Here is a 56,476-nt window from a genome sequence, read left to right on the forward strand (position 1 = left end):
CAGTACAACGGCTTCGACACCGCCCTCCCGTTCGGTGGCTACAAACAATCCGGGTGGGGCCGTGAACTCGGCAGCGCCGCACTCGATCTGTACACCCAGACGAAGGCAGTCAACATCGCGTTGTAAGCCCCGTCGGACGGGCGGACTTCTACTTCCGCTCGTCCGCTTGGGCAGGCGCGCGATAGCGGTGCGTCTGATGCCATGCATCCAGCTGACATTTTTGGAGATTTCGGAATGCGCCCAGGCCATGTTCCAGCTGATCGCCATGGGCTGCGCGGGATCGCGTCGAGCGCCGTCGCCGCCGTGCGCCATTCCCCGGGCAGGCAGCCGTGAGTGGCACGCGGCCGCCGAGGCGAATCCGGCGCATCACGATCCAATCGGGCGCCCTGAAACTGGCATTTCGCGCCTCGGATGAGCATGCCAGGAGCGTCTCGGAGGCGCTGGCGCGTACCTATCCGCACCTCGACCTGGTCGTCACCGTCGATGACGAGGTGGACGAGCAGCTGCCGCAGCTGCCGTGCGCCGCGCTCTGGGAGTAGGGCCGTAGCCCTCGTGATGACAACCATGGTTCTGACAATTTCATCATTTTATGCTTGACAGATGCTTTCCTCGTATCTGATGATTTCATCAGTAATGGACGTGGAGGTAGCTGTGACGAGCATCGACAAGGGTGTCGGCACCGGGCGGACGGTCCGGGTCGGCGGGCGCGAGATTTTCTTCAGCGAGGCCGGGTCCGGTCCCGCGGTGGTGTTGCTGCACGGTGGCGGGCCGGGGGCGACCGGGCTGTCCAACTACTCCCGCAATATCGACGCGCTGGCGCGGCGTTTCCGGGTGATCGTGCCGGACATGCCCGGCTACGGGCGGTCGACGAAGTGGGTCGATCAGTCCGATCCGTTCGGCTACCTCGCGCGGGCGGTCGCGGGCCTACTGGACGAACTCGGCATCGCCTCGGCGCATATGGTCGGCAACTCCTACGGCGGTGCGGCGGCGCTGCGGCTGGCGATGGAGCGGCCCGAGAAGGCGGGCCGGATGATTCTGATGGGACCGGGTGGTGTCGGCACCACACGCGCGCTGCCCACCAAGGGCCTGCAGGAGTTGCTGAACTATTACCCGGGCAGCGGACCGAGCCGGGAGAAGATCATCCGGTTCATCCGCGAATACCTGGTGTTCGACGGCTCGGCGGTGCCCGACGAGCTGATCGAGGAACGCTACCGGGCCAGCATCGATCCCGAGGTGATCGCGAATCCGCCGCTGCGCCGCCCGCGTGCGCTGCGCACCCTGTGGCGGATGGATTTCACCCGCGACGCGCGCCTGCGCGAGGTCGCGCATCCCACGCTGGTGATCTGGGGTGCCGCGGACAAGGTCAACCGTCCCGAGGGCGGTCCCATGCTCGCCGACGCGATGCCCAACTGCGACCTGTACCTGTCGGCCAACACCGGCCACTGGGTGCAGTGGGAGCGCGCGGACCTGTTCAACACGCTGGCCACCGAGTTCCTCCAGGCGGACTCGTGAACGGCTTCCTGCGGCCCGACACCGACGATTCGGTATTCGGCGCGGTTCACCTCGGTTACATCGCGGTGGAGTCGCAGCGGCTGACCGACTGGCGGCGGTTCGGTGCCGACGCCATCGGCCTGCACGTGGACGAGCTCCGCGCGGATGTCCTGCGCTTCCGTCTCGACGACCGCGCCTGCCGCTTCCTCATCCAACGCGGCCCGGCGGAGGATGTCACGGCGTTGGGCTGGCAGGTCGACGATCACGAGACCTTCGACCGCATCATCGCCCGTGTGGCCGATCGCAGGGTGCCGATCATCGAGGCAACACCGGACGAGGCGGCGCTGCGCGGTGTGGAGCGATTGTGGCGGTTCCCGGGGCCCAAGGGCATCGCGCAGGAGATCTTCACCGTGCCGGTGACCACGCCGGAGCCGTTGCGGATGCTCAGCTCCGGCTGGGTCACCGGCGAGGCCGGCATGGGACACGTGGCGATCGTGTCGCGGGAGCCGGAAGCGATGCGCGGGTACTACCACACGGTCTTCGACTCGCGTCTGACGGACTACATCGACGAGAACGTCTCCGGACTGAAGATGAAGATCCGATTCTTGCGCGTCGATCAACGCCATCACTCGATCGCCATCGCCGATATCCGGGGCATCAAGATCGATCCGATTCGCACTCGGGTGCAGCACATCAACATTCAGTCCGCGACCCTGGACGACATGCTGGCCGCCTACGGCCGGGTGACCGATCTGGGTTTCCGCATGGCGTGGTCGGTCGGCCAGCACACCAATGATCGGGAGCTGTCCTTCTACTGCGTGACACCGTCCGGTTTCGAGCTGGAGGTGGGCTGGAATCCGGTGGTGATCGGTCCCGAACTCGAATCCACCTGGGAGCCGGCCACATATCAGGGCATCAGCATCTGGGGGCACAGCACGGTCGGGGAGACGGTGCTGGACAAGTTCGCCCAGTTCCGCCAAGCGCTGCGGGCCATGCGGACGCCGGAGACCACCGTTCCCGAACTAGCGGGAGGACTGTCACGATGACAACCACGGATTTCGACGTCGTGATCGTCGGCCTCGGCCCGACCGGCCTGACCGTGGCCAATCTGCTCGGCCGGCGTGGGGTGAGCGCGCTCGTGCTGGAACGCGAGCCGGAGTACTACGGGCTGGCGCGTGCGGTCTACACCGACGACGAAGGCATGCGCGTCTTCCAAACCGCCGGTGCGGCAGACGAACTCGCCGCCGACATGAACCTCGACTGCACCGTGCAGTGGGTGCGCGGTGATGGCCGGGTGCTGGCGCAGTTCAACCAGACCGACCGTCCGCTGGGGTGGCCGGTGGCCAACTTCCTGTACCAGCCGTATCTGGAGAACACCCTCGAACACGCGCTGCTCCGTTACCCCCACGTCAGTGTCCGCCGCGGACGCGAGGTGGTGGCCTTCGATCAGGACGACGCCGGTGTGAGCGTCGAGCACGCCGAATGCCTGGGCACCGGGTACGGCAAGCGTCCACCGGATACCGACCTGCGCACGGCCGAGCGGGTACGGGCGAAGTTCCTGGTCGGCTGCGACGGCGGTCGCAGCGTGGTACGCACCCAGCTCGGCATCGATATGACCGGCACCAGCTTTCCGGAACGGTGGCTGGTGGTGGACCTGAAAGCCAAGGACGGTGTCGATGCGTTCCGGCACCTGCCGTATTTCGATTTCGTCTGCGATCCGGAGCTGCCGATCGTGTCCTGCCCGCAGCCGGACCGGCATCACCGCTTCGAGTTCATGCTGACCGACGAGCAGACCAAGGAGGAGATGGAGGACGCGGACAACGTCCGCCGCCACATCGCCCGGTTCGTCGACCCGGACGAGGTCGAGGTGCTGCGCAAACTCGTCTACACCTTCAATGCCGTCGTCGCCGACCGCTGGCGCGACGGCCGCGTCCTGATCGCCGGTGACGCCGCGCACATGACGCCGCAGTTCATCGGGCAAGGCATGAACTCCGGCGTGCGGGACGCGGACAACCTGTCCTGGAAACTGACCACGATCATCAAAAACGGTGCTTCGCTGCACATTCTGGACACCTACGAGTCCGAGCGGCGACCGCACGCCAAGGCGATGATCGACCTGTCGGTGTTGAACAAGTCCCTCGTCTCCATCGACAACAAGCTGGTCGCGGCCGCCAGGAACATCGCGCTCGTCACCGCGTTGCGGGTGCCCGGACTGGGCGGCTGGATTCGCGGCGCCAAGATGAAACCGTCGCCGCGCTTCCGTCGCGGCGCATATCTGGGCCTGCCCCGGCGCGGACTGCGTGGCGTCGAGGGCACACTCGCCCCGCAGCCGGACGTGCGCACCTACGACGGTCGTCATCGCCGATTCGATGACGCCCTCGGCGTGGGATTCGCGCTGCTCGGCTACGGAGTCGACCCGAGGTCTGCGCTCAATGCGGACGACTTGGCGGCGTTGCGGGCGCTGGGCACGCGGTTCGTCAGCGTCTACCCGCTCGGCGGGCGACCGCAGGGCAAGCCGGGAGATGGCCGGACCGCCGGAGATGATTTCGCCGATATCGAAGACCACACCGGCGCACTGTCCCGATGGTTCGCCAAGGCGGGTGTCGGTGCCGGAGGGCTACTGCTGCTGCGCCCGGATCGGTTCGTCTTCGGAACCGCCGGCCCCGGTCACGGCGGCGCGCTGATCGCCGAACTGTTGCGTCGGCTCAGCGGTTCCGCCGTTTGCCCCACCATCTCGGGCGCAACGTACTCCGATTCGGTACCGGAATCCGGCCACGACCTCGAGGAGGCTCGATGACCCTGCCGCCGAACTCGGCGGCGGGCCTACAGCTGCGGCTGTGGCGGAAGCGGCGTCGAGGCCAGCTTCTGCGCCGCCCGTTTGGTCATCCCGAACATGCGCAGCACATGAAAAGTCATCTCGTCCGACAGCGCCCCGGCGTCGGCGTCCGGCCGGGCGTCCAGCATCTGCAACAGGCCCAGCAGCGACCCGCCCGCGGCCATGACCGCCATGTCCGGATCCATCGGCTCGAACCGGCCCGCCTCCTGCGCGGCGATGATGTCGCGACGTGCGCGCGGCGCCAGCCCCTCGTCGCGCAGCAGCACCGACATGCCGGAATTCAGCAGCACCCGAACCATTTCCGGCACCTGCCGCTGCAACCGGCCGGTCATGCGGTAACTCACCGCGAACACCTCGGCCGGATCGTCGTACAACGCCACGATGGCGTCGCGCATCTCGCTGTAGACCTGCAGCGCCGAACGGATCGCCTCGTCGAACAACTGCTCTTTCGACTGGAAGTGGTTGTAGAAGGTGCCGAAACCGACGTCGGCGGCATCGGTGATCTCCTGAATGCTCACCGCGGAACGACCCTCCGACAGGAACTTCCGCGCGGCGCCGAGCAGCGCGTTGCGGGTGCGTTCCCGGCGCCGGTCGATGCGGTTGCGCACGGCGGGTTCTGCCATCGGTCCTCCGATCCTGCGATATCGTCACCAGAATCGTATCTGAGGAAACCATCAGATAAGATCGCGATTTCTATACGCCCGGTGTGTCGTGCGCTACACCCCGCTGAATTCCACCCTGGTGGTCAGTTGTGCCCGGCCGCCGATCATGGGGTGACTCCACCGCTCTGCGTTTTCCTTCTCGATTCCGAAAGTGAGGACTTCTGTGCCCGAATCACGCTCGCACTCTCGCGTGCGGATGAACCGCCGCCGCGTGCTCGGCGGCGCCGTCGCGGGAACGCTCGGTGTCGCCGCGACGGCCGCGACGATGCCGATCGCCCAGGCCGCTCCAGCTCGCACCCAGCAACCCGCGCCGTCGGGCGCCTACCGGATCGACCTGCACGCGCATTTCCTGCCGCCGGACTACCGTGCGGCCCTGCTCGACCACGGCCATGTCACGATCGGCGGATACCCGACACCGGACTGGTCACCGGAGCAAGCGCTGGCGTTCATGGACTATTACGGGATTCAGGCCCAGGCGTTGTCGGTGTCCGACCCGGGCGTGTCCTTCCTGCGCGGGAAGGAAGCCAACGACATGGCTCGCTACTGCAACACCTACGCCGGGAACCTGTTCAAAACCCATGCCAAGCGTTTCGGCGCCTTCGCGGTGCTGCCGATGCCCGATATCCCCGCTTCCATCGCGGAAGCGATCTACGCGCTGGACGAGCTGCACCTCGACGGCGTGGTCCTGCTGTCGGCCTACGACGGCGTGTATCTCGGCGACCCGCGCTTCGAGCCGCTGATGATCGCGTTGAATCAGCGCAACGCCTACGTCTTCGTCCACCCGGCCGCCATCCCGTCCGATGCCAAGCCGAAGCTCCCGCTGCCGGACTTCCTGGAGGAATTCACCTTCGACACGACCCGCGCCGCGACATTGATGATGGCCACCGGCATGACCCAGCGTTATCCGAACATCCGATTCCAGCTGTCACACGCGGGTGGCACTCTGCCGTTCCTGTCCCACCGCATCAGCGTCGCCTCGCAAACCGTGCTCGGCGAACTGTGGCCCGACGACCTGCCCAGGCCGTCGATCCTCGACACGCGCCGCCAGATCGCGAACTTCTACTACGACACCGCACTCAGCGGGTCGGCCGCCGCGATGGCCAGCGTGCTCGCGGTGAGCACCCGCGACCACGTCGTCTTCGGTTCGGACTGGCCTTTCAGCGCCCTCACCCTCCCGCAGACCGGCACACATGATCCGGCTCCCGGGCTCAGCGACATCTTCGACGCCGACGAGCGCATGGAGGTCGAACGGCACAACCCGCTGCGGCAACTGCCCCGGCTGGCCGATGCGGTGAACGCGTGAGCAGCCGCTGCACGCCGCCGGCCGCGGGGACCACGGCCCCGCCGGAGCGGCCGTGCCGACGAAACCCCCGAATCCACATCCTGTCGGCAATAGGTCGACCGGCGAGCGGCAACGCCGCGTTTCGGCGCGATGCTCGAGCACAGTCAGTTCTGCGCGACCGCGGCCTCCGCCGCGGCACGGGCGCGAGACAGCCCCTCGCGCACCGGGATTCGTCCCAGATACATCTCGGCGAAGATCGGGTCGATGGCGCGCAAGGCGGCAGGAAAACCAGGGCCGCCGCCCGAGGGGATACGCGGACCGCGCAGCACGTCGAAAAACGGGGAGACGTCGACGCCCTTCCCGGCCCAATAATCGCGGTAGGCACCTTGCTCGGAGACAACGGCGGGAATAGTGGCGCCGTCGCGGGCCAGATACCGGTTGCCCGCACCGCTGCCGAGCCAGGCGAGCACCCGCCGGACGGCATCCGGGTGCCGAGTCGCGGCGTTGCCGGCGACACCGATCGCGTTGTTGGTGCTCACTCGCCCGGACGGCCCTTGCGGCAGCGGCGCCACGCCCCACCCGAAAGGGGCCTGCTGGGCGATCTGCGCGAGGTTGAACGTCCCGGACTGCAGCAACGCCAGTTTGCCTTGCAAGAAGGCGTTCTTCGCGAAATCCGGGTTGGTGTTGGTGTCGGCGGGTGCGGGCGTTAGCCGGTCGGCGATCAACCGCAGCAGATAGTCGAAGGCCGCGACACCCTGCGGGCTGTCGAAGACGAAGTGATCGCGCTGATCCTGGAACCGTGCTCCGGCCGAGCCCAGGTACGGCAGCTCGATGGACTGGAAGTCGTGGCCCGCGTTGTAGGCCCACGGTGCGACCGTGGCCAGTCGGCGCAGCAGCGAGCGGAACGTGTCGTCGTCGCCCGGGCTCCACCGCAGGGCGGAAAGTTCGGCGGGATCGATGTGTGCCGCCGCGAGCAGGTCGCGGTTGTAGTACACCGCCGTTCCGCCGTCCACGAATTGCGGTACCGCCCAGAGCGTTCCGTGTCGTGTGTACTGCGCGATCGCCGACGGGTCCCAGGAATTCGCGGCTTCGGCACCGAGTGCCGCGCCGATGTCGATCAACCGTCCGGCGTCGGCGTAGTCCTCGTACAGGTTGGTCCAGAACAGGTCGTCGGCGGTGCCGCCGGCCACGTCCAGCCGCAGCTTCTGCTGATACGACGACCACGGCACGACGGTGATCCGGACTTCGACATCCGGATTGCTTCGCTTGAACTCCGTCAGCGAGGTGCGGTAGCGGGAGACGAACGACTCGTCCCAGATCCGCAGACTCACCACGGTGCGGCCGGACCCATCGGCACGACCGAGCCACAGTACGGCCGCGACGAGCACAACCGCCGCGATCCCGATCGCGAGCACGGCGCGGGTCGAGGTCTTCATTTCATCCCCGTCCACGCGATCGAGCGCAGCACTTGCTTCTGGAAGATCACGAACAGCAGTGTCAGCGGGGCGATGGCCAGGGTCGTCGCCGCCATCACCAGGGTCCACTGCGCGTTGTACCGGGTCTGCAGATTCGCGGTCGCGACGGTCAGCACCTGCCACCGCTCGCCGCTGCTCGCGACCAGCGGCCACATGAAGTTGTTCCACTGCGAGACGATCGTGATGAGCGTCAGCGTCGCCAGGACCGGACGGCTCATCGGCACCATCACGTGCACGATGACATCCAGGGTGTTCGCGCCGTCGAGCCGCGCCGCGCCGATCAACTCCTCCGGAATCGCCCGGAAGTACTGGCGCAGCAGGAAGATCGCGTACGGCGAGCCGAAGGCGAACGGCAGCACCAGCGCCCAGAAGGTGTTGAGCCAGCCGAGTTTCGCGAACATCAGATACAGCGGAATGAGCGTCACCATGGGCGGCACCATCATCGTGCCCAGATAGACCCAGAACAGCGCTTCCCGGCCGGGAAACTCGGTGCGCGCGAACGCGTAAGCCGCCAGCACCGAGGTGATCAGCTGGCCGCCGGTGACGAACACCGTCAGCAGCGCGGTCACCAGCACCGCCCGGCCGAGCCCATGGTCCAGCGCGGTCCGGAAGTTGTCCGCGGTCACCGGATTCGGCAGGGCCAGTGGCGATCCGGTGGCGAATTGGCCGGGCGTGGTCACCGCGGTGAGCGCGCTGAGCACCAGTGGCGCCACGGTGAGCACCGCTCCGGCCAGCAGTACCGCGTACGCCGCGGCCGAACGCAGGCGATCAGAACTCATAGGTGGTCCGGTTCCGGAAGTACCGGTGCTGTGCGATGGTGATCGCGACCAGCACCGCGAACACGACGAGCGCCATGACCGCGGCCCGGCCCGGCCGCGCGGCGTCGAATGCCTCGGAAAACATCCGCATCGCGACCACATCCGTGCGATCGCCGGGTCCACCCTTGGTCAACGCGTAGACGGTGTCGAAGGTCTGGAAGGCGGTCAGCACGCCGGTGACGAGGACGAAGAACATGGTCGGCCGCAGCAGCGGCAGGACCAGCCAGCGGATCCGGTGCCAACCGGTGGCCCCGTCCAGGGCGCCCGCGTCCAGGATCTCGCGGGGAATCGCCCGGATCCCGGCCAGGAAGAACAGCGCCACGTACCCGAAGTTCGCCCATACGCTCACGGCGGCCACCGACGGCAGCGCCAGCGCCGGATCGGACAGCCATTCGATGCGGCGGCCGAGCACAGCGTTCAACGCGCCGCCGGTCGGCGCGAACATCCACTGCCACACCACACCCACCGCCACCGGCGCACACATCCACGGCAGCGCGTACATCACCCGTAGACCGTGCACACCGCGCCGGGCCAGCAGTGCCGCTACCGCGAATCCCAGCACGGTCTGCATCGGCACGACGATCGCCGTCAACGCCGAGGTCACCAGCAGGGCGTGGCCGAAGGCCGGATCCCGCAGCACCGAGCGCCAGTTCCGCAGACCCACGAACTCCATGGGTCCCAGCAGATTCCAGCTGTGCACACTGAGCCAGGCCACCACCAGGATCGGCAACAACAGGAAGGCCCCGATTCCGATCAGGCTCGGCAGCAGCAGTACATAACTCGTCACGGCACGACGAGCCCCACGCCGTCTCATGTCCTGCGACGCTACCGTCCCTTCCGGCACCGCACGGGGACGGGCGTCGAGGGGGACCGCGCGGTCAGTCGGTGGGACCGCCCGCTACGTAGATCACCTGTCCGGAAACGAAACCCGCGCCCTCGCTCACCAGGAACGACGCGGTGTGCGCGATGTCATCGGGACGGCCGACGCGCTGCACCGGGATCTGCGCGGCGGCGGCCTTCTGGAAGTCCTCGAAGGAGACGCCGACGCGGGCGGCGGTGGCCGCGGTCATGTCCGTGACGATGAATCCGGGCGCGATGGCATTCGCGGTGACGCCGAACTTGCCCAGCTCGAACGCCAAGGTCTTGGTGAAGCCCTGGAGACCGGCCTTGGCCGCCGAGTAGTTGACTTGGCCGCGGTTGCCGAGCGCCGAAGTGCTCGACATGTTGACGATGCGCCCCCACTTCTGCTCGACCATGTACTTCTGCACCGCGCGGGTGAGCAGGAAGGCGCCGCGCAAGTGCACGTTCAGCACCGCGTCCCAGTCGTCGACGCTCATCTTGAACAGCAAGTTGTCGCGCAGGATACCGGCGTTGTTGACCACGACGGTCGGCGCGCCGAGCTCGTTCTCCAGCTGCTGGACCGCCGCGGCGACCGACTCCTCGTTCGACACGTCGGCCCCCACGGCGACGGCCTGCCCGCCTGCCTCGGTGATCGCTCGGACGGTGTCGGCGCAGGCGGCCGAATCCAAATCCAGCACGCCGACGCGAAGCCCGTCCGCCGCCAATCGCTTGGCGATCGCCGCGCCGATTCCGCGCGCGGCGCCGGACACTACTGCAACTCGCTCGCCCATGAGCGCATCCCTTCGTCGATCGGATGTCGGATTCAGTCATACCGCACCGGGTGGGCGATGACGGTGATCACCGGGGTGGCGTTCTCCGCCGGGCGAATTCCGGCACCCTCGAGCGGAAGGCTTGCTCAGTCGTCGGCTTCGATGTTTCGATCGGCACGTGACCGACCAGACCGAAGTTCCTCGCATTGTCAGCGCCAGCCGTGAAATCGCCGCGGGTGCGGCAGAAATCTTCGAGCTCATCGCCGATCCTTCCGAGCAGCCACGCTGGGACGGCAACGACAACCTCTCGGAGGCCGCGCCGGGGCAGCGGGTGCGGGCGGCAGGAGAGGTGTTCAGCACGACCCTGACCAATGGGGCCGTGCGCGACAACCACGTGGTGGAGTTCGCAGAGGGCCGCCGCATCGCTTGGCGTCCGTCCGAACCGGGCAAGCAGCCGCCCGGCCATCTGTGGCGCTGGGAACTGAAACCGGTGGACGACGCTCGGACCCTGGTCACCCACACCTATGACTGGACTTCGCTGACCGACGAGAAGCGTCAGGTCCGCGCCCGCGCGACCACCTCCGACAAACTGCTGGCATCCGTCGTCCGGCTCGCCGATCTCGCCGAGAACCGGGCGATTTCGTCGCGGCAGTAAGCCATGCCGTCGCGGGGTCGTGGGGAGGCCCCGCGCACAGCGGTATGCGCCGCTCAGCACACCGCTGAGCGGGCTCGATGTCGCCGTCTATCGCGCGACAACCGGAATGTCCGACGCTGCGCTACCTTCCGCCGGATACGCAACGTCAGATGCAGAAGCTGAGACCGACCGACCCCAACGGGACGGTGAGGCATACCACTACCGGCCCCAACGCGTCGGTGGTCGGTGCGGGTGAGGCCGGAGCGGCCGATGCTGCCGGAGCGAACAGGGCGCCGACGGACAGTGTGATGGCGGTTGCGGCAATCGCCTGAGCGGCTTTCGTAAACATGATGACGTTCCTCGGCTGAGCGATTTTCCCGACCCGAGCCAGTGGTGACTCTTCTCCGATCATCCGCCGATGCGCTGGCGTAAACAAGGCCGCGTATTGGTGCGAACCCGCTCTTGGCAACTCTCCAGCGATGGGCTTTGTGGCTGACCGGGGGCGGTATTCACAAAATTCGCTGACGTGGCGAATCCATAGCAGTCATCCGTGCGGGTAAATTAATTAGCCATTTGTAAAATTACCGGCTACCGTGTGCTGGTGCCCGCTCACCGCACTCCGGATCCCGGCAATCGCGTCCGCGATGCCGAACGCACCAAACGCTGCCTGCTGGAAGCCGCCTTGGAGGAGTTCGCCGCACGCGGCTACGCGGGCGCTCGGGTGGGCGACATCGCCGAGCGCGCTGGCGTCAACAAACAGCTGATCACCTACTACTTCGGCGGCAAAGAAGGTCTTTACCAGGCGATGCGGCAGCGGTGGCTGGAGCGGGAGTCCACCATCAGCGACCCCGCGCTGCCGCTGACGGAGGTGGTCACCAACTATCTGCGCGACGCGCTGCACGACCCGCGCGGCGTTCGTTTGCTCATGTGGCGGGCACTGTCGGATGCCGACCCATCCATCGACCAGCCGCTGACCGCGGACGACATCGCCGACACCAGGCGCCGCCAAGAGCGCGGCGAGATCGCCGCCGATCTCGACCCGGCCGCCCTTCTCCTCGCTTTGCTCGGGATGGTCGTCGTGCCGGTGCTGCTCTCCGCCCAGGTCCACGAGTTGTTCGGCATGGATGCGCGATCGGCGGAGTTCGAGCGGCATTACGGCGAACAGTTGCGCCGCATTCTCGCCCACCTCGGCAATTCCCGTTCCGAAGGAGAAACGTCATGACCTACCTGGTCACCGGTGTCCGCGGCATTGTCGGTCGCGCGGTCGTCGATCAGCTGCTCGCGGCCGGAAAGCCGGTCAGGGCGGCCAGTTCGCAACCTGACCGCGCGAGCGCCCCCGACGGTGTCGAACTGGTCGGACTCGACCCGACCGATCCGCGATCGGTCGCCGCCGCGCTCGACGGGGTGGACAAGGTCTTCTGCTACGCCGCGCACGAAGGCCTGGACACCTTCGTCGACGCCGCGAAGTCGGCCGGTGTCGCACACATCGTGCTGCTGTCCTCGATCGCGGCGGTCAGTGACCAGAACCCGATCGGCGCAAGGCATCTCGCGGTGGAGAATCCGCTGCGCGAGTCGGGGCTGCCGCTGACCATCCTGCGGCCCGGTGCCTTCGCGGCCAACGCCCGCACCTGGTTTCCCAGCATCAAATCCGAGCGCGTGGTCCGGGTGCCTTTCCCGGGTCTGCAGCTGACGCCGATCCACGAAGCCGACATCGCCGCCGCGGCCATCACCGCACTAGACGTCCCCGGCCACGCGGGCCAGACCTACCCGCTCACCGGACCCGAGTCCGTCTCGCACCGTGATCAGGTCGACGCCATCGCCGCCGCCCTCGGCGAGCGCGTCGACCTGGTCGAGCTGACCTACGAGGAGGCCGCCGACTTCTACTACCGCCCGGTGCTGGATCTGTGGGCCGCATCCGGAACCGAACCGAGCCCGGTCGGCCCCACCTCCGAATCGGTGACCGGCGCCCCCGCCCGCACGTTCGCGCAGTGGGCCGTCGACCACGTGGACGACTACCGCTGACGGCGCCGCGGCAGGCGAAGGCCGCCGGACTTCGACAGGCTTGTGCAGGTCCGCCCGCGATGGCCGCGGTCAGGCCGCGCGGGGCGGCTCCGGGTGTACGAGCGCCGCCGCAGCTGCGACGGTCGACGACGGCCGCGGTCGCGCGTGCGGTGCGCATGGGCGGGTATCGCTCATGCTGGACACTCCATTTCGCCGCTGCATCCGGGACGACCGAAGGAGGGCACCATGTCGGCGCAGCACCGCAGATATCTCATCGTTCTGGAGCCGGGAGCCATCGGAGGCGGCGCCGCTCCGAAGGCCGTTCGGCGGGATTTCTTCGAGTGGCTGGAAACAACCGATGCCAAGGTCGACCAGGACGGCGGCGCCAATCGGCTGGTCGTCAACGCTTCGCTGGAAGTAGCCGAACGAATCAGAGACCTCGACTACGTCCTCCGGGTCGAGCCGTACGCGTAGCGAACCCGACGGCCGGCTGCCGCGGGTTCTCATACCTCCCCATCGAAGAATCAGTCCTCGTGCACGGTGACGACCACCGCTATGTCGCCGTAGGGCGCCGCACCCAGGGCCAACCTGTGCGCCAGGCGTGCCAGGCCGACTCGCTTCGCGTATTTCGTGCGGATGCCTGCCTGCACCTTGTCGAACAGTGGGCCGGTACGCACCGATTCGGCGGTGCCGTAATGCTGCCGTGATCCCAGGGCGGGGCTGCCTCGCCAGTCGCCGGCCTGCACGATGACTCGCCAGTCGTGAGCCAGGTGTTGCGCTTCGGCCGACTGTGATGAGACCGGGAATGCCAGCCGCCCGTAGCCGGCCGATACCACCAAATGCTTGACGGTTCCCGAGCGCTGAGGGGCGGTCGGGTAAGTCACCAGCACGGTATGCGCATCCCACCACAGTATTCCGGGGTCCCACTCGCGCGGTCGCTCCGGCACCGCGTGTGCGCGGCGCGCGGCTCGAGCCGCGATATCACCGCTGACGACATGGCCCGGAACTCCGCTGCCGACTAAGGAACTGCTGTTCGCCTGGTATGTCAATGCAGGAACCTCCGGGACAGGGGTGCTCCGTGGACGCATTCCGTTCGCCGCCATCACTGGGAGCATCGCGGCGCCGTTCTCCGGCTCCGGCGCGGATGTTGGAACGCGCCGCTTCTCTACACCTTGATCCAGAAAATCTAGAAATCCATAGATTTCGTATACCACTCGGGGAGATGGAAGCAAGGACCAGCGCTCGCCGGGGAGTGTCGCGGCAGTGACTCGGATATTACGAAACTCATATTGACCTGACACTGAGCAGATGTACTATCTATCTCATACAATATGAGATTGATAGGAGTTGGCCATGTACTTGATCACCGGCGCGACCGGCAATATCGGCCGCCCGCTCGTCAGCACTTTGCTTTCCGCCGGAACGAGAGTCCGCGCGGTCTCCCGGCAGCCCGTCGCCGACTTTTCCGAAGGAGTTGAGGTCGTGCCCTTCGACGAGGTGAGCGGCGCCTTTCGGGGAGTCGAAAGCCTCTTCGTCCACCCGCGGGCAAGCAAAGATCAGGTCGGCGAACTGCTGGAGCTCGCAGCCGCATTCGGTGTCGGGCGGGTGGTCGTCATGTCGGCCTGCAACGCCGACGACGAACCCGCTCATCAGCCGTCGCGGTACAACGGTGACCGCAACACGGAGGTGGAGCAAGCCGTCGTCGCCAGCGGACTGCCGTGGGTGAGCGTGCGACCGAGTTCCTTCGCCTTGAACACCGTGGCGATGTGGCGCAAGCAGGTGGCCGGTGGGGACACCGTGTTCGGCCCGTACGCGTCCTTCGCCGAGGCGGTCATCCACGAACAGGATGTCGCGGACGTCATCGCACGCGCCATGTCCGACGACGGCCTGCTCGGCCGCCGCATAACGATCACCGGTCCCGAGGCGCTGAGCTCGGCGCGGATGGTCGCCGTCATCGGTGAGGTGATCGGCAGACCGCTTCGCTACCAGCAGGTTCCGGCGGAAACAGCCGCGCGCGCAATGATCGAGCACGGTCTCGGCGAGCGGTTCGTGCTCGCGCTCATGGACCGCTACGCCCGCGAACTCGACCGAACGCCGACGGTCACCGACGAGGTCGACGCGATTCTCGGACGCCCGGCGCGCTCATACGCGACCTGGGTCGCTGATCACCAGGAGGAGTGGTCGTGACCATACCTCCGCACTCACACGTTCGAGCGTCGCTTCCCGGCGCACCGCACAAATCAGAAGGAATATCCATGCGTCTCATCGTTTTCGGAGCAAACGGTCCCACCGGGCGGCTGTTGACCGCCCAGGCCCTCGCGGCCGGGCATGACGTCGTCGCCGTCACTCGCAATCCTCGGAATTTCCCACTCGAGCACGACCGGCTCACGACGTTCGAGGGCGACGTCCACGTCCAGGAGACGGTCGAGACCGCGATCGCGGGCAGCGACGTGGTGTTGTCGGCACTCGGTGTGCCCTATAGCAAGCAACCGATCACGACGTATTCGGCCGGTGTCGCCAATATCGTCGCCGCCATGCGCAGGCACGGGGTACGCCGCATCGCGGTGGTCTCGTCCAGCGCCGTGGATCCGAAACCGTACGCGGACGCGGGCTTCCTGTTCAATCGTGTCCTGCAGCCGTACCTCACGCGGGTCGTGGGCAAGACCCTCTACGACGATATGCGTGCGATGGAATCCCTGCTCACCGCGACCGAACTCGACTGGACGGTCGTGCGCCCCAGCGGCCTGTACACCTCCTCGCTCGTCACCGACTACACAGTCGTGGAAGGCCACGCCGAGGGCCGGTTCACCTCCCGGGCGGACCTTGCCGCCTGCCTGCTCCGGCTCGCCGGCGACGACCGATACATACAGAAGATCGTCAGCGTCGTCACCATGTCGGGCAATCCCGGCCTGCTGCGACTGATCCGTACCGAGGCGCTCGGTAAGCACTGAGCGCTCGAGCGATATCCGGTTCCACTTAGTGGTTGCGTATAATACGGAAACCATACGAAGAGTCGTAAAGGTGACTTGAATGAGTTCCGTAGTGGATCCGGCCGCGGCTCGGCGACACCGGCGGCTGGTGACGTCGGTCAAAGAGGCGCTACGCGATCTGAATACGCAGCTGGCACTGCTGAACCGTCGGTTCGGCAACAAGGTGGAACTGAAAGACGTCGACTGGACCTGCCTGGATCTGGTCAACCGGCACGGGCCGCTGACCCCGACGGCGTTGGCGGCGCGGGCCGGTCTGCACCCGGCGACGTTGACCGGCATTCTCGACCGACTGCAGCGTGGCGGGTGGGTGGTGCGGGAGCGCGATCTCGAGGGCGCCGATCGGCGCGCGGTCACCGTGCGAGCGCTCCACGACCGAAACTCGGAGCTCTACCGCGTATTCGCTGGAATGAACGGCCGGATGGACGCCATCTGCGACGGCTACACCGATGCCGAACTCGAACTCATCGCGGAATTCCTCCGGCGTACCGCGACCGCCGGCCACGAGTCCGCCGACGAGCTTGCCTGACCGCAAACCCTCGAATTCGAGCGTTTCAGGTAATCCAGCCGCACTGGTGGGGCGGCAGCCCGCTCGGCCTATGCCTGAACCGGGCAATACTCACCCGCCGCAGGGTCGATCAGCGCGCCGATGAGAGGCGCCAGTCGCTGCAGGTCTTCCAGGTGTGTGGCGCTGAGCCGGGCGAGGATTTCCTTGCCCGCCTCGGTCAGGGTGAGACGGACGACCCGACGGTCCTTGCCCTGGCCCCGGTTGCGGGCGACGAGGCCGAGTTGCTCGGTGCGATCGATCAGTTGCACCACGCTGTGGTGCCGGGTGTCCAGATATCCAGCGACTTCTCCCACGCTGGGCCCGTCCGGACCGGGATGCCCGCCGATCGCCAGCAGCAGTTGGTGCTGAGTGTCGGTGAGTCCCACTACGGCTGCCCGCCGCTCACTCCCGCGCAAGAACTGGCGAAGGCCGGCTCGGAACGTCAGCAGCCTCGAATACTCCTGGTTGGTGAGATCTTCCGGCGATGACGTGGACCCCTGTGTCATACAGTGATAATATCACAGAGTGATATATATTCGAGGTGGCGATAGAGATCGGAGTCGCGTTCCACCGTGACCGATCGCAGGCCGCCCCGGCTCGAAAGTCTCGATTCGCACACTTAGTCCGAAGGGTGGAAAACCATGACTAGTGAGACTGTGAGCATGGCCCGGCATCCCGACATCGTGGAGTTGCGGGAGAAGTACGAGCTCGCCTCGGAGGCGCCGGCTGCTCAGGTGGTTGCCGGCTTGATGTTCCTGACCGGGCTCTACATCGCGATTTCTCCGTGGGTAGTCGGATTCAACGGATTCCCGACTTTGACCGGGAACAATCTCATCGTCGGTATCGCCCTCGCGATGCTGGCTCTCGGGTTCGCCTCGGTGTACGGACGGACCCACGGCATCGTCTGGGCTGCTCCGCTGATCGGCGTGTGGACGATCGTCGCTCCCTGGATCGTCAGCGGCAATGTCGACACCGCATCGACGATCTGGAGCAACTGCGTGGCCGGCGCGGTCGCCGTACTGCTCGGTCTGGGCTCGATGCTCCTCGGGATGAGGCGGACCGAAGGATTTCAGGGCCGGGCACCTGGCGCGGGTGCACGTCGAACCTGACCGTCTTGCAGGCTTCCGCAGCGGGATGGTGCGGGCAGTCGGGTAACCAAGTCCACCACGCGAAACCCGAGAGCTGGAAGCCTCTGCTCGACACCGGTCGTTTGCGAGACGCCCTGCGCGGCGAGGTGTTCTGCAGAGCCTCAACGGGACGCGCTCGCAGCGACCGGCTGCGAGCGGGCAACGGGAGCCTCCTTCGCCGTCGGCGCCGGTCTCGGGGACCGTCTCGAGTTTCGAGATCGGTCTGCTGTGGCCGGTCTGATCCGCGCCGCGGTGACGTGCTGGGGTTGCCGTTCGCCTTCGAAGGGCTGGCTATCGGGCGCCGGCTGCCAGCCAGTCGTCGAAGGTTGTCGGGGCGATGCGGGCGTTCTGGCCGGGCAGCAACACATTGCCGGCCATCGACTCGTCAAGGGGACCCGACCACGTGGGCACCAGCTTCACCTCCCGGCCGAGAACGTCGTTGGTGCGGCGGGCCATGTCGACCAGGTCTTGCGGCTCAGGGCCGGCGACGTCGACGTAGCGGCCCTGCGGCTGCCCTGTGGCGACCTCGGCCAAGACCTGCGCTATGTCGTCGGGTGCGATCGGCTGAATGAGCAGCGGGGCGATGGTGGCGACGCCATCACGCTCGGTCCAGCTGGTAGCCAACGCCGCAAAGTCGTGAAATTGCGTGGCAGGCACAATCGTCCACGGCACCCGGCCCTCCTCGACGAGGCGCTCTTGCTCGCGCTTGCCCCAGTAGTGGGCAGTACCGCCTTCGATCCGGTGGATTCCGACGATCGACAGCAGCACATGGTGACGCACGCCAGCGCGCTCCTCGGCGGCGAGAAGATTTCTCGTGGTGGCGCCGAAAAAGGCGCGAGTCTCGGCCGGGCTGATCGGCGGCGAGCTGATGGCGTCGACAACCGCGTCAACCCCTTCCAGCGCCGCGTCCAAACCCTGACCGGTAACCAAATCAACGCCGAGAGAGCGGCTGATGCGTACCACCGCGTGCCCCTCCCGCTCCAGGAACGAGGCAGTGCGGGCACCGATATTGCCGGTCGCACCGGCTACAGCGATTCGCATGGTGAGCCTCCTTCGGAGGGAGTGGTGACAGTGCGTAACGAGTCGCTCACGCCCGACTGTATCGGCCGCGGTCGCCAGTGTGGCTGGGTAGGCAGTGTGTCGCTGCGGACCCGCCGTGGGACGATCAGCGGAAGGCGTCGGCGTGGGCCGTGGCCCATTCTCCGAACGTGCGCGGCGCGCGGCCGATGACCTCTTGGACCGTTGGGCGGACGATGGATTCGTCGATGGCTCCGTTTACGTAGAAGTCGAAGAACGCGTCCACGTACTCCACGGGAGTGGTTCGGAGCATGTCGGCGCGTGCCTCGTCATCGGTGAGGCCCTGGCAGGTGAGGTCGCGGCCGGTGGCCTCGGCCAGGATCGCGACCTGCTCGGCGGGTGTGAGCGGCTCCGGGCCGGTGGGCCAGAGGATTTCGCCTTGATGACTGTTTGCGCGCAGTACCGTGGCGGCAACCGCGCCGAGGTCCTGCGGATCCAGAGCGGCCGTGCGAACCTCGGGAAACGGCGCGCGAATCACGTCCCCGTCGCGCAGCTGGGGGAGCCAGCGCAGGGCATTGGACGCGAAGGCGCAGGGCCGCAGGATGGTCCATGCCGCACCGCATTCGGTGGCCTCCTGCTCGGAGGCCATCATGTAGCGGGTGATGGCGTTGGAGGTGTCGCCGGTACCCGCGGAAACACCCGAGAGCTGCACGATGTGCTCGACGCCCGCCTTTGCGGCCGCCTGCGCGACCCCTGGATAGCCGGGCAGCAGGAACAGCGCGCGCACCCCGTCGAAACTCAGCGTCTCGGGCGATGTGAGATCGCCCGCCATGGCTTCCACCCCTTCGGGCACAACGGCGCGCTGGGGATCGCGCATCAGCGCCCGCACCGGTGCTCCGGCCGCGGCCAGGGCCTGCACAACTTCCGCGCCGACATTGCCGGTCGCTCCTGTCACGAGGATCATTCCGCCAATCTTCGCAGCCCTCAGCTGATTTCACGCCTACCGTTGCATGTTCCTGCAGCAGACTGTGCAACCTCTGCTCTTCATCGGTGCGGCGATTCGGCCCGGTGCAGGTTTATGCAGCCAATCGTGCAGCTTGTCCTCTTCCGCTCGTGATCGGCGGGCGGGGAGCATGTGCGGTATGGATCGCCTGGATGTCATCGACACCTGCACACGCATGGCCTGGCATGCCGACCATCGGGAATGGGACGAACTCGCCGACGTTTTCGCCAACCAGGTACGACTGGACTACACCAGTCTCAACGGCGGGGAACCGGTCACGCTCGCTCCGGCGCAGATCGCCGCCGCGTGGCAGGACACTCTCGGCGGGTTCGAGGCCACCCAGCATCTGCTCGGCAATCACCTGGTCACCATCGACGGCGACAGGGCGGTGTGCACCGCCTCCTTCCAGGCCACCCACCGCAGGTCCGAGGCGTTCGGCGCGTCGCTGTGGACACTGGGCGGCACCTACCGTTTCGATCTCGTGCGTTCCGGCGGCGACTGGAGGATCAGCGGTGTGGTGATGACGGCGGTGTGGGGCGACGGGAATCGAGGACTGCTGCCGTGAGAACCGTCGCCGACCGCGTCCTCACCCAGCGGCGGTAGGGCTGACAAGGAAGCCGGACATGGAGATTCGTCAATTCAAGGCAGCCGATCGATCGGAGCTTCGGGAGTTGTTCGCTCGGGCGGGTGCAGGCTCGCCCGTCGCCGCCCTGTGGGGTGATCCGGAATCCGAGGCGTCGATCTACCTCGATCCATACCTGGATCTGGAACCCGAGTCCGTGTTCCTGGCGGTCGCGGGAGGCAAGCTGGTCGGATACCTGACGGGCTGTCTGGACAGCTCGAAGTTTCCCAGTGAGGCCGAGCGGATCGAGCGGGCGATCCGCACCTACCGATTGTTCGTCCGCCCGACGCCGGCCAGGTTCTTCGGCCGCGCCATGGTCGACACCCTCGCGGCGGCGATCAGCCGTCAGCCGACCGCGGGTGATTTCCAAGACTCGCGGTGGCCAGCGCATCTGCACATCGCAGTGGCGCCCGACGCGCGCGGCACCGGCGCGGCCGCCGCTCTCATGGACCGGTGGTTCGCGCGGCTCAACGAGAACGGCTCGCCCGGCTGTCATTTGCAGACCCAGGTCGAAAACACACGAGCGCTTCGGTTCTTCGCCCGGATGGGGTTCACTCCGATCGGTCCGACCCCGCTGATTCCCGGAATGCGCTACCAGGGCGAGCGAGTTCACCAGCAGGCCATGGTCCGCCCGGGCGAGCAGAGATAAGGTCGCACGATCCCCTGTGGGTCAGAGCCAGTGGCGTTCCTTGGCCAGCAGGGCGGCCTGGAATCGGGTGCGCGCGCCGAGCCGGTCCATCAGCTCGGCGACATGGGTCCGGAACTTGCGTACCGAGACATTGAGTGCGCGTGCCGCCGATTCGTCGGTGTCATGGCAGGTCAGCGCCTGCAGGACGCGGTGCTCGAAGGGTGAGACCGGCAGTTCGTCCACGTTGTGGCCGCGTTCCCAGATGCCGTCGAACACCTCCGCGAGTATCTGGACCACACCGGTACGGCGGATTTGCAGCAGACCGGCTGCCGGTTCGGAGAGATCGGCCGGTACAAAGGCGACCGACCGGTTGACCACCGTCAGCGGCCAGACCGGTTCCGCCGTGACCCTATGCATTTCGCCGAGGGCATGCCGGCGTCGCGCGTGGGCCGCCTGCCGGGGATCCGTCAAGGCGTGCGCGGGGAACAGGATGCGGCTGCTCAGTCCGGCCATCAGCAGGCGCCCGTGCCGAGTGGGGACGTGCCCGTGCAGCGCATGGGTTCGCAGGGACGACAACTCACCGGGATGATCGATCAGCAGCGCGTTGATGCGCCGCGCGGCCTCCGGTCCGTTCGACAGCTGCTCGATCATGCCCGTGGGCAAGCCGGTGCGCTGCTCCTCGGTCAACTCCCGCAGGGCGTCCCAGGCGGCGGCGAGTCCGTCGAACTGCCTTTGCGCCTGCGTGATTCGCCGCCGCACCAGCAGATCGACCGCGGCCGCCGGTGGTACCGCGGTCAGGTTCTCGTCCACCAAACCCAGAGTGCGCAACTCGGTGATCACGTTCCGCGCGCCGGAGTCGACCTGGCTCGCGCCGCCCGCATGCGAGGTGCTGCCGGGGCGGGTGCGCAGCAGATGACGGTACACCCGCTCCTGTTCGGTGGACAGCCCCAGGCTGGCGAGACTCATGCTACGTGCCTGGCGCACGGCCGATTCGGATGTCTTGTCGGTACTGCCATGGTGCAACCACCCCGGATGGCGATGAGGGAAGAGTTTGCGTATAATATACGCAAAGAGTATGTCATACGCAATTGGATCGAGGGGAGCGGACATGGCCGATGAGCCACCGCGCGTTGCTCGACTGCTGTGGTCGGGAGATCAACGCTCGGGCCGCGGCCGCCGACCGGCATTGAGCCTGGACCGTATCGTCGGTGCGGCCATCGCCATCGCCGATGCGGAAGGCATCGGAGCGCTCTCGATGCAACGGGTCGCCAATCAGCTCGACGCCGCGACCATGTCGCTGTATCGGCACGTGGCCAGCAAAGACGAACTCGTAGCGCTGATGCTCGACACCACGATGGCCGGCCCACCCGAGCTTCCCCGCGGCGACTGGCGTGCGGCACTGGAGCATTGGGCTCGCCGGACCCGCGATTTGTACCTGCGTCACCCCTGGGTGCTGGCGATCGGCGCGAGCAACCGCTGGATGGGCCCGAACGAGGCCGCGTGGGGTGAGGCCGCGATGGCGGCGCTGCTCGATGCCGGGCTGGCGCCGCACGGCATCGCCGACATCGTCCTGTCCATCAATGCTTTCGTCGGCGGCGTCGCCCGCCTGGAAATCGATCCGACCCGGGGCCGTGAGGCGGCTGGGCACGTCGGCCCGGTCCTCGATCCTGCGATGATCCACCAGTACGGGCAGCCGGAGCGCTACCCGGCCTTGCTGGCCATGCTCACCGCAGGTCCTGCCGGCGACCGCGACATCCGTGCGGTCGCCGAGGGCGTGTTCGAGTTCGGGCTCGCCAAACTGCTCGACGGCATTGCCATACATCTCACTGCTTGATCCACGCCCGCTGAACGGGCATGGATCTGGACACGATCGCCATACTTGTTGAGCGAGAAAGCGGTCCAATCGATCGCGAGCCCGATGAGATGACCATTCATTCGGCCGTCGCTACCCGGCATTCTTCCCGCAGCCGGTCGCAGCGCTCACTACACATCAGGTAAGAGGACTCGAGGTCGAGCGAACAAGTACGTCAGAATACGAAACATTGAATTGCTCATTGCGAGGTAGAACTATCCGGAGCCTCCGATCATCCGCAGTTCGAACCGCTGCCGACGCATAGTGAAATCCCGATACCGAACTCAGTCTGCCGGTGGGCCTAAATATCGCAGAAACCCGGTACACGGTGAGTTGCCGTGACATAGCCAGCGAGATCTATAACAATGCCGCCCATGACGGTGGCGGCGAGCGGCGGATTGCTGGTTCGGCGGCCTGATGAGGCGCCCGAGGCGATATCGCGCGGGATATTTCGGCCCGACATCGAGGGCTTGCGAGCAGTCGCCGTACTGGCCGTCGTGCTTTTTCATACGAACCTGCCCGGGGTCGGGGGCGGATTCGTTGGTGTCGACGTATTTTTCGTTATTTCCGGCTTTCTCGTCACCGGAATCCTCTGGCGGGAGGCGGCTGCCACCGGCGCTGTCGGGCTGGTCCGGTTCTATGGCGCGCGGGCCCGCCGTCTGCTGCCCGCGGCGGGTGTCGTGCTGGTTGCCACCGCGGTCGGCGCGGCCGTACTGTTGCCGCCGCTGCAAGCCCGCCAGGTCCTCGGCGACGCGATCGCCGGCGCTTTGTACGCCGGGAACTATCGGTTCGCGCTGCACGGCACCGACTACCTTGCCGGCGATACGCTTCCGTCGCCGTTTCAGCACTTCTGGTCGCTCGGTGTGGAGGAGCAGTTCTATCTGCTGTGGCCCGCTCTGATCGCTGTCACGGCCTGGTTCGCGCGGCGGCGCCGGATCGGATCGGCCGCTGTGTTCCCGTATCTGAGCGTTCTTGCGGCGGTCGCCGCGCTCTCCTTGGCGATCTCGCTGATCTGGACCCGCACGCTGCCACCGTGGGCGTACTTCTCGCTGCCGGCGCGGGCCTGGGAGTTGGGCACCGGCGGCATGATCGCGTTGTCGGCCGGCGCGTGGTCCCGGCTGCCGAAATCGGTCGCCGCCCCTGCCGGATGGATCGGCCTGGTCCTGATCGTCGCGGCGTGTACCCAGCTGAACGGGAGCACACCGTATCCGGGCACCGCGGCCCTGCTGCCCGTCCTCGGTACCGCACTGGTGATCGTATCCGGTTGTGTAGAAACACGATTCGGGGTTGGTCGCGGACTGACGCTGCGTCCGATGCGTGCGGTCGGCCGGGTGTCGTACTCCTGGTATCTGTGGCACTGGCCGGTATTACTGCTCGCGCCGCGCGTGCTCGGTCACCAGCTCGGCTGGAGTGGCTCGATCGGCGCGGTCATGATGGCGGGCGGACTCGCCATGCTCACGTTGTGGCTGGTCGAGAATCCGGTCCGCTTCGCCGCCCCGTTGCGAAGGTCGGCCGCACGCAGCCTCGCCTGTGGCGGCGCGATCACCGCGGTCGCCGCTTGTCTGGCACTGATGCTGCTCGTGCTCATTCCCGTACCGGTCGGCCGTGGCGCGGCGGCCCCGGCCCTCACGCTCGCCACGCCGGCCACTTCCGGCGGCGACGCGCGCGACGCGGCGGTCCGGCAGTTGACCGACCAGACGCAGGCCGCAGTTGCTGCCTCGGCCGAAATCCGAGCTGTCCCTTCGAATCTCACCCCGTCGCTCGCCGACGCGCCCGGCGACAAGGCAGGGGTGTTCCTCGACGGCTGCGTGCGGTCGTGGCGCGACGTGGGACAGGCCGAGTGCGCGTCCGGCGATCCGGACTCGGCCACGACGGTGGCCTTGGTCGGCGATTCCCATGCGGCGATGTGGCATCCGGCGTTCGAGCCGATCGCCGCCCAGCGGCACTGGCGGCTGGAGACCATGGCCAAGGTCACCTGCCCGTTGCTCGGCCTGCCCATCAGCAGCCCTTATCTGGGCCGGGAGTACACCGAATGCGAGCAGTGGCGCGACCAGGTCCTGACCCGGCTGCGGGCCGAACGCCCCCGGCTGATCGTGGTGAGCATGTCCCGGCGCTACGGCGCCGACTTCGGTTTCGTCTCCTACGACCAGGCCTGGATCGACAGCCTGAACCGTCTGGTCGGCCAGCTGCGAGCGACCGGAGCGGCGGTCCTCGTACTCGGGGCGATCCCCGATCCGCACACCACCGTGCCTGCGTGCCTGTCCGACCATATCGACAATGCCGCGGCATGCACGCCGGCACGTCCGGTCGCGGTCGATGACGCGGGTATCGCGGCCGAGCAGGCCGCAGCCACCGCAGGCGGCGGCCAGTATGCCGATCTGACCTCGCTGTTCTGCACCACCACCCGCTGCCCCCTCATCATCGGTGACAACCTGGTGTACCGCGACGACAATCACCTCACCGTCAGCTACGCCAGAACACTCGGACCGGTCATCGCCGCACTCGCCGACCGTGCGCTCGCCGACGGCTGAGCCGACGACCAGCACCGCCGCAGCCAGGGGCCGCTCGAAAGCACATCACCTGGATTGGGCATTCATCGCCGTAGCAGACCACTACTCGAGCCGGCGACCAGTGCCTCATCCGGAGCTGCCGACGGCGCACCGCCGGACGCCACGACACTTGCGTGCCGAGCCGCGGCCAGGCGCGCGAGCGCGGCCTCGGTGAAGACCGACAACCCGAGGTCGGGGTTGTATCCGTGAATCTCCTTGACGTCGAGCTCGGCCAGGAAATACAGGATCTCCGTCGAGATGACCTGCCCCGGGACCAGCACCGGGAAGCCGGGCGGGTAGGGGACGACGAAGGTGGCCGACACCAGGGGTTTCCCCTTGGCGAGCCGCCGCCCGGCGTCGCCGAGCAAGACGTGTTCGCGGTCGGACTCCTCGTACCCGGCGTAGAAGGCCGATCGCATGTCGCCGAACGAGCTGGCGCCGTCGGGACGAAACGCGCTGTCGAACTCGCTGAAGTCGGGCAGCGCAGGCAGATCCTTGGTGATCTCGTCGACCCGGCGCTGCTGCAGGGCGCGATCGGCCTTGCCGTGCCCGCCCCGGCTGCTCTCGAAGTCGGTGGCCACCCGCCGCAGCACGTCGAGCAGGTAGTGCACGCTCGACCAGGTGACGCCGATCGTGAAGATCAAGAGCACACTGTTGATCGAGGTCTTGTTGATCTGGATGCCGAACCGGTCCATCAGGATCTTCTCGCGGAAGTCGTACCCGTTCATGCCGGTCTTGCCGATGAACAGGGTGACCCGGGTCGGGTCGAGCACGAACTGATCGGACCGCCACGCCTCGTTCCACTCTGCCAGGCCACCCTGCCTGACCTGCCGGTACGACCTGACTTCGGACGCACGGAACTCGTCGGGCACCAGGTCGTCCTCGTCGAGGATGCGGAACCATTTGCCGATCAGCCGGTCTTTGCGGACGCGGTGCCGGAACACCAGCGCCATGTCGTAGACGTGCCGGACCAGCTGGAAGCCCTCGATGTCGACCTGCCGACGCGCCAAGTCCAGCGATGCCAGGAGTTGCTGGTTCGGCGACGTCGAGGTGTGGGTCAGAAACGCCTCGGCGAACGCCTCGCGGACGAGAGGTTTGAAATCCTGGTCGCGGACATGGATCATCGACGCCTGCCGAAGCGCGGACAGCGACTTGTGAGTGGAATGCGTCGCATACACGCGTACCCGCGCCCGCCCGGGGTCGGGCAGCAGCCGGTGGTCGCTCCACTCGGCACGGTCGACTCCCTGCATCGACGCACGCCACTTGCGGTACTCCTCGGCGTATCCGGGCGACGACAACGCCGATTCGAGTTGCTGGGCGGCAACCATCGCGGTCCGCTGTCGTGCCCACGGCACCGCGGTTGCGAAGGCGTACCACGCCTCGTCCCAGAGGAAGCAGATGTCCGGCTTGATCGCCAGGACCTCCTCCATCACACGCCGGGGGTTGTAGACGATGCCGTCGAACGTGCAGTTGGTCAGCAGCAGCATGCGCACCCGGTCCAGTTGCCCGGCCGCCTCGAGGTCGAGCAGCGCCTTCTTGATGGTGTGCAGGGACACGGCTCCGTAGATCGCGAACGGCTCGAGCGGGTAGGCGTCCAGATACATCGGATACGCCCCGGCGAGCACCAGGCCGTAGTGGTGCGACTTATGGCAATTGCGGTCGATCAGAACGATGTCGCCCGGCCGGGTCAGAGCCTGCACAACAATCTTGTTCGCGGTGGATGTCCCGTTGGTCACGAAGTACGTCTGATCGGCACACCAGGTCTCGGCGGCTTTGTCCATCGCCGCCCTGATCGTGCCGTGTGGGTCCAGCAGCGAGTCCAGCCCGCCGGAGGTGGACGACGTCTCGGCCATGAAGATGTTGCGGCCGTAGAACTCGCCCATGTCCTGCAGCGACTTGGAGTTGAAGATGCTGGCGCCGCGCGCGACGGGAAGGGCGTGGAATTGGCCGACCGGCGCGGCCGCATAGGTACGCAGGGCGTCGAAAAACGGTGTGGCGAACCGGCTCCGGACGCCGGCGAGCACCGTGCTGTACAGGTCGGTGACGTCGTTGAGCCGATAGAACGTGCGATCGTAGACGTCCGCCTCGTCCTCGGTCTCCGCGGCGATCGACTCGTCGGTGAGCAGATACAGGTCGATGTGCGGCCGCAGCTCCCTGATCCACTCGCCACATTCGATCCAGTCGTCGGCGCGGTCGGTGACGACCACGTCGTCGTTCGCCCCGAGCAACGTGGTCATCAACGGCACCCGGTCGCGGGAACGAAGCGGCAGGTCATGCCGGATGATCGCCGCCTGAATCTCGCCGTTCAACGCGACGGCGGTGATGGCGTCCTCGATGCTCGCCACGACGAGCAGCTCGAACTGAACATCGTCGGACGGGTCGCGCAGCGCCCGCAAGCTCTCCGCCAAGCCCTCGGGAGCCTCGGGCGGGGAATCGTCGCCGAGCAGAACGGTGTAGAACTGCTGCTGTTTGGCCCGCGCCACGAGTTCCTGGTCGGCCAACGGCGCGGATGTGTCGAACACGGCCGCGCGGTCGCCGTACTCGGAGAGCAGGCGCACGGCCAGCGACACTTCCTCGGTGAGCCGCACCGTTGCAAGATCGGCGAGATATCCGCGAAACGCCGCTACTCTCGCCGCGCCCGGGTACAACCAGTACCGCTCGTAGGCGGCTAAACGATCGAGCAGGCGCCGCACCCGGGCGGCTTCGTGGCTGGTGTCCAGCCCGGCACCGTTGACATCGGCGAGCCGGCGACACGCGTCGTCGAGCAGATTCCACGTGTCGATTCGCGAGTACGACGGGTTCGCGACCGCCGCCAGCGCGGAAACAGAAAGCCCTTTCGGGCGCTCGCCGTCTCGGTGCATGTCGTCCGTCTCGCCCCCGATCAGTGGGCGAAGTGATCTGTCGAACGCGACAGCTCACCCTGGAACATTCATCCCTGCGAATATTGTGCCCCGCCGAAGATCAAATTCCTAGCCGGTGTTCCGGAAGTCGTGCGGGCGGCTGCTCATCGAGCCTGGTCGGGCTGGTGTCGGTCCTAACGGTGCCGGAAAGACCACCTTGTTCAACTGCCTGACCGGTCGCGGCAAACCCGATTCGGGCACGGTCACGTGAGGTAGCCGACCACCCGGCCGCCGGGTTACCGTTCGGCGCACCCTCGAACGCATCGAGCTTGCCAGTGCCCTGGCCTGCCTGCCGCGCCTGCTGATCGTGGACGAGCCGATCAACGGTCTCAGCCACGGCGAGGTCGCCGAGTTCGCCGCGCTCGTCCGCGCGGGTCTTCGGCTACCTCCCGATCCTGAAGGACGACTCCATCAGCAGGCGGGCGGGCTCTCCGGCGCCCAGCAGCAGATGCTCGCGCTCGGGCGCGCTGATGATGCGGCCGCGGTTGCTGCTGCTCGGCGAGCCGTCGCTCGGTCTGTCGCCTGGTCACCCAGGAGTTGTCCGCCATCATCGCCGCCATCAACAAAGAGGAGAGCACCACCGTGGTGGTCGTCGAGCAGAATGCGCACCTCGCGCTGGCCATCGCCGATCGGGCGCATGTGCTCGAGACGGGCCGGGTGGTGCTGTCGGGCACTCCGGCGCAGATCAATGCCGACGAACAGAACGCTCGCTCCTACCTCGGATGCCAGGTCTGACGCATGAACCAACTACTCGAGTTCGGCGCACTGTTCGCGGCGGCCTACGCGGCACCGTTCCAGCTGGCGCCGTACGTGGACTATCGGCTGGCAGCCCTGCCATCAGTCCGAGGGACGCGCGTTCGCCAGATAGGTCCGCCAGGAACGGCCCGACGCGACGGTGGCGGTGCTCTATCAGAACGACGACTTCGGCAAGGACCTGGTCGACAGCTTCCGCGCGGCGGTGGCAGGCAGCGGGGTGGATCGTAGCCGAGCAGAGCTACAGCGAAGCCCTGGTGGCACCGGCGAGTACTCGCCTGAACTGTGGCGGTCTGGTTAAGGCAGGCGCATCTGCTGAAATGCGTTCACCAATTGTGCTTTGGTATCAGCTCTGACTTTGCTTCTGTGAGGAGGTCGCACTGGAGCGACGAGCAATGCGCCCACCAGTCAGGGTAGGTCACAGGGTCCCGAACGACGTCGTGTAATCCCCGTGCGTGAGCAACTACGCGGTCCCGCAAAGCGTCTGAGCAGACAAGCTCGACACCCTTCTCTGCTAGCCAGACGCTTTCGACGAGTCGCTTCAGATCGGTAGGGGTACCTCCGCGCTCTCGGGTATCGAGTTCTCCCTGCAGTCGCTGTGCTGCCTCGAAGTAGTCGATGATCGCTGACTTCAACTCATCTCTGCGGGCAAGGCGACTCTCCGCGAGAAACTTGAGCTTCGCTGCGCGCGCCGAACTCCGTTGCACCATAACCGTTGCCGATGCGCCAAGCCCCGCGCCGAGTAGCGGCAGCAGGCCCGTAACCAACGTTGAAACGATCCCTGTCGACATGACTTCAGCGTACGAGCCGACGGAGATGGTGCACGCCGGCCTCGCCGCTACACGCTGTTCCCGCGCAATGGTGCCAACTTGTCTGTTTCTTATAACAACTGCGCAAAATCGCTTCCTCATACGACGTACAGCAGGAGAGAGTGCCAGGGCAAGGTTTGGGTTTCGACGGCTCAGGCGGAGTGCCCACCTCCTCGTAGTCGAACGACTACCTCTCACCGAGCGTGATCTGGTCGGGGATCGCACCAATATCAATATGATCCAGTCCGACTGCCCCTTGTCGAGCAGTTCGATCGGTGTGGACCCTGACGGGGGTTGAAGATCGTGAACAGGTGGAATGAGGTACTGCGGCGCGTTCATGAGCTGAACGCCGCGGTCAAACCGAATGACGCGCAAGCAGCACTCACTCAGCTCATCGCCCAGTGCTCTGACGAGGAACTGGTACTGCTGGGTTCCCGAATCGAATCCGCCATCACCACTTTCCTGCCGAAACGCCAGCGCCGACTGAACGAAGTGCTGCGCGAGCGCAGGGAACGAAGGACGGCACCCGCCGAGGTGCTCGCGGTCGAGCAGAGACCGGAAGCGGAGGTGCCAGCTACCGACGAGCCCTCCACCCAGCGGGCTTCATCTCCCTCCATCAATTCCCGCCTCAGCCGTATCGAGCATCTGAATCGGGCAGTTCAGCCGAGGCTCGCCGAGGCCGAGTTTCGTGAATTGCTGCAATCACTCGACCCGGCCGAGCTCTCACGTCATGTGCGGGAATTACGTGTGTCGATTGCCAGCTTTCTACCAAAGCGGCAACGGCTACTGACGGAAATCTTGGATGCCGGGTTGCGGGAGGCCGACCGAGAGATCGAGAGCGACGGTGTCGTGGTCGGTCCCGAACTGCTTCGAACGCCAGTGCCCGCGAGCCGAACCCGGATGCCGGCTCACGTGGTACCGGCGCCCGGGACCGCACGGCCCCGGCCCGGTCCTCCTGCTACGGATGGGCGCGCCGTGAGCGGCGTGACTCGGCAACGTGTGCCGCTCGCCTACTCGAAGAACCGTCTCAGTGAGGAACTGGAGGACTTGGGTAACCGGCACATCTTTCAATGGGCGACCTGCTATCGGGATGTGCTCTCGCGCTACTTCGACGATTTTCTGGTGGAGCTGGGATCCTGCGACCGGCCCGGCCCTTGGCTCAACCTCATGAAGGCCAGCCTGAGTCACCATGCGGCGGAGATCTTCCGGCGTGGGTACGTCTATCAGACCGAAAACAATGTCGTGCGCCCGCACTACGCCATCACCAAGTCCTTGACCGGCCTGCAGCGGTTCCTGGACCTCCCGCTGGAGTTCTATTCGGCACGTCTGGCCGAGGCTCATCATGCAAGTGCTGCCAGGAGCCTTCGGCAACTGTGCTCAGCGATGGCCTCGGGCATTCTCATCGGCTACTCCAACACGAAATTCGATCAAATCGGCAGCAATGTCCTGCCCCGGTTCTCCGGAGCCTGGGTGCACGTGCTGCCGTTTCTCACCTCGGAGGACCTCCGAGAACTGATGGGCAATCTGCAGGCCGGGCTGCTCCTGGACGGCATACATGATTCGGTGTTACCGTTCGCGCGCGCATTGGACCTGCTGCTCACCAAGGATCCCGACGCAGCGCCGCTCCCCGCGCTGTCCCAGTACTCCGACAGCAACCGGCGGCTCGAGATCTCACTCCAGCTTCCCCCGAAAGCGGCGGGCAGCCGACGCATCGAGGTCCTGTGCTACCTGGACGAGCGGCACGTCGACCGTCTCCTCATCGAGGAGGCGGCCGGGCGAGCGGTGGGCGTAGTAATCGCTCCATTGCGGGCGGACCTGCGCATCGAGCTGCTGGCGATCGAACGGTTGTCCGACATCGTCGTGCCCACCGGCGGCCTGGGGGAGGAGCCGCAGACGCGGCTGGTCGCGCTGCTGGAAGACCTTCTCTACGAAACGAATTCGGCATCTGGCAACCGGCCGATCGATTTCAACTACGCTGCGGAATTCCCGTTGGAAAGCCCGTTTCTCTCCCGCTACAGCCACGTATACCGCACCAGCGTGCGCAGGCTCATGCAATCCTTCGAGCGCCGAAACGGCGTGCGGCTGTGGTGCAGCGTCCGTCGTAGCGGAAAGACGACCGCCTGTTCGTACGACCTCGGATCGACCTCCGCCCAGTCGGTGGTCGTGGCTCAGACCTGCGACCCCACCGGGCAAATCGCCGATGGCGGCGCGTTTTATCGCAAAATCCAACAAGCCCTCGATTCCGGCCGCAGGCTGCAGCATGATTTCGTGGAGGTCGCAGTAACGGAGTGCCTCGTGGCCCAGCCGGACGTGCGAGTCATCCTGGTGCTCGACGAATACGAGACGCTCTTCGGCGCCCTCCGGACGGCCATGGAAAAGGATCCCGGCATTCGTTACACAGTCGTTCAACCCCTGCTGAACCAGTTGGTCTCGTTCACCAGGGACAACCTTCTGATCTTCGTAGGTCAGCGACCCGACGCGCACTGGATCCTGACCGACCAGAATCAGTTGAGCCCCGTTGTCATCCATGATCCGTTTCCGCTGTTCGATCATGGACCCGCCTCCCGCTCCGTGAGCGAGTTCGACGAGTTGGTGCGGAAGATCATGAGCGGGCATGTGGACCTAGACCCGGAGTTCATCGACCGGGTTTACGCCGAGACCGGCGGTCATCCGTTCCTGACCGGTAAGCTGCTGGTCTCATTCTGGGCGTGGTTGATCGAGAACCAGCGACCGGCGTCCAGTCTCGCCCCAGCACGACCTCAGTTGTTCATGGAGTTCACCGAATCCTGCCTGGGGCACAGGTCCATCGCACAGAACTACCTCTACGAGATGTTCCGGAAGGCCGCTGCCGACCACTTGTCTCCCGTCGGGCGAGAGAAAGAGCCGTGGCTGCATGCCGTGTACTCGGTGCTGCGCAATCTCGTCTTGTCGTCGCCGGAGTCGTTCTCCGTTCCACACCATCAATTCGTCGAGCTTGCCGAACGGACCGGAGATCTGGTGAGCCCGGAAGACCTCCTTTCGACTGCGAGTCGGGCCAACTTCCTGGTTCACCAGGACGGTATGGTCCGTCCGCGCATCCCCCTGCTCGGACGAATCGCGGCAGCTGTCCGGGCAACGTAGGGAAAGGCATGCGCGCAACCGATCCAGGTCCGGCCCGAGTGGCTGAGACCATCATCCGCCTACATTCCGAGGCAGACGCCCCACTGAACGCCTATTGGCTGAGCTTGGTGGGTGACCGCGACGAGTACGCAGCACAGTTGGGCGGCTTGCTCAGCGAGCACGGCTTGGGCGTGCTGATCGTCCGGAACAACGGCTTCACTAACGCGAATGCTCTGATGGTCGACCTAGTCGAGCTGTTGGAGCACAACCGTGCGGTATTTCTCACGAGCCTGCAGCAGCCGCGAGCGGCGGCCCCACGAATGGGCATCGTCTTGCTCGCACGGCGGGAGCTGGCGATGGGCCAGGCATATTCGCCGGTGACCTGGCCGGAGTGGGTTCCCGGCGTGGGTAATCGAGAGACCACATGCTTCATTACAGACGTAACCCGGCGCATCGAAGTACCGCTGAGCGCCGAGGAGATCGACCTCGCCCGTATCCATCGGGCCTTGTTCGCGGTGGAAGAGGCGATGGTGCGGCGGTTGCTGCACGTACACCGCCGTTCACCCGACGCGCAGCACGCTTTCTTTCAAAGCATCAGGAGGCGTTCGGATCCCAGTTGGACCGCCTTTCTCGCGGGTGCGCGGGAGGCGATCAGCGGCTTCCGGACTCCGCAGGCCTACCGACCAGAGGTACGGGCCGGGAAGTCGGTTGTCTCCAGACTCTGGGGGCTGAGCATGGATACTCCGCCCGCACGGCTGGCCACGGTGCAGACCGAACTCGCCGCGGCGCTCCACGTGGCGGATGACGCGGTGTGGTCGGACCGGTGGGAGGGGCTGATGACCGTCTTGGCCCGCCCGACCGTACCGCCGAACTCTCCTGCAACGCGATTGTGCCGCTGCATCCTGTCGACGGTGCCGACCGCCTGCCAATTCATCACGTGCGCCGCGCACGCCGGCGAGTATTACCAATTCCCGGTGAATTTGCTGACGGCCGTCGTCGACGACCTGCACTGGACGTTGACGCACATCGAGACCTCATTGATCCACCTATCCGACGACCGTGCCACTCGGGCGCTGTCCTGATCTGCGATTGCGGAGTGAACCATGAGTCCATCTGACGAGGGGGTGTTACTGGTCGACTGGGAGAATCTGACCGGGGCGATAATCGGCAGGGGAAAGCTCGTCGAACGGACGCAGGTCGATGACCTGTGGAAATTCGCCAGTCGTCGATGCGGCGACCAACTTCACCATGCGCATATGGCGGCCGCCAGATTCGACCCGACCATCATCCTCGCCATGCGCGAGAGCATGATCAAGGCCGAACAGGTACGCAGTACCAAGGAGCAGGCGGACATCCTGCTCACCGTGCTCGCCATGGACTACCTGCACGCAGGGATCGGTCACTTCTTCCTGGTCACGGGCGATCAGGACTTCATTCCGCTGATCTCCCGGATTCGTGGGGCTGGTCGTAAAGTCACCGTGATCTATGGCGACAGGGCCAGGCTCAGCCGCGAGCTGCAGCGGGTATTGACCGGTCCTGGGCTCGACTCGGTGGATATCGCCGAGGTGACGAAGCTCCGCGAACGTAAGGCCGACACCGGATGCCGATCCATGCTCGGCCTGCTCGAGCTGCAGCGCCGCGGTTACATCTTGGGGGGCAAGGAAAAAGGGGAACGCACCGCTGTGCTGAACGAGTGGGGGATACTGGAGAACGTCGATGAAACGCAGTACTGGTCACTGATCAGCACGGCTACCGAGAAGGTCACCCGACCCGACGCGGCATTTCCCGACAACGGCAAGTGGAGCCCGAGATCTGCTGTCCGTACCTACCTGAAGCTCGGCTCGGAAGACCTGGCCGATATCACTGCCGTCGACCAGGCGATCAGGTGGATTTCCTCCAGTACTCGAGGCTTGACGATGTCGGGGCTGCGAGTCGGGCCCTTTCGCACCGACGACGGTAGTTTGCTGGAGCGTGCCCTGGACGCGCTGCTGGCGATACGCCTGATCCGAAAGGCGGCCGACGGGACGCTTTCGCTCGTCGGCCCTCCACTACAGCTCGGCTATCTCGAGCAGCTTTGGCGCGTCTTCGCCGGCGTGACCGCCGAGTGCTACCGAAGGAGCAGCGCGACAATCCCTTTCAACCAATTGGAGCCATTGCTGGCACGCAAAGGCGTTGGCCAAGGGAAAGATCAGCGTGCCGCGAGCCGGATAAAGGAGGCGGTGAACTACGCCAAAGCCGCCGGAGTGGTCGATGTTGTCGCAGTCGACGGCCGCCGCCACGTGCTGGCACCGCATTCTCCGCTGTCCCAGTCATTCGAGCAGGCATACCACGCGTTCTACGCCGCATACCACGACCGGTTGGGCGAACAGCTCAGCGAGGACGAGGTCATAGCTCTCATGGAGGCGCAGGACGAGACGAGAGCTGTACCTTACTTCGGTTACGAGCTGCGGGACCGGCAGCGCTTCCTGCGTGTCCTCGCGCAGTCGCAGCTCTTGACATGGCGGGACAAGCAGATCGTCGTCACCCGGTCCGGCTGGGGCGATGCCGGCCTGGCCCTCTACCGATGAGCGGACGACTGCCGAGGCGTTCCCGTTCCCGCGGGCCACGCCTCGGCCTGATCGCGATCGCGGTGATGACTGCCATCGGCGCCGCTCTGTGGTTCGCGCTGCGCGGACCGGACGCCCGGGCGGGAGCGATCGCCGGAGCGCTGTCGGCGCTCGCCTCGACCACCGCGGCACTGACCGCGTTGCACCTTTCCCGCGCGGCGCTGAGTAGGACGGACCAACAGCTCGCGCACGCGCGACTCGTGACGATGCTCAGCCGTCATCCGTTGTTGCTTCCGGTACACCAGTCGGTGTCGTTCCCGGATTCGGCAGGGAATCTCGCCGCCCATCCGCCGACCACGGATCGGTTCAAGCTGAGCCCGCCGCGCCCGGGATCCTACGCATTCGTCGCGGACACCAATGACACGTTCCTGGTCCCGATCGAGAACCTGGGTGAGGGACCTGCGCTCCAAGTGCGAGGGACGCTGTGGCACCACAGTGGCAGGCACGGTCCGCTGGCGGGGCCCACGATGGTCGGCTCGGGCCGGGTGGCTGTCTTCATCGCCCGGGTGAGCGCCGAGACACTCGAACTGCCGCCGAAGTTTCGCGAAGCCATCCGGTCTGCCGGTTCGCCGAAGACGTGTGACCTATTCTGGCTGGAGACGTCCTATGCTGACGTGTTCGCCAACTCCCTTGGCGGAGAGGCGCTTTTCGACTCCAGGGGCGTCGGCGGATGGCAGGCCGCAAGTGGGGAGGGCCCCGTTGACAAACTTGGGTTCGCCCGTATCCTAGGTTCCAGGGGAGCGGTGGATGGTCAGATGTGAGCATCAGTAGCAACTGATCCGAACCAGCTCGATACCCGGCCCCGGCCGATTCGGCCGGGGCTTTCGCATGCTTTGGCAATCGGGCACAGGTTCAAGTCTCCCCCACCGATCCTGACGCTCATCATCATGCCTGGTCAAAGGCGCGTTTTGTCGAAGCCTGGCGCTGAATGAATTCCAACGCCGACGAAGTGACCGTTTCGGCGACTGCCTCATCGATGCTGGCGAACTGGCCGACGATGAGGCGGTCGAGCGATACATGTTGCCGCCGCTGCCTTCATTGCGGCGATCCGGTGGTCTGCCAATGATCATCGCACGTCGGCTGGGGCGAACTCCCTAGTGGGGCGTCGGGTTCCGACCAGCAGGAGGACGCTCGCGAGCAGGAAGATCGGCCAGGGCGTGAAAGTGAGGATCACCGCGTCGACCACGGTCCAGATCATCAGTGTCCACGCGATGAACGGCGGTGGCGTGATGCCGCGGCGGTCCAGCCACAGCACGGTCAGGCCGACCAAGATGAGTGGTATGCCGAAGCTTTCCAGCGACAGCCAGAGCGCGCTGTTCGCCGGGCTCATCGCGGCGAGGTCCTCGCTGCGCAAAGCCCCGCTGAACCACGCGTCGGCGTGATGCCAGGCGCCTTCCACCGTCAGGGCGCCGATCGTGTGCGCGGCTCCGCAGAACACGATGAGCCCACCAGCCCATTTGATCATGTGAACTCCCCATTTCCGTTTGCGGAGCCGTGTGGCTCCATCGGGTTGTCTCCGCGACCGTGCTCGCGCGACACGGGATCCCTCGCCGCGTAGATCGCCGCCTCGGGCTCTTATATACGGTGGCGTATAGCAATGAGGCTAGCGCTGATATACGGTGCCGTATATATGGATAGGGCGTGAGAGGAGCCACAACGTCGGCGTGGCCCGCACTCCATGTCAGGCATAGAGCGAGCAGGGACTGCAACACTGACCGCTAGCGGCGTGGAGGAGGTCCGCATCGAGGTTCTGGCCGAGGCGCTCGGCGTGACCAAGGGCGATTCTGCGGTCACTTCGCCGATCGCAATGCACTGCTGGAAGCGATGCTGGTGACGAAGTCCAACCGTGGAACGTGATGCAGGTCATTGCCCCGGATGGCGTGGTTGGGCATTGTCGTCAATTCGTTTTTAGAAAGAACCTGGTGGAGATCCCCGAATGGCCGACCACAATTTTGCTTACGACCTCACACTGGACGAGGCACGACGGCGCAGCGCCGTCCTCGCGGCGCTCGGTGACGACTGGGATCCGGTCGCGGTGCTCGCCGAGGAAGATCTCGCGTACGACATGCTGTACTCGAATCTCGACGATGAGCAGCAGCGAATCTACGAGGAACTCGTCCGGGCCGGGATCCTGCCGGATCGGGCGACGCGCTATATCGCCGACTGATCGCACCGCCGAGACGAACCGCGACTGGTGCTCGGCAGTAGGGCCGTCGCCATGCAATCGGGTGTGGGAATGCCTGCGCGCGACCAGAATTGAGCGATGTTCAGGTGGTTGAGTGCCGTCGGTGCACGAGCGCGTAGAGCGGTGGGGGCGGCGGTAGGCAAGGGCAACCGGGCCGCGTGGGGCCGGAGAGTCAGCCGTACTCCGCTGTTCCCGGCCGTGTTCGGCGCGCTCGTCACCGGACTGGGTATCGCCTTCGTCGCCTATGCGTTCCTACGGTGGATCACGCCGGTGGATTCGTCGAGAGAAGCCGCGGAGATCGACGTCACCCGGCTCGCGTTGACAGTGGTCGCCGGGGTGGGTGGTGTCGTCGCGCTGGTGATCGCCTACCGGCGGCAACGCGACCTGGAACAGAGCAGATTCGTCGAACGTTTCGGCGCGGCCGCCGCGCAACTCGGGGCGACCGATGTCGCGGTCCGCATCGCCGGTGTGTACGCGATGGCCGGTGTCGCCGACGAGTCCGACGGCCAACGCCGGCAGCAGTGCATCGACGTCCTGTGCGGGTATCTGCGTCTGCCCTACACTCCCGATCTCGGCGGCAATCATCAAACCAAACGCGTGCAGAAACGCCCCATCGGCGCCGACGACGGTGAGGACGAGAACCATTTCGAATACCGGCAAAACGACCGGGAGGTCCGAGCCACCATCGTCCGTGTCATCGCCGACCACCTCCGTGCCGACGCCGAATACAATTGGTCGGCAAGTAACTTCGACTTCCGCACCGCCCACCTCGAAAACGCCGACTTCAGTTCCAGCACCTTCGCTGGTGTGGCTCGTTTCGGCGGGGCCACGTTCACGGGCGCCACCACATTCAACTTCGTCACCTTCGACGGTAACGCCGACTTCCACTCGGCCACCTTCAGCGGCGCGACCGAATTCCGGCTGGCTTCCTTCAGCGACGAGGCCGACTTCCGGGAGGCCACGTTCACCGGTGCGGCCTCGTTCGCTAAGGCCCGCTTCGCCCGCGTCGTCAGTTTCGATCAGTGCGTGTTCGCGAGCACCGCGATGTTCGACGGGGCCTGTTTCACCAGCATCGTCCGGTTCCGCAGGGCCACGTTCACAGGCGTCGCCAGATTCAGGGCCGCGTTCCAGGGTGTCGCCTGGTTCAGCGGCGCCACTTTCAAAGCTTCTGCGGCCTTCGCCGAGGCCACCTTCCACAACGCTGCCCGATTCAACGAAATCACTATCGCCGGTAGAGCGGATTTCACCGAGGTCACCTTCACCGGTGCCGCCTTCTTCACCGATGCCATCATCACCGGAGTCGCCTCCTTCCGCCCGGCCGCCTTCGGCGCGGACGCCACGTTCAGGGGGGCCACGTTCCACAATGTCGCCGACTTCAGCACGGCGACCGTCACCGGCGATGCCGACTTCACCGAAACAACCTTCGGCGGCGACGCCGGATTCAGTGAGGCAACCTTCATTGGAGACACCGCGTTCCACGGGGCCGAGTTCGGCAAGGAAACCAGGTTCCGCGGTTGCCGTTTCGGTGGCGCCGCCGAATTCCACAGTGCCACCTTCGGCACCGGTGCCGTGTTCGAGGATGTGGGGTTCGGCTCTCGTGCCGACTTCACCGGCGTCGATTTCGGCACCGCCACTGTGGTGTTCAACAACCCGCGCCGATGGGGTCCACCACCACCGGTGTTCGATTGGACTGACGACGGCACCGGCAAGCCTCCGAACGTGGAACCAGCGGTCTGGCCGCCAGCGGTGGCGGGTGGGTCGTAAAGTTTTGAGCCGCTGGCGGATTACAAATCCCCGCCCCGGCTGGCCCGAAGCGGCGTGGCGATAGCACGGTTCGCTGCGATTGACGCGCGGTTGGGCAGGGATGTTGCGGTGGTTCGTCATGGTTTGGCAGCATGGTTGCCGATATGCCGCTGGTTTCCGATGTCGCTCGTGACAGTCTCGAGGGCTTGTCCGTCGGTGATGCGCTGGGTGCTCAGTTCTTCGTGCCGGGCCGTTCGCTACCCGATCTGCTCGCCGGCCGAGCGCCGGCGGCTCCGTGGGAATGGACCGATGACACGGAAATGGCCTGCTCTGTGTACGCACAGATCCGCGGCTACGGCCAGATCGATCGCGACGGGCTGGCGGCAGCCTTCGCCGACCGTTGCGAGCCCTACCGCGGCTACAGTGGCGGCACCGTCGCTGTGCTGCACGAGATTCGCGACGGACGGCCTTGGGCCGACGCGGCGGGCGCCTTGTTCGACGGGCGCGGCTCCTGGGGCAACGGTGCTGCGATGCGGGTCGCTCCACTCGGAGCGTATTTCGCCGGAAACCTGGACCGTGCGGCGTCCCAAGCCGCATTGTCGGCTGAGGTGACGCATCGGCATCCGGAAGCGATTGTGGCCGCCATGGCGGTTGCCGTCGCGGCGAGCCACGCCGCGGCCACCCACGGAAGACATTGCCCGCCTGAGGAACTGCTGCACGTTGTGGAGCCGTACCTGGTCGAGGGCCGGACCGCCGGCGGTGTCCGTCGAGCCCGGCGGTTGCTGGGCCGATCGGTGGCCGAAGCGGCATACGAACTCGGTAACGGCGCGCAAGTCAGCGCCCAGGACACGGTGCCGTTCACCCTCTGGGCGGCCGCGACCTTCCTCGACGACTATCCCGCCGCCGTTACCGCATGTGTCGAGGCCGGCGGCGATGCCGACACCACGGCCGCGATCGTCGGCGGGATCGTGGCAGCGCGCACAGGCATCGGCACACGAAGCGGCGTACGCGGGATACCGCCGCAGTGGTTATCGGCGCGAGAGCCACTGCCGACCTGGGCGACGGATTGCGACACCCAGCAGTACTTCGACGACAGCCACAGCTCGAACCTGCGGTAAAGCCGCATACCGGGATCTCTCCCCAGCCGATCCCGACGCTCCTCGTCAAGCCTGGTCAAGGGTCTTCTTCGCGTAGTAAAGCTCAACGGCCGGGCTTGCGGCGGCGAAGTTCGGCGGAGTCGTGTTCGGCGGTGTATTGCTCGCGCCAGCGCTCGATGAGGGGGACCAGTTCGTCGGTCATGTAGGTGTAGAAGTCTTGCATTTCGTGGAGGCGCGTGGCGGTGGCGGTGTCTGGCGTGGCGGCGTCGATGCCTTCTTGGGCGGCGTCGCGCATGGTGGCCAGCATCGTGTTCTGTTGCGACATCAATGCTGCCCAAGCTCCTGCGCGGAAGCGGTAATGGTCGCGGCGGCTGCCGGGGGCGGGTACGCGTTCGATCAGGCCGACGGGGATGAGTTGTTTGATTGCGGTCGAGACCGCGCCGGAGCTGATCGACAGCTCTGCGCACAGGTCCGCGGCGGTCATCGTGTCTTGTTCGGTGTAGAGCAACGCGGTCATCACGCGTGCGGTAGTGCGTTGCATCCCACCGCCGTCGGACAGCGTCAAGGCCAGCTTCTCCGCGGCGGCCCGCAATCGCTCATTGGTTCCCACGGGCTCAAGCTTAGCAAACCTCAAAGGTTCTGAATATTTACAAATCTCTGAAACTTCGTTAGCGTTGATGCATGGTGAATGTGATCGAGTTGCAAGGGCTCACCAAGACCTACGGCGCGCGCCGCGGGCTGGTAGATCTGTCTCTGGAGGTCCGCCGAGGTGAGGTCTTCGGTTATCTCGGCCCGAACGGTGCCGGCAAGTCGACAACCATCCGGCTGCTGTTGGACCTGATCCGGCCCACGGCGGGCAGTGCTCGCGTGCTCGGTCTCGATCCTCGTCGGGACGCGATGCGGCTGCACGCGGAGATCGGTTATCTCGCAGGAGACTTCGTTGTTCCTGGACGGCAACGGGTGGGCGCGATGTTGCGGTTCCTCGCAGCGCTGCGCGGTGGGGTCGCGCCGCAGCGGATCGACGCATTGTGTGAGCGCCTGGAATTGGATCAGGACGCGCAGGTCAGCAGCCTGTCCAAGGGGAACAGGCAAAAGCTAGGCTTGGTTCAGGCGTTCATGCACATCCCGCAGCTGCTGATCCTGGACGAGCCGACCTCGGGTCTGGATCCGCTGGGCCAGCAAATCTTTCTGGACATGGTCGCCGAGGCCTCCGACAACGGGCAGACGGTGTTCATGTCCAGCCACATCATGAGCGAAGTGGAGGCCGTCGCCGACCGGGTCGGCATCATCCGTGAGGGTCGACTGGTCGCACTGAACACTGTGTCCGGGCTACGGGCCAATGCCGTGCGCGATGTAGAGGTCACTTTCGCCGAGCCGGTGACCAGTCGCCGAGTTCGCCGCCCTGCCCGCTGTCCGGGATGTCCAGGTGGACGGCACCATCCTGCGTTGCCAGGTCACCGGAAGCCCGGACGCACTGCTGCGCAGGATCGCCACCCACCGCGTGACGGGGCTGCTGGTCACCGAACCCGCGCTCGAGGACCTGTTCCACGGCTACTACACCGGAGAATCCGATGCTGCCTGACATCTACACCCAGACCCTGGTCGACAACCGTCGATCGCTGATCGCCTGGTCGGTCGGCACGGCCGCGGTCGGCCTGATGTATGCCGGGTTCTACCCCCAAGTGTCCGAAGGCGGTATGGCCGAAGCGGTGAGCAGCTACCCGGAGGCGATGCGTGAGGCATTACGGTTGAACGATATGACCTCCGCCGCAGGCTATCTCGGCTCCAGTGTGTTCGGGCTGCTGCTGCCGCTGCTGGCGATGTTCTTCGGAGTGACCTTCGGTGCGCGTGCCATCGCCGGCGAGGAAGAGTCCGGGTACCTGGATCTGCTGCTGGCGTATCCGGTCAGCCGCACCGGGCTGGTACTGCAACGATTCGCTGCCTTGGCTACCGGCGCCGTGGCGATCGGGGCAGTGGTATTGCTGGGGATGGTGGCGATTCGCTCGTCCGCCGATCTCGATTCGGTCAGCATCGGCGAGTTCGCGGCTCAAAGTGTGAACCTGACGTTGCTGGCGATCGTTTTCGGCGCCTTGGCCATCGGTGTCGGCGCCGTGACCGGGAAACGCGGCCCCGTTCTGGCCGGAACCGCGGGTATCGGAGTGCTCGCCTACGCCGCCAACAGCCTCGCCGGTGTCATCGGCGCCGACTGGCTGAAATATCTCTCGCCCTTCCACTACTACATCGGCGGAGAACCGCTCCGTAACGGTATCCAATGGACCGACGCCGCAGTCCTGGTCGCGATCTCGTTGGTCCTGATCGGCTCCGGACTCATCCGCTTCAACCAGCGCGACGTGACCAACTGACCCCACGCGAGGGCGCCACCGCACCGTGGCGCCCTCGCCGCCTTCCGATGACGACGTCAGGTCATGTCGGCGAAGCGTTCGACCTCTTCGATGTGGCCGGACACGATCAGCTGGTCGCCTTCGGCGACGACGGTGTCGGCGGTGGCGTAGGTGAATTGGCCGCCGCGGTGTTTGATCGCGACCACGGTGATGTCGAAGTGCTGTCGCAGTGCGCTGGCGGTGAGTGTTTTTCCGATCGCGGCCTTCGGTGCGACGGTCTTGGCCATGGCGTAGTCGGTGTCGAACTCGATGTAGTCGATCATCCGGCCGGCCACCAGATGCGCGACCCGTTCGCCCATGTCGTGTTCGGGCAGTACGACATGGTGGGCGCCGACGCGTTCGAGGATCTGACCGTGTTGTCGGCTGACGGCTTTGGCCCAGATCCTGGGGATCTGGAATTCCGAAAGAAGTGACGTGGTCAGGATGCTGGCTTCCATATTGCTGCCGATCCCGACCACCGCGTGGGGAAAGTCGGGCACCCCCAGCTGTTGGAGCGCCTCCATGTCCGTGGTGTCAGCCACCGCGACGTGAGTGAGTTCGTCGGAATAACGCTGGACCAGACGCGGATCGGAGTCGATGGCCAGCACCTCCGAACCGTGGGTGACCAGTTCGCGGGCCAGCGCGCTCCCGAAGCGGCCCAACCCGATCACCACCACTCGTGTTCCCTGTTTGCGTGACGTTCTATCCGACAATGGGTCGCTCCTCCGGTAGCTCGTAGCGTCGGCGGCGCTCCCGCAGCGCCAACGCGGTAGCGAGAGTGATCGGGCCCAGGCGTCCGACGAACATGAGCACGATCAGAACGATAAGCCCCGGATTCGGGATATCAGCGGTGATCCCCGTCGACAACCCCACTGTGCCGAAGGCCGACACGACTTCGAACAGCACCACATCCAGGTCCATGCCGGTGATCGTCAGCAGCGTGATCGTTCCCGAGACGACCGCCCCGATACCGAGTAGCGCCACTGTCACCGCCTGCCGCTGTACGGGGGCCGCCAGCCGCCGCCCCATCACGTGCACGGTCGGCTCGCCTCGCACCTCGGCGATGATGACGAACGCCAGCAGCGCGAAGGTGGTCACCTTGATCCCGCCCGCGGTGCCCGCGCTGCCGCCACCGACGAACATCAAGATATCGTTGATCAACAGCGTCGAGGAGTGCATCGCGCCGACATCCAGGGAGTTGAAGCCCGCGGTGCGCGGGGACAATCCGTGGAATCCGCCCACCAGGAACTTGTGGGCGGTGTTCAACGGCCCCAGAGTGTCCGGGTTGGACCATTCGAACGCGATCACCGCCACTATCCCGATCACGCCCAGCAAGAAGTAGGTGATCAGCGTGATCCTGGTGTGCAGCGACCACCGGCGCGGCATCGAAGCACCGGACTGGCGGCGCAGGGATCTGGTGACCTCGAACACCACCGGGAATCCCAGCCCGCCGATGACCAAGGCGACCGTGATCGGAGCGATGATCCACGGATCTGTCGCGTACCCGACCAGACTGTCCTCGTAGAGTGCGAATCCCGCGTTGTTGTAGGCCGATATCGCATGGAACACACCGAGATACACGCCCCGCCAGCCGGTCTCGTCGTATCCGATCAGGAATCGCAGCGTGAGCGCGACCGCGGTGACCGCTTCGACCAGCAGGCTCATCCGGATCACCCCGACCACGACCCGGCGGCTTTCACCCAGCCGCAACGTCTTGGTCTCCGACTGCGCGATCAGCTGCATCCGCAGCCCCATCCGCCTGGCCACCAGCAACCCGAGTAGCGACGCCAGCGTCATGATGCCCAGGCCACCGACCTGGATCAGGCCCAGGATGACCAGTTCCCCGAACATCGACCAGTGACTCTCGGTATCCACCACCACCAGACCTGTGACACACACCGCCGACACCGCCGTGAACAACGCCGTGACCGCCCCCGTCGCCGTCCGAGACTCCGCAGCCGCAGGCAACATCAGCAGCACGGTGCCGATCACCGTCACCGCACCGAAACCGAACACCACCAACCGGGCAGGATGCCTCGCACTCGGTAGCAGGCGCCCGACGGCGACGGCGACACTCGACCACAGGGGGCGCCATCCGCCGGAACGGTGCGCGGTCTCGCGTGGGCTGTCCACCTGATGTCCTCGGGTTGGGGTGGTCTGTGGGCGGCATTCGCCTTGTCGGGCAACGTTCCGCAAATTACTGCCGTTCTCCGGCTGACGCAATCGCCCCAGCTCCGGCTGAGCCGGGATACCCCGCAGAGGCGGGTTCCACCTGCTACCGTTACCGCCGGAGTGCCGGGAAGTCTGGTCGGCGTATCGAGAACCGCTCGCTCGCCGACCAGGAGCCCCGCTATGGCCGCACACACGATCGTCATCGGTTACGGCAGCACCGGGCGTAGCGCCGCCCATGCCGTGTCCGACGGCGGACTCGGATCCGACCTCGTCGTCGTGGACACCGACACCGCACGCACCACCGAAGCCCGCCGCGACGGCGCCACCACCGTGCTCGGTGACGGACACGACCTCACCGTGCTCCATCAGGCAGGGGTCGCCCACGCCGAGCGCATCGCCGTGGCCGTATCCGACGACCACTCCGGCGTGCGCATCACCTCCGCTGTCCGCGGCCTCAACAACGACGCATCGATCTGCACCCTGCTGCGGCGCTCGGGATGGAAATCGATCGCTGAATACCTTGGTGCCGATCAAGTCGTGGTCACAGGCGAACTCACCGGCCGACTGCTCGGGCTGAGCGTGCGCCGCCCCGACCTGCCCGCCCAGTTCGATCGTGCCCTGCGATCTCACTCCGAGCTGGTGGTGGCCGAACGCGCTGTCCGCAGCAGCGAGATCGGACAGTGCCTCAGCCTGTGCGGACCCCTCGTCCTGGCCGTCGCGCGGGGCGGCCGGATCCACTGGCGCGACGACCCTGGCGAGGCGCGGCTGCGAGCATCCGATCGGCTGCTCGTACTCCGGGCGTCATCGCCCCTGTGGTAGCCCTCCCGACCGTGGAGCTGGCTCCCATCGCCGCCACCGTCACAGCGGCGTTGCGTGCCTTAGCTTCCGGAACGCCGGAACACCGTTGGAGATCACCTCCGCACCGGTCAGCGCTGTGCAGGTATTGCGTGTATTTCACGGAAGGGAGGGTAGGTGCACGGTCGATGGCAGAGGATGAAGCACCCTCATACGGTCCGGGAGGGCGCGGGTCTACGGGGCGGTAACCGTCAGTGCGAGAGGGCAGATCATGATCCCGGCCACGCGCGCGGTGATCACGGCATCGCGCCCGGCGACAGATTGCTGGTTCTCGGCGATCCCGAACAAGGGCTGGCACTGGTGAAACTCCAAGTGCCGCTGCGGAATCTGCAAGGCTCCTCCGAACTGCTCCAACAGATCCGCAACCACTCGAGAAGCGACGCAACCGGCAGGAAGGCCGACAATGCATGAGACCGCACCCGACACGCGGCGCGCGGCGCCCTGGCACCTCTGGGGCGTCGGCGCCCTGTTCGTCCTGCTGAATCTCGGCGGTGCCTACGACTACGTGATGGCGCTCAGCGAGAACGCTGACTACTTCCGATCGCAGAACTACAACAACGAGCAGATCCAGTACTTCACCGATTATCCAGCCCTACCGGCCATCTTCTGGTCCATCGGAGTCTGGGGCGGATTGCTCGCCGCGATCCTGCTGCTGCTGCGCACCCGGTGGACACTGCCAATCGCGATGACCGGGCTGGCCGGCCAAGTGATCCTCGACATCCTCACCTTCGGTTTCCGCGACCGTTGGCAGATCCTCGGACCGCGCTTGGCCTTGTTCGATCTCGGGGTGCTCCTGCTGACAGCAGGATTCGTCTTCTACTGCCGGACACTGGTGTCCCGGCGAATCCTGCGCTGAGGACCAGGCTCCCGCCGACTGCCCAAGACATGGGGCCCTGTTGTTGAAGTGGGCGTCGCGCGTTCCGTGCCACGCACCGATACCTGAGCATCTGTTAATCGCCTGTTCGTGGGCTTGGTGATCGCGTCAGGAACCGGGTCATCTGCGGGATCGCCTCGACAGGATGTTGTGCGCGTATGGCCTCGCCGATCGGCTCGAACCGCCAGCTCGCCCCGGTCCGTGACACTTTGCCCATCACCAGGCCGGTGTGGGAAGTATCGGCGCTGAGGTCATGGCGGGCGATCTCGTCGCCGGAGACCGTGTCGACCACGCGGCAGAACGCGTTCTCGATCTGGTCGAAGGTTTGGCCGGTGTAGGAGGTGACAAGGAAAATGATGGTGGTGATCTGCGGTGGAATCCGGGTCAGATCGACGGTGATCACCTCGTTGTCGCCTTTACCCTCCCCGGTGGTGCTGTCCCCGAAATGTCGCACCGAGCCGTCTCGCGAATTGAGCTGCTGGTGATAGACGACATCGGCGATGCGGTCCTCGGCGAACAACAATGCCGCCGCATTCAGGTCGATGTCCTTGGTGTTGGAGCCGAAGAGGCTGCGTCGCACCGGATCCCATCCCAGAGCCATGCGTAGGTGCTCGAGTCGGGCCGCATTGTGGTCGCTCAATGTCATGAACACGGTTCCTTTCGTTACGACATCTCGAAGCGTTGTCCCGTTCCGAGCATCACGGCAGGCGCTGCGGCGTGAAAGGCCGCGTGGGTGTAACGCGAGGATGTCGAGGTCGCGTTGGGACTGGACGCTGCAGCGCGTCGAGTGATCGCGAGCGCAAGGACCGGTGGCGACTTCCGGCGGGCGGCCGCAGCGCCCCCGTGCGGTGAAGTTGTCGAACGAGATCGGCGTCGCGGAGCGTGTGGCGAGGCCGGGATCGACCGCATCGCCGCTGGTGACGTCCACGCTCGGGATGCCACCGAAATCCGAACCCGGCTTTGGTGCCCGCCAGCGTGCGTCGACACAAGCGATGGGGGAATGGTTTGCGGGTGGTTGTGGCTCGAGGGCTCATGGTCGTGACCGTCGCCGTCGTACCGCGATTTGCGTGAGCACCGTGAGCTCCTGATCGTCGGATGGCCCGACCCGCGGTCATGGGGGTCGGGTTGCCGACCAGACTTCCCGGCGCACCACTTGCAAAGATGCCGTAAAGCCGCGCTCGAGGCAAATGGCATTCCGTCGGCGGAGTCCGCGTTGCACGGCGGGTGACCAGCCGTGCTGGTGATGGGGTGCGGGTGCACAGCGGTGCTCGGAAAGATGGCGAGAATCGGCAGGTTTCACCACCTGTGGTAAGAGAACTGTCATGTCATGGCCGACTCTTGTTCACCACCGAACGAACCACTCCTGGGTGACCACACAGGATCCCGGGTGGCGGAACCGGGCGCGATGACCGGCAGATCGCCTCAGGCGGCGACTGCGCCTGCGGGTTCCCGCGACGCTGCCGCATCCTCGTCGGAGCGGGGCGAGTCGGTCGCTTATCGTGCGGATCTGGACGGGCTGCGGGGTGTCGCGATCGGTTTGGTGGTGATATTCCACGTCTGGTTCGGCCGGGTCTCCGGCGGTGTAGACGTGTTTTTGGTGTTGTCCGGATTCTTCTTCACCGGGTTGCTGTTGCGTCGCGCCGAGTCGACGGGGTCGGCGGGGGTGGAGGCCACGCTGCGCCGTACGGTGCGGCGGTTGTTGCCGGCGATGGTTGTCGTCCTCGCTGCGGTTGTCGTGGCGACCGTGGTCATGCGGCCGTATACGCAGTGGTCGGAGCTGTCGGCGCAGACGCTGGCGTCGTTGTTGTATTGCCAGAATTGGCGTTTGGCGTTGACGTGGTCGGATTATCTGGCGGCGGATCCGTCGGTGAGCCCGTTGCAGCATTTGTGGTCGATGTCGGTGCAGGGCCAGTTCTACCTCGCCGCCGTCGCGACCGTCGGCGTGGTGGTTTGGACGATTCGCCGTAGCGGGCGGTCTGCTGTGCTGCGGCCTGTGCTCGCGGTGATAGTCGGGGTGCTGGCTGTGGTGTCGTTCTGGTATGCCTGGCGCGGCGCGCAGACCCACCAGGGGTGGAACTATTACGACAGCCTCGCTCGCTGCTGGGAGTTGCTGGCCGGCGCCTTGCTCGCCGCCATGGCGCCGTTGCTGTCACCGCCGCGCGTGACCCGTGCCGTCCTGGCCGCCGGGGGAGCGCTGGGGGTGGTGGGCTGTGGATGGCTCATTCTCGACGGGGCAAACCGATTCCCCGGCCCGGCCGCCCTGTTGCCGGTCGGTGCCGCAGCCGCGGTGATCGTGGCGGGCAACAATCTCCCTCTCGACCAGCGGCCGTGGCCGAACCGGATGCTGGCGACGAGCACCGCGCGCTGGTTCGGCGATATCGCCTATCCCTTGTATTTGTGGCATTGGCCGATCCTGATCTTCTATCTCGCCGAACGCGGCCAACCCCATGCCGGACTTGCCGACGGCATCGTCGTTGTCGGCGCATCGATCGCGCTGGCCTGGATCACGCACCGATGGGTGGAAGAACCACTACGGCTACGGGCACAGCCGCGCGCTGAGGCGGCGGCGCCCGTGGCGGCACCGGTGGTGCGGCGTGGGGCCGTAGTGGCGGTGGCAACGCTGGCCGCCGCTGTGGTGGCGTCGACCGGCGGCTGGCTGACGGTGGTGGCCCGGATCAACCCTCCGCACGCGGTCGGCGCGTTGGATCCAAGGCTGTATCCGGGGGCGGAAGCGTTGGTTTCCGGAGCGACCGTGCCGCAAATGCGGATGCGGCCTACTCTGTTCGAAGCTCCTGGCGAGTTGCCGCCACCGACCCTGGACGGATGCATCGCGGACTGGGACACCCGCGAAATGATCACCTGTACCTACGGCGACTTGGACGCCGATCGCACACTAGCGGTGGTCGGCAGCTCCCATGCCGAACACTGGTTACCCGCGTTGCAGACGCTGGCCGCCGAACACTCCTTCCGGATTCAGGTGTATCTGAAGATGGGCTGCCCCCTCACCCTCGCCGAGGACGCGATGTACAAGGGCGAGCCCATCCCGGACTGCCGGGATTGGTCGCGAGAAGTAATCGACCGGCTCGGCGGCGATCGCCCGGACTGGGTGTTCACCACCGGCACCCGGCCACGCGATGACATCGGTGACGAAACCCCACCTGAGTACCTTGATGTGTGGTCGGCGCTGTCCGAGCGCGCCCTGAACGTGATCGCGATCCGCGACACGCCATGGCTGCGGCGGGAAAAGGTCCGCTACATGGCAATCGACTGCCTCGCCAAAGGCGGAGACCGCATCAGCTGCGGAATGCGCCGCCAAGACGCGCTGGACGAGGTGAACCCGGCGCTCGAACCGGCGTCCAGCTACCCGAACGTCTTTCCGATCGACCTCAGCGACGCCGTCTGCGAACCCACCGTGTGCGCGGTCGTCGAAGGCAACATCCTGATCTACCACGACGAACACCACTTCACGGTCAGCTACTCCCGTTCCCTGGCCGATGCCCTCGGCCACCAACTACAACCACTGCTCGGCTGGTGGTAGAACCTGACCCCGGTCCGGTCGATCGGCACGATCGGCCGCTTGACGCTTGTCGGCCCCGGGTGCCGCCACGGGCGGCGCGGCTAGCGCGTTGGCAGCAGGGTGTCTGCGGGATGCGCCCGGGGGGAGGAGTGGCCGTCGTGATGGAAACTCAGCGCGGCCATGGGCCGCTGCCCGGACCACGATCCTCGACCGCGTCGACAGACAACGCTGAACGAAGTGCGCATCCGAGTGGTGCCCGCACTGCCTAAGGGACTCGGTCGGTTTGCGCCCGCGGGTGTCTATACGGCATCTTTACGGGTGGAGCGCCGGGAAGTCTGGTCGGCAAACCCGGCCCGGATGCGGGTTCGGGCGGACCAGTGATGGGCGCACATCATGCTGAATCGAGCGATAGCCACACGGCGCGGAACCTCCGCCTCGACGCCGTTGCGCGACTTCTCCGACTCCGGCCGACCAGCGAAGGATGCGCACGTGCGCGCTGCCCGCGGTCCGGCATTCGCTGATCCAGACGCACTAGGACTGCCGCGCCGCTGTATTGGGCACGCGCCAACGCGCAGGCTGATCGAAGCTGAGGGTTGCCGGCGTGCCGCGCGTCACCGACGTCCGGCCGCAAGAATATGCGAAAGGCGAAGCTCGAAGTGACTGTTCCGGAGTCCCGCCTACGCTTGTTCTCGCGTGGTTCCTGGTCGGAGGCGCGGCGGGTCGCGGCGATCTTGCGGACCGAGACCGCTGGTGGTGTCCTGCTGATCGCGGCTGCGGCCGTCGGCCTGGTCTGGGCGAACACGCCGTGGTCGGGTGCGTATGAGACGTTGCGCAACTTCCAGCTCGGCCCCGAGAGCCTGCATTTGCGTCTTCCGCTCGAGGCGTGGGCGGCCGATGGGCTGCTGGCGGTGTTCTTCTTCGTGGTCGGGCTCGAACTCAAACGGGAGTTCGTGGCCGGTGATCTGCGGGATCCGCGCCGTGCGGCACTGCCTGTGGTGGCAGCGGTCGGGGGAATGGCGGGCCCCGCCCTGATCTTTATTGCCTTCAACCTGCGCAATGGTGATGCGCTCAACGGGTGGGCGATTCCGACGGCCACCGACATCGCGTTCGCGCTCGCGGTCCTCGCGGTCGTCAGCTCGCATCTACCGACGGCGTTACGCACCTTCCTGCTCACCCTCGCAGTCGTCGACGATCTGCTGGCGGTGACTGTGATCGCGATCTTCTACACCGACGAACTGCACCTGCCCTACCTCGGACTCGCCGCCATCCCCCTGGCCGCCTTCGCCGTGGCGGTGCAGCGCAGAATTCGCTCGCTGTGGATCCTGGTACCTCTGGCTCTGCTGACCTGGTGGCTGGTCCACCAGTCCGGCGTCCACGCCACCGTCGCCGGGGTACTGCTCGGCTTCACCGTTCCGGTTCTCCGCAAACCCGGTGACAACGATGCGCGAAACCCAGCACACCACGGCCTCGCCGAGCAATTCGAGCACCGCCTGCGACCGATCTCGGCCGGTGTCGCGGTGCCGGTGTTCGCGTTCCTGGCAGCAGGAGTCACCATCGGGGGGCTGAACGGGCTGGTCGAATCTCTCACCGACCGGATCACACTCGGCATTGCCGTCGGGCTCGTAGGCGGAAAAGTGTTCGGCATCCTCGCCACCACCTATCTGACCGCGAAACTCACCCGCGCCGAACTCGATGACGACCTGCGCTGGATCGACGTGGGCGGGGTCGCGCTGCTGGGCGGTATCGGATTCACCGTGTCCCTGCTCATCGGCGAACTCGCCTTCGCGCAGGACCCATTGCGGGAGGACCACGTCCGCATCGGGGTACTCATCGGCACTCTGTCCGCCGCATTCTTGGCCGCTGTGGTGTTGCGGCTGCGTAACCGGACCTATCGGCGCATCGCCGAAGCAGACACCCGCGACGACGACAACGACGGAATACCCGACGTCTACCAGCACCACCGATAGCACCGTGCGCACGCTCGGCTGGCGAACGCGACGTCGGAATGTCGTTGATCGCGCGAGAGGGGGCCAAGCGTGTGCATGGCGTGGCTGTATTGTTGCGTGGGCGAGGCGATCATTGTCGGCACGGAGCGAAGAGCACTGGGATGCGGCTGGCTTGCAGCACCGCGTGACTGACGGAGCCGAGCGCGGCGCCCGCGACTCGCCGCGCCCTCGACTGCCGAGTACGACCAACTGCGCGCGCTCAGGGGGGTATGCGCCATCGCTGAGGAGTGTCGGTCGGGCTGACTGTCATGTCTGCGCGGACGGTTCGTCCTCGGAGCGGCCATCTAGATGCGATGGCCCGCTTGGTCGGAATCTGTACAGCGCGACGAGTCCGAGGGCGCTGCCAATGGCAAGGGCAAGCGCCGCGATGCCTGGCGTGGCGCTGTGCGCCGGGTCTTCGCCGTGCCAGTTCCGCACTGCGTAGGGCGACACCGAAACCACCGTGGGGAGATAGAGCGCGGCGATTGCCAGCACGCCGCTCGACGCCTCGCTTGGGCGCGCCACACCGCAGCAGTAGCCCGCGGTCAGTGCGATCACGATACTGATCGCGACGAAACCCACGCTGCTGGCGCCTGTCGAGCCAGTTATGGCGAAGATCGCGATGCCCGCGATGAGCGTGATGGCGACGGCCGTCGAGGGGGCCCGGTTGCCTGCGGCTATGCCGACTGCGGCCAGCATGATCAACAGAGCTACAGCCCAGGCAGGGCGGGGAGCGTAACCGACCGCGTCCGCTGCGGCCGTGAGGCATACGGCCAAGTACACGCCGACGCCGTCGCGCCAAGGCAGCAGCATGGCCGCTGCGGTCGCACTGATGATCGTCGCGGCCACGACGATCCCGATATCCACCACGTGACTGTCGTCAGGTGCCTTGCTGAACTGCCGGCCGAGCCACTCGGTGGCCGTTAGCACTACCACTGCCAGCACGCTCGCCGCGAAGATCGGCGCCAACGGCAGCTCGCCGTCCATTCGTGGTGGCTCGGGCTCCCGGATCGGAGCCATGTGACGGAGTGTGCTGGTGATCAGCAGTGCCGCGGTCGCCACAATCAACCAGCGCGGCGGGGCCTCCGATGCTGCGTACAGATTCGGGTCGATACCCAGGGATCGCGCCAGACCGCCGAACGCGAAGAAACCGATGCCACCCAGCGCAAACCCTGCGGCGGGCAATGCCCGATGCAGTACCACCGCCCCGAGCGCGCCGAGCACCACTGCGGCACACACGGCGTCGAGGTAGTTCTGTGTGGTCAGCAGATCAGCGGAAGATACTTGCGGTGCGGCGAGGTGGTTGATCACCTGAGCCACTGAGCCCGTCGCCGCCGTCGCCCACCCGAGCACGGGCCGGCTGGTGGTGGTTATCACGACCGCGACGATCACCGCGACGATCACCGCGAGTGCGGCGCTGCGGGGCACGTTGTTGAGTAGACCCGTGAGCTGGTACGACGTCGCCGTGGGCCGAGCGCGGACGGCAACCGGGAGGAACAGCGTGACGCCGGCGACCGCCGCTGCGACGAAGGCCGTCGCCGCATCGATGACCTCGCCGGTTCTGCTCACGGTTGCCCGAGGCGCTCGTGATCGCACCACGACTCAATGATTGCCGCGAATTGTCCGCATACGGCAACTGAAGCAGAACATCTACGCAATGTCTTGAACGTTGGCAATGCTCGGCAGGGGGCCGGTTCCCGATCTTGCCCACGCTGCTCCGACAGGCCTGAACGGATCCGGCACGCCGAGCGCGGGATTGCTCGCGGCCATTGCCGGACCGTCCATCGAAAGCCCGCGGTGACGGCCGCAGCGGCGTATCTTTCTTCTCAGGTGCGCCGGGAAGTCTGGTCGGCATGTCGGATTCGCTGACCTTGGAAGGGCTTCCATGTCCACTGCAGCGGCGCTGTCCGCGCGCGCCATCGATACCCACGCGGCCGTCTTGATCGAGCATCTGTCCAAGCGCTTCGGCCGCACTGTCGCGGTCGACGACCTCACCCTGACCGTCGATTCCGGCGAGGTGTTCGGGTTCCTCGGGCCCAACGGGGCGGGGAAGTCGACCACCATCCGGCTGCTTCTCGGGCTGATCCGCCCTACCGCCGGCACAGTGCGGGTGTTCGGTGCCGACGCCGACGACGTGCGACGTGCGCACCACCACCTCGCCTACGTGCCCGCCGACGTGGCCTTGTGGCCGTCGTTGACCGGCGCCGAGACACTCGAACTGCTCGCCCGGGTAGGCCGGGGCACCGACTTGGCGTACCGCGCCGAGTTGATCGACCGTTTCGCCCTCGACGTGGACAAACCGGCCAAGACCTACTCGACCGGCAACAGGCAGAAAGTCGCTTTGGTCGCGGCGTTCGCTTCTCGGGCGCCGCTGCTGGTCCTGGACGAGCCGACCAGCGGGCTGGACCCGTTGATGGAACGCGAGTTCCGGCAGTGCGTCGCGGAGGCCCGGGATCGCGGGCAGACGGTGTTTTTGAGTTCGCACATGCTCGGCGAGGTCGAGGCGTTGTGCGATCGGGTCGCGATCCTGCGTTCCGGTCGGCTCGTCGAGATCGCAACCCTGGCTGAGCTGCGTCGGCTGCACCGCACCATCGTGGAGGTCGCCTACCAGGGCGAGGCGCCGACGCTGAGCGATGTGGACGGTGTCGAGGCCGTCGAAGCGCTCGACGAAGGACGGATGCGGTTCACACTGTCCGGGCCTGCGGCACCGGCGCTGCGCGCGCTCGCCGCGGCACAGGTGACGACGCTGTCCTCACGCGAGCCCACCCTCGAGGAGATCTTCCTCGACTACTACGGGCAGGCACGGCGATGACCGCTACCAAGGCCGGCCCGGAGCGGGTGAACGTCTCCGCGCCGGGGCGGGCGGCGGCCCGGCTCATCCTGCGCCAGGCACGGCGCGGGGCGGCGATCGTCGCGCTCACCGCCACCGGCCTGTCGGCTCTCGTCGCGGCCCAGTACCGCACCACCTTCGCCGACAGCATCGACGCCGATGCCATGCGCGCACTGGCCGAGAACCCGGCCGTGCGCATCCTGTTCGGCGCTCCGCTCGCCCTCGACGATCCCGGTGGGTTCACCGTCTGGCGCACCGGTACCCCCGTCCTGGTGCTGTGCGGCGTATGGGCGCTGCTGGCTGCCACCCGACTCACCCGCGGCGAGGAGGACGCCGGGCACTGGGACCTGCTGCTCGGCGGCAGGCTGCGCCGGGCGGACCTGCTCGTGCGCTGTGTCGGCACGCTGTGGCTGGCCTCCATCGTGATCGCACTCGGGGTCGGGGCCGGGCTGGTCGTGACCGGCACCGACCGCACTGGAGCGGTCCTGCACGCGGTATCCGTGTTCGGCACGACCGCCGCCTTCGCGGGCGTGGGATTGCTTGCCGCGCAACTGCTGCCGTCGCGGGCAGCGGCCACCGGGCTCGCCTCGGCTGTGCTCGGGGTGTGCCTGCTGCTGCGGATGCTCTCCGACGGTGTCGCCGCGCTCGCCTGGACCGCGTGGCTGACCCCGTTCGGCATCGCCGCGCGTGTCGCACCGTACGCGGAGAACAGGGTCGAGCCGTTGTTCGTCCTGCTGGTGTTCGCCGTTGCGCCAGCCGTGTGCGCGCTCGTCGCCGTCGGCGGACGTGACCTCGGCGGTGCCGTGATCACCCTGTCCGACACCCGCGCAGCCCGGACCCGTCTACTCGGATCAGTGACCGGTTTCGCTGTGCGGCGTGCTCTTGCGCCCACCACCGGCTGGGCGGTAGGGATCGCCGCCTACTTCTTGCTGATTGGTGCGTTGATCTCCTCGATCCTCGAATTCTTCGAGAAAAACCCGCGTTTCGCCGAGCTCGCCGCGGCGGCGGGTTTCGGGGGCCTCGGGTCGGCTACCGGATTCGCCGCGGCGCTGTTCGCACTGCTCGCCATCCCGTCCGGGCTCTACACCGCCACCCGGATCACAGCCATCGCCGCCGATGAGAAGGCGCGCCGCTGGACAGCCCTGCACGCTCTGCCGCTGTCGCGGTACCGCTCGGCGGGAACCGAAATCGCAATCACCGCCGCGGGTCTCGGAGCTCTGCTGCTCACCGCCGCGGTCGCGATGTGGGCTGGTGCGGTGCTCACCGATGCGCCGCTCGGCCTGGGTGACGCCCTCACCGGTGCCGCCAACGTCGCCCCGGTGGCCCTGCTCGCGCTCGGCGCCGCGGTACTGGCACTGGGCTGGTACCCCGATGCCGTCGGCGTGATCGGCGCGGTGCCCGTCGCCGGAGGATTCCTCCTCGACGTCATAGCCCAGAGCACCGGCGCACCGGCCTGGGTCCGCGAGATCTCCCCGTTCGCCCACCTCGCCGCCGTACCCGACGCCGCACCGGACTGGCCCGCGACCGCC

The 56,476-nt window shown here is 66.2% G+C and carries 55 protein-coding genes (1 of these 55 cut by a window edge); 35 read left to right on the forward strand and 20 right to left on the reverse strand.

The features are described 5' to 3' along the window. From IU459_RS31415 to mhpA, 5 genes are all read left to right on the forward strand, one after another. A partial coding sequence (locus IU459_RS31415) for an aldehyde dehydrogenase family protein (RefSeq protein WP_195133225.1) occupies window positions 1-126 on the forward strand: 126 nt, incomplete at its 5' end. A 203-nt stretch (window positions 127-329) separates the two neighbouring features. After that, on the forward strand, window positions 330-539 hold the full coding sequence (locus IU459_RS31420) for a hypothetical protein (RefSeq protein WP_195133226.1): 210 nt from the start codon (window positions 330-332) through the stop codon (window positions 537-539). A 121-nt stretch (window positions 540-660) separates the two neighbouring features. Then, window positions 661-1,512, forward strand: coding sequence for an alpha/beta fold hydrolase (locus IU459_RS31425; protein ID WP_324199107.1), 852 nt, complete (start codon window positions 661-663; stop codon window positions 1,510-1,512). After that, window positions 1,509-2,537 carry a VOC family protein gene (locus tag IU459_RS31430; RefSeq protein WP_324199104.1) on the forward strand — a complete coding sequence of 343 codons (1,029 nt, stop codon included), beginning with the start codon at window positions 1,509-1,511 and terminating at the stop codon, window positions 2,535-2,537. The genes IU459_RS31425 and IU459_RS31430 overlap by 4 nt, the downstream gene beginning before the upstream one ends. Then, window positions 2,534-4,288 carry a bifunctional 3-(3-hydroxy-phenyl)propionate/3-hydroxycinnamic acid hydroxylase MhpA gene (mhpA, locus tag IU459_RS31435; RefSeq protein ID WP_195133227.1) on the forward strand — a complete coding sequence of 585 codons (1,755 nt, stop codon included), beginning with the start codon at window positions 2,534-2,536 and terminating at the stop codon, window positions 4,286-4,288. Before IU459_RS31430 ends, mhpA begins: the two co-directional genes overlap by 4 nt. Window positions 4,289-4,314: 26 nt before the next feature. Here the strand turns inward: mhpA and IU459_RS31440 are convergent, their stop codons facing one another. Then, on the reverse strand, window positions 4,315-4,950 hold the full coding sequence (locus tag IU459_RS31440; protein ID WP_228838797.1) for a TetR/AcrR family transcriptional regulator: 636 nt from the start codon (window positions 4,948-4,950) through the stop codon (window positions 4,315-4,317). Between the two features lie 235 nt (window positions 4,951-5,185). Between IU459_RS31440 and IU459_RS31445 the strand changes: the two genes are divergently transcribed. Further along, window positions 5,186-6,292, forward strand: coding sequence for an amidohydrolase family protein (locus tag IU459_RS31445; RefSeq protein ID WP_195133277.1), 1,107 nt, complete (start codon window positions 5,186-5,188; stop codon window positions 6,290-6,292). A 143-nt stretch (window positions 6,293-6,435) separates the two neighbouring features. Here the strand turns inward: IU459_RS31445 and IU459_RS31450 are convergent, their stop codons facing one another. The 4 genes from IU459_RS31450 to fabG all read right to left on the reverse strand — a co-directional run bounded on the left by IU459_RS31450 (window position 6,436) and on the right by fabG (window position 10,195). Beyond that, window positions 6,436-7,707, reverse strand: a complete 1,272-nt coding sequence (locus IU459_RS31450; protein WP_195133278.1) for an ABC transporter substrate-binding protein — start codon at window positions 7,705-7,707, stop codon at window positions 6,436-6,438. Then, window positions 7,704-8,525 carry a carbohydrate ABC transporter permease gene (locus IU459_RS31455; protein WP_195133228.1) on the reverse strand — a complete coding sequence of 274 codons (822 nt, stop codon included), beginning with the start codon at window positions 8,523-8,525 and terminating at the stop codon, window positions 7,704-7,706. The genes IU459_RS31450 and IU459_RS31455 overlap by 4 nt, the downstream gene beginning before the upstream one ends. Continuing rightward, the gene (locus tag IU459_RS31460) at window positions 8,515-9,378 is read right to left on the reverse strand and encodes a carbohydrate ABC transporter permease (RefSeq protein ID WP_195133229.1); all 864 of its coding nucleotides are present in this window, start codon (window positions 9,376-9,378) and stop codon (window positions 8,515-8,517) included. Before IU459_RS31460 ends, IU459_RS31455 begins: the two co-directional genes overlap by 11 nt. Before the next feature lie 64 nt (window positions 9,379-9,442). Next, window positions 9,443-10,195, reverse strand: coding sequence for a 3-oxoacyl-ACP reductase FabG (gene fabG / locus IU459_RS31465; protein WP_195133230.1), 753 nt, complete (start codon window positions 10,193-10,195; stop codon window positions 9,443-9,445). A gap of 157 nt (window positions 10,196-10,352) precedes the next feature. Here fabG and IU459_RS31470 point away from each other — a divergent pair, with 157 nt between their 5' ends. After that, window positions 10,353-10,829: an SRPBCC family protein gene (locus IU459_RS31470; protein ID WP_195133231.1), complete on the forward strand. Its 477-nt coding sequence runs from the start codon at window positions 10,353-10,355 to the stop codon at window positions 10,827-10,829. 145 nt (window positions 10,830-10,974) lie between these two features. Here the strand turns inward: IU459_RS31470 and IU459_RS31475 are convergent, their stop codons facing one another. Next, window positions 10,975-11,157 (reverse strand): hypothetical protein, encoded by a 183-nt coding sequence (locus IU459_RS31475; RefSeq protein ID WP_195133232.1) that lies wholly within the window; start codon window positions 11,155-11,157, stop codon window positions 10,975-10,977. 252 nt (window positions 11,158-11,409) lie between these two features. Here IU459_RS31475 and IU459_RS31480 point away from each other — a divergent pair, with 252 nt between their 5' ends. The 3 genes from IU459_RS31480 (at window position 11,410) to IU459_RS31490 (ending at window position 13,283) form a co-directional block, all read left to right on the forward strand. Beyond that, complete coding sequence (locus IU459_RS31480) at window positions 11,410-12,030, forward strand: TetR/AcrR family transcriptional regulator (RefSeq protein WP_195133233.1); 621 nt, start codon at window positions 11,410-11,412, stop codon at window positions 12,028-12,030. Further along, a complete protein-coding gene (locus IU459_RS31485) occupies window positions 12,027-12,830 on the forward strand; it encodes an SDR family oxidoreductase (protein ID WP_195133234.1) in 804 nt (267 codons plus the stop codon). The genes IU459_RS31480 and IU459_RS31485 overlap by 4 nt, the downstream gene beginning before the upstream one ends. A gap of 225 nt (window positions 12,831-13,055) precedes the next feature. Further along, window positions 13,056-13,283 (forward strand): hypothetical protein, encoded by a 228-nt coding sequence (locus tag IU459_RS31490; protein WP_195133235.1) that lies wholly within the window; start codon window positions 13,056-13,058, stop codon window positions 13,281-13,283. A gap of 50 nt (window positions 13,284-13,333) precedes the next feature. Here the strand turns inward: IU459_RS31490 and IU459_RS31495 are convergent, their stop codons facing one another. Next, window positions 13,334-13,858, reverse strand: coding sequence for a hypothetical protein (locus IU459_RS31495; protein WP_195133236.1), 525 nt, complete (start codon window positions 13,856-13,858; stop codon window positions 13,334-13,336). Window positions 13,859-14,162: 304 nt separating this feature from the next. On the opposite strand from IU459_RS31495, the gene IU459_RS31500 reads away from it, so the two are divergent. The 3 genes from IU459_RS31500 (at window position 14,163) to IU459_RS31510 (ending at window position 16,325) form a co-directional block, all read left to right on the forward strand. Continuing rightward, on the forward strand, window positions 14,163-14,996 hold the full coding sequence (locus IU459_RS31500) for an NAD(P)H-binding protein (protein WP_195133237.1): 834 nt from the start codon (window positions 14,163-14,165) through the stop codon (window positions 14,994-14,996). A 68-nt stretch (window positions 14,997-15,064) separates the two neighbouring features. Continuing rightward, window positions 15,065-15,760, forward strand: a complete 696-nt coding sequence (locus IU459_RS31505) for an NAD(P)-dependent oxidoreductase (protein ID WP_195133238.1) — start codon at window positions 15,065-15,067, stop codon at window positions 15,758-15,760. Window positions 15,761-15,839: 79 nt separating this feature from the next. Further along, complete coding sequence (locus IU459_RS31510; protein WP_195133239.1) at window positions 15,840-16,325, forward strand: MarR family winged helix-turn-helix transcriptional regulator; 486 nt, start codon at window positions 15,840-15,842, stop codon at window positions 16,323-16,325. Between the two features lie 68 nt (window positions 16,326-16,393). On the opposite strand, the gene IU459_RS31515 is transcribed toward IU459_RS31510, so the two are convergent. Continuing rightward, window positions 16,394-16,849: a MarR family winged helix-turn-helix transcriptional regulator gene (locus IU459_RS31515; RefSeq protein WP_195133240.1), complete on the reverse strand. Its 456-nt coding sequence runs from the start codon at window positions 16,847-16,849 to the stop codon at window positions 16,394-16,396. 135 nt (window positions 16,850-16,984) lie between these two features. Between IU459_RS31515 and IU459_RS31520 the strand changes: the two genes are divergently transcribed. Beyond that, the gene (locus IU459_RS31520; RefSeq protein WP_195133241.1) at window positions 16,985-17,452 is read left to right on the forward strand and encodes an SPW repeat protein; all 468 of its coding nucleotides are present in this window, start codon (window positions 16,985-16,987) and stop codon (window positions 17,450-17,452) included. 309 nt (window positions 17,453-17,761) lie between these two features. Here IU459_RS31520 and IU459_RS31525 read toward each other — a convergent pair whose 3' ends face one another. After that, complete coding sequence (locus IU459_RS31525; protein ID WP_195133242.1) at window positions 17,762-18,511, reverse strand: SDR family oxidoreductase; 750 nt, start codon at window positions 18,509-18,511, stop codon at window positions 17,762-17,764. 124 nt (window positions 18,512-18,635) lie between these two features. Continuing rightward, a complete protein-coding gene (locus tag IU459_RS31530) occupies window positions 18,636-19,451 on the reverse strand; it encodes an NAD(P)H-binding protein (RefSeq protein ID WP_195133243.1) in 816 nt (271 codons plus the stop codon). A 178-nt stretch (window positions 19,452-19,629) separates the two neighbouring features. Between IU459_RS31530 and IU459_RS31535 the strand changes: the two genes are divergently transcribed. Both IU459_RS31535 and IU459_RS31540 read left to right on the forward strand, forming a co-directional pair. Continuing rightward, window positions 19,630-20,055 carry a nuclear transport factor 2 family protein gene (locus IU459_RS31535; protein ID WP_228838799.1) on the forward strand — a complete coding sequence of 142 codons (426 nt, stop codon included), beginning with the start codon at window positions 19,630-19,632 and terminating at the stop codon, window positions 20,053-20,055. 58 nt (window positions 20,056-20,113) lie between these two features. Then, window positions 20,114-20,761 carry a GNAT family N-acetyltransferase gene (locus tag IU459_RS31540; RefSeq protein WP_195133245.1) on the forward strand — a complete coding sequence of 216 codons (648 nt, stop codon included), beginning with the start codon at window positions 20,114-20,116 and terminating at the stop codon, window positions 20,759-20,761. Window positions 20,762-20,782: 21 nt separating this feature from the next. Here IU459_RS31540 and IU459_RS31545 read toward each other — a convergent pair whose 3' ends face one another. Beyond that, window positions 20,783-21,706, reverse strand: a complete 924-nt coding sequence (locus tag IU459_RS31545; protein ID WP_195133246.1) for a hypothetical protein — start codon at window positions 21,704-21,706, stop codon at window positions 20,783-20,785. A gap of 142 nt (window positions 21,707-21,848) precedes the next feature. Here IU459_RS31545 and IU459_RS31550 point away from each other — a divergent pair, with 142 nt between their 5' ends. Together IU459_RS31550 and IU459_RS31555 are read left to right on the forward strand one after the other, a co-directional pair. After that, window positions 21,849-22,574: a TetR/AcrR family transcriptional regulator gene (locus IU459_RS31550; protein ID WP_195133247.1), complete on the forward strand. Its 726-nt coding sequence runs from the start codon at window positions 21,849-21,851 to the stop codon at window positions 22,572-22,574. A gap of 392 nt (window positions 22,575-22,966) precedes the next feature. Beyond that, window positions 22,967-25,123 carry an acyltransferase family protein gene (locus tag IU459_RS31555; protein WP_195133248.1) on the forward strand — a complete coding sequence of 719 codons (2,157 nt, stop codon included), beginning with the start codon at window positions 22,967-22,969 and terminating at the stop codon, window positions 25,121-25,123. A gap of 62 nt (window positions 25,124-25,185) precedes the next feature. Here IU459_RS31555 and IU459_RS31560 read toward each other — a convergent pair whose 3' ends face one another. Further along, window positions 25,186-28,002: an aminotransferase class I/II-fold pyridoxal phosphate-dependent enzyme gene (locus IU459_RS31560; protein WP_195133249.1), complete on the reverse strand. Its 2,817-nt coding sequence runs from the start codon at window positions 28,000-28,002 to the stop codon at window positions 25,186-25,188. Between the two features lie 115 nt (window positions 28,003-28,117). On the opposite strand from IU459_RS31560, the gene IU459_RS40545 reads away from it, so the two are divergent. Both IU459_RS40545 and IU459_RS38845 read left to right on the forward strand, forming a co-directional pair. After that, window positions 28,118-28,252: an ATP-binding cassette domain-containing protein gene (locus IU459_RS40545; RefSeq protein ID WP_440446548.1), complete on the forward strand. Its 135-nt coding sequence runs from the start codon at window positions 28,118-28,120 to the stop codon at window positions 28,250-28,252. Window positions 28,253-28,578: 326 nt separating this feature from the next. Next, the gene (locus IU459_RS38845) at window positions 28,579-28,776 is read left to right on the forward strand and encodes a hypothetical protein (RefSeq protein WP_228838800.1); all 198 of its coding nucleotides are present in this window, start codon (window positions 28,579-28,581) and stop codon (window positions 28,774-28,776) included. A 344-nt stretch (window positions 28,777-29,120) separates the two neighbouring features. On the opposite strand, the gene IU459_RS31575 is transcribed toward IU459_RS38845, so the two are convergent. Beyond that, window positions 29,121-29,585: a hypothetical protein gene (locus IU459_RS31575; protein WP_195133250.1), complete on the reverse strand. Its 465-nt coding sequence runs from the start codon at window positions 29,583-29,585 to the stop codon at window positions 29,121-29,123. Window positions 29,586-29,906: 321 nt separating this feature from the next. On the opposite strand from IU459_RS31575, the gene IU459_RS31580 reads away from it, so the two are divergent. From IU459_RS31580 to IU459_RS31595, 4 genes are read left to right on the forward strand one after another with little or no spacing between them, the layout of a single operon-like run. After that, entirely contained in the window at window positions 29,907-32,723 is a 2,817-nt protein-coding gene (locus IU459_RS31580; RefSeq protein WP_195133251.1) for a hypothetical protein, read from the forward strand. A gap of 38 nt (window positions 32,724-32,761) precedes the next feature. After that, window positions 32,762-33,784, forward strand: a complete 1,023-nt coding sequence (locus IU459_RS31585; RefSeq protein ID WP_195133252.1) for a hypothetical protein — start codon at window positions 32,762-32,764, stop codon at window positions 33,782-33,784. 21 nt (window positions 33,785-33,805) lie between these two features. After that, window positions 33,806-35,269 (forward strand): NYN domain-containing protein, encoded by a 1,464-nt coding sequence (locus IU459_RS31590; RefSeq protein WP_195133253.1) that lies wholly within the window; start codon window positions 33,806-33,808, stop codon window positions 35,267-35,269. Next, window positions 35,266-36,069 carry a hypothetical protein gene (locus IU459_RS31595; protein ID WP_195133254.1) on the forward strand — a complete coding sequence of 268 codons (804 nt, stop codon included), beginning with the start codon at window positions 35,266-35,268 and terminating at the stop codon, window positions 36,067-36,069. The genes IU459_RS31590 and IU459_RS31595 overlap by 4 nt, the downstream gene beginning before the upstream one ends. A gap of 305 nt (window positions 36,070-36,374) precedes the next feature. Here the strand turns inward: IU459_RS31595 and IU459_RS31600 are convergent, their stop codons facing one another. Beyond that, a complete protein-coding gene (locus IU459_RS31600) occupies window positions 36,375-36,773 on the reverse strand; it encodes a DUF6463 family protein (RefSeq protein ID WP_195133255.1) in 399 nt (132 codons plus the stop codon). Between the two features lie 471 nt (window positions 36,774-37,244). Between IU459_RS31600 and IU459_RS31605 the strand changes: the two genes are divergently transcribed. The 3 genes from IU459_RS31605 to IU459_RS31615 all read left to right on the forward strand — a co-directional run bounded on the left by IU459_RS31605 (window position 37,245) and on the right by IU459_RS31615 (window position 40,354). Beyond that, a complete protein-coding gene (locus IU459_RS31605) occupies window positions 37,245-37,475 on the forward strand; it encodes a DUF6400 family protein (RefSeq protein WP_195133256.1) in 231 nt (76 codons plus the stop codon). 96 nt (window positions 37,476-37,571) lie between these two features. Beyond that, window positions 37,572-39,257, forward strand: coding sequence for a pentapeptide repeat-containing protein (locus IU459_RS31610; RefSeq protein WP_195133257.1), 1,686 nt, complete (start codon window positions 37,572-37,574; stop codon window positions 39,255-39,257). A gap of 131 nt (window positions 39,258-39,388) precedes the next feature. After that, window positions 39,389-40,354 (forward strand): ADP-ribosylglycohydrolase family protein, encoded by a 966-nt coding sequence (locus IU459_RS31615; protein ID WP_228838801.1) that lies wholly within the window; start codon window positions 39,389-39,391, stop codon window positions 40,352-40,354. An 82-nt stretch (window positions 40,355-40,436) separates the two neighbouring features. On the opposite strand, the gene IU459_RS31620 is transcribed toward IU459_RS31615, so the two are convergent. Next, window positions 40,437-40,874, reverse strand: a complete 438-nt coding sequence (locus IU459_RS31620) for a MarR family transcriptional regulator (protein WP_228838808.1) — start codon at window positions 40,872-40,874, stop codon at window positions 40,437-40,439. 140 nt (window positions 40,875-41,014) lie between these two features. On the opposite strand from IU459_RS31620, the gene IU459_RS31625 reads away from it, so the two are divergent. Continuing rightward, window positions 41,015-41,956: an ABC transporter ATP-binding protein gene (locus IU459_RS31625; protein WP_228838802.1), complete on the forward strand. Its 942-nt coding sequence runs from the start codon at window positions 41,015-41,017 to the stop codon at window positions 41,954-41,956. Then, window positions 41,905-42,696, forward strand: coding sequence for an ABC transporter permease subunit (locus tag IU459_RS31630; RefSeq protein ID WP_195133258.1), 792 nt, complete (start codon window positions 41,905-41,907; stop codon window positions 42,694-42,696). The genes IU459_RS31625 and IU459_RS31630 overlap by 52 nt, the downstream gene beginning before the upstream one ends. A gap of 56 nt (window positions 42,697-42,752) precedes the next feature. On the opposite strand, the gene IU459_RS31635 is transcribed toward IU459_RS31630, so the two are convergent. Continuing rightward, the gene (locus IU459_RS31635) at window positions 42,753-43,427 is read right to left on the reverse strand and encodes a potassium channel family protein (RefSeq protein ID WP_228838803.1); all 675 of its coding nucleotides are present in this window, start codon (window positions 43,425-43,427) and stop codon (window positions 42,753-42,755) included. Further along, on the reverse strand, window positions 43,417-44,847 hold the full coding sequence (locus IU459_RS31640; protein ID WP_440446549.1) for a TrkH family potassium uptake protein: 1,431 nt from the start codon (window positions 44,845-44,847) through the stop codon (window positions 43,417-43,419). Before IU459_RS31640 ends, IU459_RS31635 begins: the two co-directional genes overlap by 11 nt. Window positions 44,848-45,066: 219 nt before the next feature. Here IU459_RS31640 and IU459_RS31645 point away from each other — a divergent pair, with 219 nt between their 5' ends. Continuing rightward, the gene (locus IU459_RS31645; protein ID WP_195133259.1) at window positions 45,067-45,705 is read left to right on the forward strand and encodes a potassium channel family protein; all 639 of its coding nucleotides are present in this window, start codon (window positions 45,067-45,069) and stop codon (window positions 45,703-45,705) included. A 210-nt stretch (window positions 45,706-45,915) separates the two neighbouring features. Here IU459_RS31645 and IU459_RS31650 read toward each other — a convergent pair whose 3' ends face one another. Then, entirely contained in the window at window positions 45,916-46,110 is a 195-nt protein-coding gene (locus IU459_RS31650; RefSeq protein ID WP_195133260.1) for a hypothetical protein, read from the reverse strand. 34 nt (window positions 46,111-46,144) lie between these two features. Between IU459_RS31650 and IU459_RS31655 the strand changes: the two genes are divergently transcribed. Next, a complete protein-coding gene (locus IU459_RS31655) occupies window positions 46,145-46,597 on the forward strand; it encodes a hypothetical protein (RefSeq protein ID WP_195133261.1) in 453 nt (150 codons plus the stop codon). A gap of 94 nt (window positions 46,598-46,691) precedes the next feature. Here IU459_RS31655 and IU459_RS31660 read toward each other — a convergent pair whose 3' ends face one another. Next, window positions 46,692-47,261: a TerD family protein gene (locus IU459_RS31660; protein WP_228838804.1), complete on the reverse strand. Its 570-nt coding sequence runs from the start codon at window positions 47,259-47,261 to the stop codon at window positions 46,692-46,694. A gap of 759 nt (window positions 47,262-48,020) precedes the next feature. Here IU459_RS31660 and IU459_RS31665 point away from each other — a divergent pair. Beyond that, window positions 48,021-50,153 carry an acyltransferase family protein gene (locus tag IU459_RS31665; protein WP_195133283.1) on the forward strand — a complete coding sequence of 711 codons (2,133 nt, stop codon included), beginning with the start codon at window positions 48,021-48,023 and terminating at the stop codon, window positions 50,151-50,153. A 614-nt stretch (window positions 50,154-50,767) separates the two neighbouring features. Then, window positions 50,768-52,099 (forward strand): Na+/H+ antiporter NhaA, encoded by a 1,332-nt coding sequence (gene nhaA / locus IU459_RS31670; protein ID WP_195133263.1) that lies wholly within the window; start codon window positions 50,768-50,770, stop codon window positions 52,097-52,099. Between the two features lie 285 nt (window positions 52,100-52,384). Here nhaA and IU459_RS31675 read toward each other — a convergent pair whose 3' ends face one another. Then, window positions 52,385-53,686 carry a hypothetical protein gene (locus IU459_RS31675; RefSeq protein WP_195133264.1) on the reverse strand — a complete coding sequence of 434 codons (1,302 nt, stop codon included), beginning with the start codon at window positions 53,684-53,686 and terminating at the stop codon, window positions 52,385-52,387. Between the two features lie 316 nt (window positions 53,687-54,002). On the opposite strand from IU459_RS31675, the gene IU459_RS31680 reads away from it, so the two are divergent. After that, a complete protein-coding gene (locus IU459_RS31680) occupies window positions 54,003-54,929 on the forward strand; it encodes an ABC transporter ATP-binding protein (RefSeq protein WP_195133265.1) in 927 nt (308 codons plus the stop codon). Further along, on the forward strand, window positions 54,926-56,476 hold the 5' portion of the coding sequence (locus tag IU459_RS31685; RefSeq protein ID WP_195133266.1) for a polyketide antibiotic transporter. 75 nt of this gene lie beyond the right edge of the window; only the first 1,551 of its 1,626 coding nucleotides appear in the window; it begins with the start codon at window positions 54,926-54,928; its stop codon lies off the right edge, out of view. The genes IU459_RS31680 and IU459_RS31685 overlap by 4 nt, the downstream gene beginning before the upstream one ends.

This window comes from Nocardia amamiensis (assembly GCF_015477605.1).
Classification (GTDB): domain Bacteria; phylum Actinomycetota; class Actinomycetes; order Mycobacteriales; family Mycobacteriaceae; genus Nocardia; species Nocardia amamiensis_A.

Coding starts and splice junctions, on each gene's coding strand:
- mhpA (WP_195133227.1), top strand. CDS start 2,534: ATGACAACCACGGATTTCGACGTCGTGATCGTCGGCCTCGGCCCGACC.
- IU459_RS31440 (WP_228838797.1), bottom strand. CDS start 4,950: ATGGCAGAACCCGCCGTGCGCAACCGCATCGACCGGCGCCGGGAACGC.
- IU459_RS31445 (WP_195133277.1), top strand. CDS start 5,186: ATGAACCGCCGCCGCGTGCTCGGCGGCGCCGTCGCGGGAACGCTCGGT.
- IU459_RS31450 (WP_195133278.1), bottom strand. CDS start 7,707: ATGAAGACCTCGACCCGCGCCGTGCTCGCGATCGGGATCGCGGCGGTT.
- IU459_RS31455 (WP_195133228.1), bottom strand. CDS start 8,525: ATGAGTTCTGATCGCCTGCGTTCGGCCGCGGCGTACGCGGTACTGCTG.
- IU459_RS31460 (WP_195133229.1), bottom strand. CDS start 9,378: ATGAGACGGCGTGGGGCTCGTCGTGCCGTGACGAGTTATGTACTGCTG.
- fabG (WP_195133230.1), bottom strand. CDS start 10,195: ATGGGCGAGCGAGTTGCAGTAGTGTCCGGCGCCGCGCGCGGAATCGGC.
- IU459_RS31475 (WP_195133232.1), bottom strand. CDS start 11,157: ATGTTTACGAAAGCCGCTCAGGCGATTGCCGCAACCGCCATCACACTG.
- IU459_RS31485 (WP_195133234.1), top strand. CDS start 12,027: ATGACCTACCTGGTCACCGGTGTCCGCGGCATTGTCGGTCGCGCGGTC.
- IU459_RS31490 (WP_195133235.1), top strand. CDS start 13,056: ATGTCGGCGCAGCACCGCAGATATCTCATCGTTCTGGAGCCGGGAGCC.
- IU459_RS31500 (WP_195133237.1), top strand. CDS start 14,163: ATGTACTTGATCACCGGCGCGACCGGCAATATCGGCCGCCCGCTCGTC.
- IU459_RS31505 (WP_195133238.1), top strand. CDS start 15,065: ATGCGTCTCATCGTTTTCGGAGCAAACGGTCCCACCGGGCGGCTGTTG.
- IU459_RS31510 (WP_195133239.1), top strand. CDS start 15,840: ATGAGTTCCGTAGTGGATCCGGCCGCGGCTCGGCGACACCGGCGGCTG.
- IU459_RS31515 (WP_195133240.1), bottom strand. CDS start 16,849: ATGACACAGGGGTCCACGTCATCGCCGGAAGATCTCACCAACCAGGAG.
- IU459_RS31520 (WP_195133241.1), top strand. CDS start 16,985: ATGACTAGTGAGACTGTGAGCATGGCCCGGCATCCCGACATCGTGGAG.
- IU459_RS31525 (WP_195133242.1), bottom strand. CDS start 18,511: ATGCGAATCGCTGTAGCCGGTGCGACCGGCAATATCGGTGCCCGCACT.
- IU459_RS31530 (WP_195133243.1), bottom strand. CDS start 19,451: ATGATCCTCGTGACAGGAGCGACCGGCAATGTCGGCGCGGAAGTTGTG.
- IU459_RS31535 (WP_228838799.1), top strand. CDS start 19,630: ATGGATCGCCTGGATGTCATCGACACCTGCACACGCATGGCCTGGCAT.
- IU459_RS31540 (WP_195133245.1), top strand. CDS start 20,114: ATGGAGATTCGTCAATTCAAGGCAGCCGATCGATCGGAGCTTCGGGAG.
- IU459_RS31545 (WP_195133246.1), bottom strand. CDS start 21,706: ATGAGTCTCGCCAGCCTGGGGCTGTCCACCGAACAGGAGCGGGTGTAC.
- IU459_RS31550 (WP_195133247.1), top strand. CDS start 21,849: ATGGCCGATGAGCCACCGCGCGTTGCTCGACTGCTGTGGTCGGGAGAT.
- IU459_RS31555 (WP_195133248.1), top strand. CDS start 22,967: ATGACGGTGGCGGCGAGCGGCGGATTGCTGGTTCGGCGGCCTGATGAG.
- IU459_RS31560 (WP_195133249.1), bottom strand. CDS start 28,002: ATGCACCGAGACGGCGAGCGCCCGAAAGGGCTTTCTGTTTCCGCGCTG.
- IU459_RS31575 (WP_195133250.1), bottom strand. CDS start 29,585: ATGTCGACAGGGATCGTTTCAACGTTGGTTACGGGCCTGCTGCCGCTA.
- IU459_RS31590 (WP_195133253.1), top strand. CDS start 33,806: ATGAGTCCATCTGACGAGGGGGTGTTACTGGTCGACTGGGAGAATCTG.
- IU459_RS31595 (WP_195133254.1), top strand. CDS start 35,266: ATGAGCGGACGACTGCCGAGGCGTTCCCGTTCCCGCGGGCCACGCCTC.
- IU459_RS31600 (WP_195133255.1), bottom strand. CDS start 36,773: ATGATCAAATGGGCTGGTGGGCTCATCGTGTTCTGCGGAGCCGCGCAC.
- IU459_RS31605 (WP_195133256.1), top strand. CDS start 37,245: ATGGCCGACCACAATTTTGCTTACGACCTCACACTGGACGAGGCACGA.
- IU459_RS31610 (WP_195133257.1), top strand. CDS start 37,572: ATGTTCAGGTGGTTGAGTGCCGTCGGTGCACGAGCGCGTAGAGCGGTG.
- IU459_RS31615 (WP_228838801.1), top strand. CDS start 39,389: ATGGTTGCCGATATGCCGCTGGTTTCCGATGTCGCTCGTGACAGTCTC.
- IU459_RS31620 (WP_228838808.1), bottom strand. CDS start 40,874: ATGCAACGCACTACCGCACGCGTGATGACCGCGTTGCTCTACACCGAA.
- IU459_RS31625 (WP_228838802.1), top strand. CDS start 41,015: ATGGTGAATGTGATCGAGTTGCAAGGGCTCACCAAGACCTACGGCGCG.
- IU459_RS31630 (WP_195133258.1), top strand. CDS start 41,905: ATGCTGCCTGACATCTACACCCAGACCCTGGTCGACAACCGTCGATCG.
- IU459_RS31645 (WP_195133259.1), top strand. CDS start 45,067: ATGGCCGCACACACGATCGTCATCGGTTACGGCAGCACCGGGCGTAGC.
- IU459_RS31655 (WP_195133261.1), top strand. CDS start 46,145: ATGCATGAGACCGCACCCGACACGCGGCGCGCGGCGCCCTGGCACCTC.
- IU459_RS31660 (WP_228838804.1), bottom strand. CDS start 47,261: ATGACATTGAGCGACCACAATGCGGCCCGACTCGAGCACCTACGCATG.
- IU459_RS31665 (WP_195133283.1), top strand. CDS start 48,021: ATGACCGGCAGATCGCCTCAGGCGGCGACTGCGCCTGCGGGTTCCCGC.
- nhaA (WP_195133263.1), top strand. CDS start 50,768: ATGCGAAAGGCGAAGCTCGAAGTGACTGTTCCGGAGTCCCGCCTACGC.
- IU459_RS31680 (WP_195133265.1), top strand. CDS start 54,003: ATGTCCACTGCAGCGGCGCTGTCCGCGCGCGCCATCGATACCCACGCG.